Here is a 43,763-nt window from a genome sequence, read left to right on the forward strand (position 1 = left end):
TGCGCGTTCCACCGCGCGAGCTCGGCGATGATGTCCTTGAGCTCGGCATCGTCGGGGACGCTGTCCTTGCTGTCCATGGCGCGCATCGTAGCGAATCGCGGACCGCCTTTGAAGCAGTTCCGGGCGCCGCGCCGGCGGCCGCCGGGCATCGACCGGCGCGAGCTCCGAGGCCACCCGGCCCGGACGCCGCGTACCTTCAGTGACGGTAGGACTCGTCGATCCGGTCGAGCAGGCGCAGGTAGGCGGGCCAGTCGTGCGTCGCGCCGGCGTCCGGCTCCCTGAACTGGCGCGCCACCTTAGCGGCCAGAGCGTCGTCGCACTCGTTCAGCGCGGTGCCGCCGGCCTGGGCCGCGACCTGGGCCTGGCAGGCCCGTTCGAGGTAGTACATCAGGTCGAAGGCCTCGCGCACGGTCTCGCCCGCCGTCAGAAGGCCGTGATTGCGCAGGATCATCGCGCGGTGGGGCCCCAGGTCGTGCACTAGGCGCGGCTGTTCGTCGAGTTCCAGCGCCACGCCTTCGTAGTCGTGGTAGGCGAGCGAGCCGTGGAAGCGCATCGCGTGCTGGGACAGCATCAGCAGGCCGCGCTTCTGCGCCGACACCCCGATGCCCGCGGCGGTGTGGGTGTGGATCACGCAGGCGAGGTCGTGGTTCGCCCGGTGGATGCAGCTGTGGATCACGAAGCCGGCCGGGTTGCAGCCGATGCCCGTCGCGTCCTCCAGCACCCGGCCGTCCTGGTCGACGCGAACCAGGCTCGAGGCCGTGATCTCGTCGAACATGAGGCCGTAGGGATTGATGAGGAACTCGGCCTCGGTGCCGGGGACCTTGGCCGAGACGTGGGTGTAGATCAGGTCCGTCATGCGGAAATGCGCGAGCAGCCGGTAGCAGGCCGCGAGGTTGACGCGCTGCTCCCATTCGACGGCGCCGACCCGGTCGCGGACGTCCGGAAAGACATGGTTGTTCTTCATGGGATGCCTCAGTAGCCGACGGCCTGGCCGTCGCGGCGGGAATCGGAGGCCGCGATGTACCCGTTCTCGGTGTGCTGCACCAGTTGGGCGCCGCCGAAATCCAGGCTGTCGCGACCGGCGACCGTGACCTCGTGTCCCCAGTCCGCGAGGGTTCGCGCCACCTCGGGAGGAATGTCGCATTCCAGGCCGACACGGCCGTCGTCGACGCGGAAGCGCGGGGCATCGCTCATGGCCTGCGGGTTCTGTCCGTGGTCGGCGAGCCGGGTCATCATCTGGACGTGGCCCTGGGCCTGCATCGCCCCGCCCATGACGCCGAACGCCATGACGGGCGCGCCGTCCCGGGTGATGAAGCCGGGAATGATGGTGTGGAACGGACGTCGCCCGGGCGCCAGTTCGTTGGGGTGGCCCGCCGCCAGGGAGAAGCTTTCCCCCCGGTTGTGCAGGGCAATGCCGGTGCCCGGCACCACCACGCCCGAACCGAAGCCACGGTAGTTGGACTGGATGAACGACACCATCATTCCCGAGGCGTCGGCGGCCGCCAGGTAGACGGTGCCGCCGGTGCGGGGCGTTCCCGCCACGGGCGTCGCGGCACGCTCCGGCGCGATGAGGCGCGCGCGCTCGGCGAGGTAGGCGGGATCGAGCAAGGCCTCCGGCCGCACCCGCATCGAGACCGGATCCGACACGTGCGCGTGCAGGTCGGCGAACGCGAGCTTCACGGCCTCGATCTGCAGGTGATAGAACCGGGCGCCGTCGAGCGGGCCCAGGTCGACGTGCTGCAGCATGCCCAGCGCGATCTGCGCGGCGATGCCCTGGCCGCTGGGTGGGATCTCGTGCAGGGTCATGCCGTGGTAGTCCTGCGCCAGCGGCGTGACCCAGTCGGCGCGGTGGGCCGCCAGGTCCTCCAGCGTCAGGCTGCCGCCGGTGGCGCGGGCGTGCGCGGCCATCGCCTCGGCCAGCGCACCGCGATAGAAGGCCTCGCCACCGGTCTCGGCGATGCGCTCGAGCGTGGCGGCCTGCTCGGGGAAGCGCCAGGCATCGCCCGTCCGTGGCGTGTGGCCGCCGGGCGCGAAGGCTTCGGCGAAACCGGGCTGGTCCTTGAGGAGGGGCGCCTGCGAGGCCCACTGCCGCGCGATCTGCGGCGACACGGCGAAGCCGTGGCGCGCGTAGTCGACCGCGGGCTCGAACAGCCGGGCGAAGGGAAGCTTGCCGAAGCGCTCGGAAAGCGCCTTCCAGCCCGCCACCTGACCCGGCACGGTCACCGAATCCCAACCCGTCGCCGGCATCCGTTCCCGGCCGGCGAAGCGCTCGCGGGTCCAGCCCGCGGGCGCGCAGCCCGTCGAGTTGAGCCCGTGGAGGGTCGTGCCGTCCCAGACCATGGCGAACATGTCGCCACCGATGCCGTTCATCACCGGCTCGACCACCGTCAGCGTGATGGCCGCGCCCAGCGCGGCGTCCACCGCGTTGCCGCCGGCCAGCAGCATGCGCAGCCCGGCCTGCGCGGCCAGCGGCTGGCTGGTGGTGACCACGTTGCGGGCCAGCACGGGGCTGCGCTGCGAGCGATAGGGAAAGTGGTGATGGTATGAACTCATGGATCCTTCGGGGGGCTGTGGTGGCTACTGCAGACTGATGCCGGCGGTGCGCACCAGTTTTTCGGTCTTGATCGCGTCCAGGCGAACCATGTCGGCGAAGGCGGGGACGCTCATGGGCGTGACCTCGGCACCGGTGGCCTGCAGCTTCTCGACCAGCTTGGGGTCCTTGAGGCTCTGGGCCAGCACCGTGCGCAAGCGCTCCAGCACGTCCTTCGGGATGCCCTTGGGGGCGACCATGCTGTACCAGGGATAGAGGTCGTAGCCGGGGTAGCCCTGCTCCGCGATCGTGGGCGTGCCCGGCAGGATCGCGGAGCGGTGCGCCGACGTCATGCCCAGCGCGTTGAGCTTGCCCGACCGGACGTGCGGCAGGCCCGTGACGATGGTGTCGAAGTACACCGAGACCTGCCCGCCGAGCAGCGCGGGAATGGCTTCGTTGGCGCCCTTGTAGGGGATGTGCAGCATCTCGATGCCGGTCATCTGCTGGAACAGCTCGGCGGCCAGGTGCGACGTCGTGCCGGCTCCGAACGAGGCGTAGGTCAACTTGCCCGGATTGGCCTTGGCGTAGGCGACGAGTTCCGGCACGGTCTTCGCCGGCACGGACGGGTTGGCCAGCAGGACCAGCGGCGTGATGCCGATGAGGCCGACCGATTCGAACGATTTCGGCTCGTAGGGCAGCTTGGCGTAGAGGTACTGGTTGGTGACCAGCGTGCTGTTGGTGCCGATGAACAGCGTGTAGCCGTCGCCCGGCGAGCGGTAGGCGGCTTCCGCGCCGATCATTCCCCCGGCGCCGGCCCGGTTGTCGATCAGCACCGGCTGGCCCAGATCGGCCGCCATCCGTTCGCCCACCGCGCGCGCGATGCTGTCGGTGCCGCCGCCCGGAGGAAACGGAACGATCAGCCGGATCGGCCGCGCCGGGAAGCCGGCCGCGGATTGCGCCAGGGCGCCACCGCTGGCCGCGAGGGTCAGCAGGACCGTTCCGGTGGACAGGATCTGTTTGAGAAAAGCACGCCGCATGATTCACTCCTTGGGTTGTCGAGCCACCGCGCACCGGGATTTCCGGCGACGTCAAGGCTTGAAAACGACGAGCAACTTTCGTACCAATGAAATTTAGCACAGTAAATTTCATTTGTACGAATATCGTGCATGGCGGGCCCCATCCCGGTGAGCACCGGCAGGGGTCGCCCCGTGACGGACCCGGCCCGCGCTTTCCTAGCTTTCCTAATACGAGGGCGGCGTGACCACCCAGAACAGTTCGCAGGGCGTGGTGCCGGGATTGCGGTAGCGGTGCGGCGCGGTGCTGGGGAAACTGAAGCTGTCGCCTTCCTGCAGCAGGAAGAACTGCGCGTCGACCCAGAGTTCCAGGCTGCCGCGGATCACGACACCGGCCTCGTCGCCGGCATGGTCGTACGCATGCCCGCTGTCGGCGCCCGGCGCCATCACCGACCACAGCAGCTCGAGCGGGCCGTCCAGGGTCGGCGACAGCAGGTGGTCGGCGATGCCGGAGGCGAAGGACAGCTGGCGCCGGTGCGTCTTGCGCACCACGATGCCGCCGTCGGAGGGCGCCACGGCCTCGCCCTGGGGAAAGAACCAGCTGATCTGCACCTCGAGGGCCTCGGCGATGTGATGCAGGTCGCTCACCGTCGGCGTGCTCAGTCCACGCTCCATCTGGCTCAGGAAGCCGATCGACCGATCGCAGGCGGCGGACAGCTGCTTCAGCGACAGGCCCTTGGCCTTGCGCAGGCTCTTGACCTCGCGCCCCACCCAGCCCATCGGATCGGCCGGGCGGGACGACGGCCTGGCGTTCTCGGGCGACGGGCCACTGGCGGGCGGAGCGGAGGTTCTTGTCGTTTTCATGGTGCTGTCTTCTCGATGGAGGGGCATCGTAGCGCCTCGATCCACGGACGCATCGGCCGTTTTAGTTTTCATTCAAATGAAATTCATGTTGATTTATTTCATTTGCCGAATAAGATGACACCCTGCCCTCTTCCCTGCCAACCTTCCACCGAGACCGTCGATGCTTCAAGCCGTCAATCCGAACGCCCTCCTCGAATCCCGCCGTCAGGCGGCGTGTCCCCGCGGCGTGGGCGTGCAGACCCAGGTCTATACCGCCCGCGCGCTGAACGCCGAGCTCTGGGACGTGGAAGGTCGGCGCTTCATCGATTTCGGCAGCGGCATCGCGGTCCTGGCCACCGGTCACCGCCATCCGCGCATCGTGGCCGCCGTGCGCGCGCAGCTCGACGCCTTCCATCACACCTGCTTCCAGGTCACGCCCTACGAAAGCTACGTCGCGCTGTGCGAACGGCTCAACGAGATCACGCCGGGCGACTTCGCGAAGAAGACCGCGCTCTTCACGACCGGGGCCGAAGCGGTCGAGAACGCCATCAAGGTCGCCAAGGCCGCGACCGGGCGCGGCGCGGTCATCGCCTTCTCGGGCGCCTTCCACGGCAGGACGCTGCTGGGCATGGCGCTGACCGGCAAGGTCCACCCCTACAAGGCGGGGTTCGGCGCGATGCCGGCCGATGTCTGGCACGTGCCCTTTCCCGCGGAGGCCCTGGGCGTGAGCGTCGAGGACAACCTGGTCGCGATCGAGCGGCTGTTCAAGGCCGACGTCGATCCCAAACGCGTGGCGGCGATCGTCATCGAACCGGTGCAGGGCGAGGGCGGCTTCTACATCGCGCCGCCCGAACTCCTGCGGCGCCTGCGCGCGCTGTGCGACCTGCACGGCATCCTGCTGGTGGTCGACGAGGTCCAGACCGGCTTCGGGCGCACTGGCTGCCTGTTCGCCCTGGAGCATTCCGGCGTCGAGGCCGACCTGCTGACGATGGCCAAGAGCCTGGCCGGCGGGTTCCCGCTCTCGGCCCTGACCGGCCGCGCCGAACTGATGGACGCCGCCGCGCCGGGAGGCCTCGGTGGCACCTACGCCGGCAACCCGCTCGCCGTGGCGGCGGCGCTCACGGTGCTGGACATCGTCGAGGACGAGTCGCTGACGCAGCGCGCCCGGGTCCTCGGCGCGCGCCTGACCGATCACCTGACGGCGCTCGCCGCGCGGCTGCCGCAGATCGCCGAGGTGCGCGCGCTCGGCGCGATGGTGTCGGTCGAGTTCAAGGACCCGGCGACCGGCGTTCCCTTGCCGGAGGTCGCCCGGCGCGTCCAGGACGTGGCCCTCGGCAAGGGCCTGCTGCTGCTGAGCTGCGGCGTGCACGGCAACGTGCTGCGCTTCCTGTTTCCCCTGACCATCGAGGACGCGATCTTCGAGGAGGGCCTGGGGTTGCTGGCCGCGTCGTTGCTGGCGTCCTGAACCCGACAGCGCCCGGCGCCATCGCCCTGACCACCGGACCCTCCATGAAGCTGATCGCCGTCGCGGGCACCTACCTCTACACCACGCCGATCGAGGCGCTGCTGCGCGAGCGGCTGCCGGACTGGCGCATCGTGCGGTCCACCGACGAGGCGGCGCGCGACGCGAGCGTCGCGGTCTGCTGGGACCAGCCCGACGGCACCTGGGCGCACCTGCGGGCGGTGCGGCTGATCCATTCCATCGGCGCGGGCGTCGACAACCTGCTGCGCGATCCCGCCCTGCCCCCGGACGTCCCGGTGTGCCGCGTGATCGACCCCCGGCATGCGCAGCGGATGGTCGAGTACGTGCTGTGGGGGTCGCTCCACTTCCATCGCGGCTTCGACATCGCGCAGCGTCACCAACGCCAGGGCAAATGGCAGCGGCCGCCGAACCGCGACGCCGAGGACATCGCCATCGGTGTCATGGGGCTGGGCGAGATCGGCTCGGCGATCGCCCGGGCGCTCGTCGCCCAGCGCTACCGGGTGCGCGGCTGGGCGCGCTCGGTGCGCCGGGTCGAAGGCGTCGAGGTCTTCGCCGGCGACGACGGCCTGGGTGCCTTCCTGGACGGGCTGGAAGTGGCGGTCTGCGTGCTGCCGCTCACGGCCGCGACCGAGGGCATCCTGTCGCGGCGGCTGTTCGACCGGATGACGCCGGGGGCCAAGCTGATCCAGTGCGGTCGGGGTCCCCACCTGGTGGAGGACGACCTGATCGCCGCGCTGGATTCGGGTCACCTGGGTGGCGCGATCGTGGACGTGTTCGACAGGGAACCGCTCCCGGCCGGGCACCGGCTCTGGGCGCAGCCCGGGCTGACCGTCACGCCCCACATGGCCGCGGTCCTGCCCATGCAGGCGGTGGTGGCGCAGATCGCCGACAACGCCGAGCGCCTGCTCGCCGACCAGCCCCTGCTGCGCCGGGTCGACCGGACTGCCGGCTACTGACGGGACCACCGGCGTCCGGCGTCCGGCGCCCCGTCCGCGACCGCGACCGCGACCGCGACCGCACTCAATCGAACCGCGTGATGAATGTCACGTGGAACGAGCCCGGCTCGATCGGATGGAAATGGACGTCGCCGACGGCGACGGACTCGTTCCTCAGGCGCGATTCGTAGCGATAGTCGATCGCCAAATCGCGCCGGTTCGTCAGGTTAGAGCCTTCGAGCTCGATGCGGCTCGACCGGTCGATCCGCCAGCCGATGCGGCCGTTCAGCGTGGCGGTGGCCGCCGAGCGCACGCGGTTGTCCTCGAACAGCAGCCGCGGTCCGAAGTGGCGCAGCTGCAGGGCGCCGAAGCACGCACCGATGCGGTCGACGGCCAGCGCGATCGACGCCACGCCCTCGACGGCGCCCGGAATGCGGTCGCCGGCCGGATCGAAACCCCTGAACCGGGCCGGGGCGAAGGCCACGTCGGCGTCGACGGTGAGCCCGTCGGCCGGCTTGTCGTCGTTGGAGAATTCGATGCCCGTGCGGCGGCTAGGCCGGCCCGCGAACGTCGTGCCGGCATCGCCCGCGAAGACGAGTTCCGACGCGAAATCCAGGCGGTAGAGCGAGAACGATCGACGGCTTCGGCGGCATCGGACCGTGTCCGTCAGGCCGAGATCAGCCGCAGGTCGAACACGCGTTCGACCAGCCACAGCGTGGCGAGCGCGATCGCCAGTACCGATCCGCCCCGCAACACCACGGCCGGATAGGCACGCCAGCGCCGCAGCGCCAGCAACGCCGCCAGCACCACGCTGACGATCGCCAGCTGTCCGGCCTCGACCCCCAGGTTGAATCGCAGCAGTGCGGACGCGAACCCGAGCGCGGGCAGGTCCAGCTCGCCCAGGACGCTGGCGAACCCGAAACCGTGGATCAGGCCGAACAGGAACGAGAACAGCCGGCGCCGGCCGCGCAGCACCGGATGGAGGTTGTCGAGCGCCGCGACCATGATCGTCAGGGCAATGGCCGGCTCGACCACGCGCGGCGAGATCGTCACCAGCTGGAAGCTGGCGAGGGCCAGCGTGATCGAGTGGGCGATGGTGAACATCGTGACCAGGCCGACCATCGGCCAGACGGCCTCGCACCAATGGGCGACGGGCTCGCGATCGCCGTCGGCGCGGCGGCGCAGGACGGCGGGCAGCAGCAGGCAGACCAGGAACAGCACGTGGTCGTAGCCGATCAGGATGTGATGGACGCCGTCCCGGAAGAAGCCGTCGCCGGGCGCGCGGGCGTCCGCCGGCGGCGGCGCGTCCGCCACCGCGACCGCCACCGCCGCCCCGGGCCAGTCGACGACGACGGCGGCGGCCGCGGGGTCGAGCGAACGCAGGGACGGCGCGGCCCCGCCCGTGCTGCCCGTGCCGCCCGTCCCGCCGGCCACCCGCAGCAGACCGCGGTGCGTCGGATCGACCTCCCGGAACAGGCGGTACTCGACCTCCAGCGTCGCCGCCGGCTGGCAGCGCGACCGGAACGCCAGCACGAGGTAGGCGCCGTCGACGCGGTCCTCGATCGCGGCCGGCGCCGCCGGCGCCAGGACGCAGCGCCCCTGTTGCAGGCGCAGCCGCGCCAGGGCATAGGCCTGGATCTCGTCCAGCCGGGTGCGGACCTCGCCCCAGGTCAGCTTGCGATCGGCATCGCGGTCGAGTTCCAGGACGGCATCGAGGTCGCGCAGGGCAACGTCGAGTCGCACGTCGAGCACGTCGCCACCATCGATGCCCTCGCCACGGGCGAGCTGGAGGTACGCGTCGCTCGCCTTGTGGGCCAGCGCCGGCGCTGGCGCGACGCACAGCCACGCCAGGCACGCGGCCAGGACGACCGACGCCGCCCGACGCACGCCATGGCGCCAGTGCCCCGGGAACGGGACAACGTCAAGGCAACGCATCGATGCGCGCATCCCGCAATCCGATCGATCGCATCAGGGCCGCGACCTCCTGGCGCGCCGCGTCGTCGCGCGCGGCGACGGCCGCGCGCGCGAACAGCAGCAGGTCGATCGGCTCGCGCTGCACGCCGACGTTGGCCCGGGCCAGCGCCAGCGCGCGCCGCGCATCGCCCTGGACGTCGAGCGCGAACATCGCTTCCTCGCGCGCGTGCGCGGTCGTGGTCCCGGGACGCAACGCGGCGGCCTCGAAGCGGGCGCGCAATTCGGTCGCCTCGGGTGAGTCGCGTGGACCCGATGCCGCTCCTGCCGGACGCGGCCGGGCACTCGCCAGACGCAGCAGCACGGCGTCGCTGCGAGGCTCCCGCGCCAGCAGGCCCGCGACCTCGTCCGGGCGGCCCTGGCGCAGCAGGAAATCGCTCATCGCCAGCAGCAGGTAGCCGGAGCGCTCGGCGGCGAGTGCCTCGCGGTAGGCGGCCTCGGCGGCGGCCGGCCGGCCGGCGAGCTCCTCCACTTCGGCGATGCTGGTCAGCAGCCACTGGCGCGTGCCGGCATGGCGCGAGCCTTGCGACGCGGGCGTCGCGAGCAGACCCCGCAGGGTCGCGCGGGCCGGGTCGTGTTCGCCACGCAGGCCCGCGTTCTCCGCCAGGCAAGCCGCTTCGTACATCGCCTGGCCGGCCGGACCCAGGGCGCGGCAGGCGGTGTCGGATTCCGCGTAGCGACCCCGCACGCGCAGGATGGTGGCCAGCGTGATGGCCGCCTGGGGGTTGTCGGGCTCGCGCCGCAGCACCGCCCTCAGGGTCGACTCGGCGCCATCGAAATCGTGCAGGAACTGCGCGACGGTCGCATGCATGACCATGACCGACGCCGGCGTGCCGGCCGCCGAGATCGGCTGCCAGGCCTGCAGGGCGCCGATCGCCTGGCCGGCATAGCGCGCATCGCCCTGTGAGCGCGCCATTTCCAGGTAGGACCGCGCGACCGAGATCGCCGTGTCGGCGTCGCGCGGTCGCTGCGCCAGCTCGCGACGCAGGCGGCGTTCGTTGTTCGCCCAGCCCGCCACGAAAGGCAGCTTCTCGACGACGACCTCGTCGTTCGCGGGCACCCGGGGCGCCGACCACGCGGAGACCGACGCGGCGCAGGCCAGAGACGCCAGGAACACCGGCACGCCGGCGCGCACGTGAAAAAAGGGCCAGCCTTTCGGCCTGGCCCCGGCGATCGCGCGCACTCGGGAAACGGTGCCCGCCAATTACAGGTCGACTGCTTCGGCCGTGTTGCTCGTCGGCGCGACGGCATTGCCCAGGTCGATCGGTTCGCTGGTGTCGAGCTTGCTCGCCACCACCTGCTTCACATAGGCGATGAAGCCGTCGCTGTTCTGCAGCGCGGTGGCCGGAACGGTGCCGCCGCTCGTGCCGCCCCCGTTGCCGCCGCCATTGCCGCCGATGTTCGAGGGCCCGCCGTCGCCGCCGCCCCCGCCGCAGCCGGCCAGCGCCAGGACCCCGGTCGCGAGCAGTGCGGCCGCGACCATCCGAACGTTCTTCTGTCTCTCGATCATGATGTGATCCTCGTGGTCCGACGGACTGGATTGCGTTCGAGGCGGGTCACGGATAGGTCGTGCCCGCGGCGGCCACCGGGTTCGAATTGCCCGTCAGGGGCGTCGTGAGGTAGGGGAAGGTCGTGCCGTAGTTGGCGGCCGTCTTGCGCACGCCATCGGTCAGGGCCAGTCCGCCCGCCGGCGCGTCGGCCGGCCTGCAGCCCACCTGCAGCGCGTCGGTCGCGCCCGTCAGCACGCACAGCGCGCCCATGCTCACGCGCAGCGACAGGTCCACCACGTCGTCGGCCGGACGCCGTCCGTTCGGAAAGCCCGCGTTGTCCCCGGCGGCGACGCCCAGCGGGTTCTGCGCGCCGGCGGCCTTCGCCGCGATCGACGTGTTCAGCCGGAGCATTTCCGCCGGCACCATGTTCACGGGCCGGTTCAGGCCGGCGATGCCCTGCAGGAACACGGCCAGCAGGTCGGTGCGCGGGAAGTTCGTCGGGGCCCGGGCGCTCGGGAACAGCGTCTGGATCACGGCCGGCAGCGCCGGGTTGGTGACGTAGTCGGCGAAGTTGGCGACGTCGTCCTTCGGCTTGGACGCATTGAAGCGGTCCTTGTCGTCGATGCCGATGATGACCTCGTTGACCAGCGGCATGCCCAGGCGCGAGACCTGGACCCACGGACCGCCCTCGACCGAGGCCTTGCCCAGCCCGGTGCCCGGCTTGCCATTGACCAGCCGGCCCTGGCGCACGCTGGCGGTGGTGAAGGCGCCGATGACGGGGTCGGTGCCCGCGGTGACGCACGAGACGGGCAGCTCCATCGCCAGCGTGCTGACGTTCTTGCCTTCGAGGTCGTTGTTGTTGCCGCCGGTCTCCGCGCCGAGCGGGTTCAGGTTGACCAGGTCGAAGATCTTGCCCACGGCGATGTAGAACGGCTCCTTGCGCTGGCCGACGAACACGCGGCCCGGGGTGGCGCAGCCGGGAATGGCGACGTTGTAGACGTGCTGGGCGGCATAGGCGGCATAGCCGTTGGCGCCGCCGAAGACCTTCTCGCCGATGTTGTCGACCGGCTTGTCGAACTGGGCCTGGCCGTTGGCGGCGTTGGTCACCGAGGCGCGTGCGCCGCTGCGGCGGTCGCCGCGCACGACGTCGACCGTGAAGGTCTCGCGCACGTTCAGGCTCGCCGGGTTCACGCCGGTGATCGGACCGCTGTTGATCAGGGGAATCTTCACCGACTTGCCGCCCACGGTGAGCGCGGTGGTCTTGGAGGTGTTCTGGAAGCGGAACTGGAACGTCAGGTCCTCGACGCCGTCGCCGTTGTTGTCGACGTGGATCTCGTACTGGGCGTTGGGGTCGAACATGTAGAAGTTCGGGCCGCCCTGCGGATCCTGGAACGGCTGGTAGTTGGCCAGGACCGTCACGAAGTCCTGGCGCCCCGCCTCGTAGCTCTTGAAGAGGTACAGGTCGGTCGCGTCGACCTTGGGCTGGCCCGTGAGGAAGGGGGCTTCGCGGTGGCTGGACGCCAGCGCCGCCGTCGCCACGAGGCTCAGGGCGAAGACGGCCAGAGGGCGGATTCGTTTCGTCATGCTTGCTCCAATGTCGTTGTAAATCTGAAGTCGGTGCTCGCATCCCAGGCCGCGAACGGGGTCGAGCGCCTCTGCCTGCACCCGGCTGATTCTGGGGCCAACTCGAATAATTCTTAACATTTATTCATATAGCACTTTCGGCCTCCATAAAGCGCTTTGCGACGAACGCTCGGAGGGTCAGGTCGAACGTCCCATCGCATCGCAATGCATTGCATTGCAGCCGTCTCGATCGACGCGGCGACTCGCCCATGCCGCACGTCGGTCAGCGCTCGAGCAGGCCTCGGACCTTGTGGGCCAGCGCATCGATGGTGAAAGGCTTGGGCAGCATGTCCATGCCCTCGGCCAGGAACTCGTCCTTCACGGCGGCATTGCCGGCGTAGCCGGTGATGAACAGCACCTTGAGACCCGGGCGACGCTCGCGCATGGTCTCGGCGAGCTGGCGGCCGTTGGTGCCCGGCAGGCCCACGTCGCTGATCAGCAGGTCGAGCCGCGTCAGTCCTTCCTGCGCCGCCATCGCGCTCGGCGCATCGATCGCCTCGTGGATGCGGTAGCCCAGTTCGTCCAGGATCTCCGCCAGCACCAGCCGGACGCCGGGTTCGTCCTCCACGAACAGAATGGTCTCGCCCTGGCCTCGCGGCGAGCGCGCCACGGACTGCTCGCGCGTGACCGACGGCGCCAGCGGTGCCAAGTTGCAGGGCAGGTAGAGGTTGACGGTCGTGCCTTCGCCCACCACCGAATGGATGCTGGCGTGGCCGCCCGTCTGGCGGGCGAAACCATAGATCATCGACAGACCCAGGCCGGTGCCCTGTCCGATCGGCTTGGTGGTGAAGAACGGGTCGAAGGCCTTGGCCAGGGTCTCGGGCGACATGCCGGTGCCGTTGTCCGAGACGCTCACCATCACGTACTGGCCGGGAGCGACATCGGGGTGCATGGCCGCGTAACCCGCGTCGAGCTCACGCGTCGACGTCTTCACGCGGATCACGCCGCCGCCGGGCATCGCGTCGCGCGCGTTGATGGCCAAGTTGAGCAGGGCGTTCTCGATCTGGTTGCGGTCGGACTTGACGGCCGGCAGTCCGGGCTGCAGCAGCAGTTCGAACTGGATGTTCTCGCCGATGCTGCGCCGGAGCATGTCCTGCATCTGGGCGATCAGGCCGTTGACCTCGAACGACTGCAGGTCCAGGGTCTGCTTGCGCGAGAACGCCAGCAACCGCTGGATGAGCGCGGACGCGCTCTGCGCCGCGGTCGAGGCCATCGTGATGTAGCGGGTCAGATCGGCGGCGCTCCTGCCCGCGGCGATCCGGCGGTTCATCAGTTCCAGGCTGGACGTGATGGTCGCCAGCAGGTTGTTGAAGTCGTGCGCGATCCCGCCCGTGAGCTGGCCGATCGCCTCCATCTTCTGCGACTGGCGCAGTTGCGACTGCGACTCCACCAGCGCGCCGGTCCGCTCCTGCACCCGCTGTTCCAGGGTCTCGTTGAGTTCCTTGATGGCCTGCTCGGCGCGATGGCGCGCCGTCTCGTCGCGGGCGATCTTCATGAACCCTTGCGGTTCACCCGACGGCGAGGGCGACAGCAGGTTCATCGAGCCATTGACGAAGACGCGCTGCCCGTCCTTGCAGAGGTGCCACCGCTTGTCGATCGCCCGGCCCTGCGCGGTCGCCGAGGCGAATTCCAGGGCGTCGATCCCCTCGCGCCGGTCCTCGGGCGTGAAGATGATCGAGGCACTCTGTCCGATGGCCTCGTCGGCGCTCCAGCCGAAGATCTGGTGGGCGCCACCCGACCAGTGCGTGATGATCCCCTCGGGGTCGGTGGTGAGGATGGCGTGGTCCATGGCGTTCTCGATGACCAGGCGCAAGCGGGCCTCGCGCTGCGCCAGGGCATCGAGCGTGTCGCGCAGCTCGGTCACGTCGTTGCCTTCGACGAAGATGCCCGTGACTTCGCCGGCCGCGTCGCGCATGGGCTGGAAGACGAAATCGAGCAGGCGCCGTCGTCGGCTCGACGTGCCGTGCTGCAATTGGAATTCCATGCCGTGACCGATGAACGCCTCTCCGGAACGGTAGGCCTGGTCCAGGAGGTCGAAGAACACCATCCCCTCCTTGTCGTCGAACACCTCGCGGATGGTTCGACCGACCAGCGGGCGCGTGTTGGCCAGCGCTTCGTAGGCGGTGTTGGCCAGCGCGAAGCGATGTTCCGGACCCCGCAGCACCGCCATGAAGCTCGGCGCCTGCGCGAAGAGCTGGCGCAACTGCTCGCTCTCGGCCTTCAGGGCCAGGTTGCTCTGGGTGACCTTCCGGGCCCGCTCGAAGATCAGCGTCTGCTCGGGGCGCAGCACGAGGTCGTTCTCGGGCGGCACCACGTCCTGCAGGCGTTCCAGTTCGGTCACGTCGATCGGGTGGTGGATCACCATCTCCACCTCGCCATGCGCGTCGAGCACGGGGATGTGCGTGATGCTCCAGTAGCGCTTCTCGAACCCCCCGCCCTCCGGCGCGGGCCTCGCGATGTCGAACCGCAGCAGCGCCATGGTGTCAGGCACGCCCGTGGCGAAGACCTGCTCGACGGAGGCGATGGCCTGCGCCTGGGTGACGGCGTCGGTGGGGAACGCGTCCCAGGCCCACCGCCCCGCGATGCCGGACCACTCGCGCTGCATCGTCCGCAGGTACGCCGGGTTCGCTCCCGCGATGTTGAGCGAACGGTCGAGGATCAGGTAGGGGTTGGGCGACGCATCGAACAGCGCCTGGTAGTTGAGCGACATGGGCCGGTGGAAGGTGACTGCGGACGGAACGCACGGGGCGTCGACCCGGCATTATCAAAACGTTTTTCTTACAGTGCCTGTTCTTGCGTTGTCTCACACCCATCAAATGCGCATCGCCAAACAATCAATAGAACTTTTGATTTAAATCAATTGGGTCGATGGAGCGCGTTCCCGATCTTGGATCGCGGGTGGCGGCTTATTTCGGGCGTGTGGGCGCCGCTGCGTCCCAATCATCGAAGCCGACCCGATGGCGCTTGCCGATCCGGTTGCCGGGGAGTGGCGATCCGGGGCGCCGGGCTCGCACGGCAACGGTCGGTCCTTGTCAGACGAACGCTTGAAAAGCGACGATCGGTTGAGACTCTGAGTACTTTGGTTTGAGACACCAATCCGTGTGTTGACACATGCGAAAAAATCTGTCCGATCTCGTGTGTAATCGCGCGCAGTTTCCCATCGACCGGACTTCCCTCTTCATGCAGTCTTCCTCCGAAAAGCCGCCCATCAAGCGATCCAGGGCGCCCAATGTCTCCGTCGCCGACTCCGGCGCACAGGCGATCCCCGGACACCGCGACGACATCTTCTTCGCCGCGATCGAGACGACCCGGATGCCGATGATCGTCACGGACCCCCATCAGCCAGACAACCCGATCGTCTTCGCCAATCGCGCGTTCCTCTCGACCACCGGCTACGCGATGGAAGAGGTGATGGGCCGCAACTGCCGCTTCCTGCAGGGACCGGACACGGATCCCTCCACCGTGGCCGAGGTCCGCGCGGCGATCAAGGACCGCCACGAGACCAGCGTCGAACTCCTCAACTACCGCAAGGACGGCACCAGCTTCTGGAACGCGCTCTACATCTCGCCCATCTTCGACGAGAACAAGGCGCTGGTCTATTTCTTCGCCTCGCAACTCGACGTGAGCCGCCGGCGCGACATGGAGGAGGCGCTGGGCCAGGCGCAGAAGATGGAGGCGCTGGGCCAGTTGACCGGCGGCATCGCGCACGACTTCAACAACCTGCTGCAGGTGATGTCGGGGCACCTGGACCTGCTGGAATTCCGCCGGAAGGCGGGTTCGATGACCGACGCCGCGCTGGACCGCGGCCTGAGCAGCATCCGCAGCTCGATCGTGAAGACATCGACCCTCACGCAGCAGATGCTGGCCTTCTCCCGCAAGCAGCGACTCGAAGGCCGGATGGTCAACCTCAACAGCCTGGTGGACGATCTCACCGACCTGGTCAAGGAAACGCTGGGCGAGCGGATCGAGGTCAAGATGCATCTGGCCAAGGACCTGGGCAACTGCCAGCTGGACAGCACGCAACTCGAAGTCGCGCTGCTCAACATCCTGGTCAATGCGCGCGATGCCATGCCCGACGGCGGCACGATCACTCTGAAGACGCGCAACGTCGAAGTCGACGCCCAGGATGCGCAGTCGTTCGCGGGACTCGCACCCGGGCAGTACGTGGCCCTGGTCGTGGCCGACACCGGCGAAGGCATTTCCCCGGACATCATCAAGCGCGTCATGGACCCTTTCTTCACGACCAAGGACGAAGGCAAGGGCACGGGCCTGGGCCTGTCGATGGTCTACGGCTTCGCCAAGCAATCCGGCGGCATGGCCGACATCTATTCGGAATTGGGCATCGGCACGACCGTGCGGATGTACTTCCCGCGCTCGGGCCGCGTGATGCAGGCGCCCCAGCACGCCGTCCAGCGCCCCGCCGAACAGGGCGGCACCGAGACGGTCCTGGTGGTGGACGACCGCCCGGAAGTGGCGAACACGTCGCGGGACATGCTCGAGAGCCTGGGCTACACCGTCCATGTGGCCTGCAGCGGGCAGGAAGCCCTGGACATGCAGCGCGCGAACCGGGATCGCTGGACGCCCGACCTGCTGTTCTCCGACCTCATCATGCCGGGCGGCATGAACGGCTTCGGCCTGGCGCGCGAGTTGCGAAAGCGCTTGCCGGATGTCCGCGTTCTGCTGACCACCGGCTATGCCGGCGCATCGGACGGCATCAACAGGGACGAGAACTCGGAGTTCGAAATACTCAAGAAGCCCTACCGGTTCACCGACCTGGCGAGGCGTGTGCGGTGGGTGCTGGACAAGCAGCAACTGGCATTGCAGACGGACGAAGAAAAATAAGACAGCGCTGCGGGACGGATCGCAGCGACGGGACTCAGCTTCTATTTTGACAATTCAGGACATTCAGCATTCCTACCATGAAGGCTGGGATTGCATCTGTTCGGTCGAGCCGCTTCCATCGGGACGTTTCAGACCGGTCGTGCAGTGCCGGTCCCTCCTGGACGGAAAGACGGCGGACGTGCCGGCTGCCTCGCAAAGCCATGAGCGACACGCCCAGGCCCTGGCGCATGCCCGGCAACTGGCGGTGACCTGGGCGCGCGATCACAAGCACCCGACCGGTGACGACCGCAACGACGGATGACCGTCCTTTCCCGGCGGCGCCGTCGTGCCCCCACGCAGGACCGGCTCGGCGCCGCGATCGTCCCGCCGCACGCGCCGTCGAGGGGCCCCGTGCGAAGGCGCTTCGTCGAACGCGGTGTCAGCGCTTCGTGCTGCGGTCGATCCAGCCGGCCAGCCATGCTCCGATCCGCAGGCTGTGGCGATCCTGCATCAGCATGTGCGATGCGCCGGGCATGCCGACATCGGCCAGCATCACCATCTCGGCCTTGCCACCCGCCTTGTTCGCGGCATCGACGAAGTCCCGGCACAGCTTGAGCCGCGGGGCCCAGCGCGGCGATTCCGTGACGAAGTCGCCCCACAGCACCAGGATCGGCAGGTTCGTGTAGGGGCGCAGGTCCGCGCTCGCAGCCGGGCACGCACCGGGCTCGATGGCCACGATGCCGGCGATGCCGCGCCGGTCCAGCGCCGCGGTCTGGAACGGATAGATGCCGCTCTGGGAATGACTGACCAGCACGGCGCCATCGAGCCTGCGCGCGAGTTCGGACAGGGCCGGCACGGTCGGATTCGGGGTCGGCAGGGCATTGAGCCAGTCGGGCACCATCTGCTTCCAGAACTCGGCCTGCGCTTCCAATGGAAACTGCATGCCCGGGAAGACCTTCGGGTACTCCGGGCCGAAGCGGAAGATCGTCCAGGCGCCTTCCTGCGCGGCGCCGAAGACCTGCGGCAGGGCCTCCGGCGCCGCCCGGCCGCCCTTGACCTGGACGATGGCCGAAGGATCGCTGGCGGAGCGGCCTCGCGACACCTGGTCCACCACGTAGGTCGGAAAACCCCGGCGCACGAACAACTCGTCCCAGCCCATGCGGCCGTCGGGCGTCGATTCCCAGGTCTTGCCGGTTAGGCAGCAGCCATGGATGAACACCACGGGCGGCTTTGACGCGGCCGGCGGCACCTGGTAGCGCACGTACATCTGATCGACCGTGATGGTGCCCGATGGCGCATAGGCCGGCAGCAGCGACAGGTGGTCGGACTTGACGTCGCGCCCGCCGACGAAAAAGCTGCCTTGACGCGCGATCGTCAGCGGTGCGTCGGGGTCGATCGCCTTGTCGGTGGCGCCGGGTGCGGCACAGGCGGTCAGGCCCAGCGTCACGGCGATCGCCAGCAACAGGTTCAGGGTTCGATTCATGTCGAGTCTCCAGGTTGTTTCGAGCGGCAGGTGGAAGCCGGAGGCCGATTCTCGGCGCGAACGTCGCGGGCACACGATGCCTGCGTTGTGCACCCCGGTCGTCGCGCACGAGGTCACCGGCGCCCTCGCCCGTGCCCGTGCCCGGGAAGGCGGCCACCGTCGGTGTTTACCCTTTCCGATAACGGAAGGTGATGGCGATCCGAGTCGAAATCATCGGTCGCGCCCCGCGCCGCGCCGACACTGCGACGCCGCGAGCCCCTGGCCACCCCAGGCAATCCGGCCCGATTCCCCAGATGGAGTTTCCATGTCTGCATTCCAGCGCTCCCGACGTCATGCGCTGCTGGTGGCCGCCGGCTCGCTCGCCCTGCGCCGTGCATGGGCCCAGTCGGCCTATCCCGAACGCCCCGTCAGACTCGTCGTGGGCTACCCGGCCGGCGGCGCCGTCGACATCGTCGCGCGCACCCTCGGCCAGAGCCTGTCGGCCAGCATGGGGCAGCCCTTCATCGTCGAGAACAAGCCCGGCGCGGGAACCAACATCGCGGTGAGGTCGGTGATCGACGCCGCACCCGACGGCCACACCCTGATGCTCGCGGCCAATGCGCTGGCGGCCAACATGGCCCTCTACAAGCCGGCGCCCTTCGACGCGGAGCACGACCTGGCGCTGATCGCCCAGGTCGGCCGCGTGCCGGTGGTGATCGCGGCGAACACGTCCGCGCCCTACGACACCGTCGCGCAACTGGTGGCGGCTGCCAGGGCGAAGCCCGCTTCGGTGGCCTATGCGACGCCGGGCAACGGCGCGACACCGCACATGGCGATGGCGCTCTTCGCCAGGACCGCCGGCATCGACCTCCAGCACGTGCCCTACCGGGGCGGGTCGCAGGCCATCACCGACACCATCGGCGGCCAGGTGCCGCTGGTCGCGGTCAACGCCCTCGAAGCGCTACCGCACGTGAGGAGCGGCAAGCTCAAGGTCATCGCGACGCTGAGCGCGAACCGCACGCGCATCTTTCCGGACGCGCCGACGATCGCCGAGTCGGGCCATCCCGGCTTCGAGGCGTCGGTCTGGTACGGGCTGGTGGCTCCGGCCGCGACGCCCGCGCCCATCGTCGGGCGGCTGTACGCCGAGGTCCAGAAGGCGCTGCGACACCGGAAGTGCGGGAACGCCTCACCGCGGTGGGCGGCGACGTGACGCCCGCCGGCAGCACGCACTTCGCGGCGCTGGTGCGATCGGAGCGGCAGCGCTACGACAAGCTTGTCAAGGACACCGGGATCAAGCCCGACTGACGGCGGCGCGTGCGGTCACGCAATCACGCGGGACGCGCCGCGCCGCGCCGGATCGGGCGCGGACGCCGGACCGGCTTCCACCCCTGCCGCCCTCCGGGCCGGAGCGGTCACCAGCGTGCGCCGAACGTGGCCTCGAGTTCGGCCACCTGCGCCGGATCGAGGGGCGCCGGACGACGCTCGGACATCAGCCAGAGCCGCGCCGTCTCCTCGAGCTCCTCGAGTGCGTGGCTGGCGCCCGTCACGGTCGCCGCCCAGACCACCGGGCCCAGCCGTTCGAGCAGGACGCCACGGACTTCGAGCGCCAGCGCCGCGACCTGACGGGCGACCTCCGGCGCGCCGGGACGCGCATAGCCGATCAGCGGAACCCGTCCGATCTTCATGACCTGGTAGGGCGTGATCGGCGGCAGCACGGCCGCGGGCGAGTGCACGCCCGCCAGGGTCAGCGCCACCAGGTGGGTCGAGTGCGTGTGGAGGACGCAATGCGCTGCGGGATTGCGTTCGTAGATGCCGCGATGCAGCGCCAGCGTCTTCGATGGCCGGTCCCCCGACACCCACTCGCCGGCGTGGTCGACCTTGGCCACGCGCGCCGGGTCGAGCCGGCCGAGACAGGCGTCGGTCGGCGTGATGAGCCAGCCGTCGGCCAGCCGCGCGCTGATGTTGCCGGCCGTGCCCGTGGTGTAGCCCCGCGCATGCAGGCTGGCGCCGACCTCGACGATCTCCTCGCGCAGGCGCGACTCGCCGCCGGCGCTCGCGGCCGGGGCCTTCACGCGCCGCCCCCGTCGAGCTGGCGCAAGGCCTTCTCGAAGAAGTCCTCGGTCCCGAAGTTGCCGGACTTCAGCACGACCGCCAGCGGCTGCGCCTCGCCCAGGGATTGCGTCTCCGGCACCCCGGGGTCGATCTGCCGGCCGATGCGCAGGGCCTGGAGTCCGAGCGCCTGGATCACGGCGCCGGAAGTCTCGCCGCCGGCGACCACGAAGCGGCGGGTGCCGCGCGCGCGCAGGCGTGCCGCGATCTCGCCCAGCGCCGCTTCGATCAGCGCACCGGCACGCGCGACGCCCAGCGCCGCCTGCACACGGCGCACCTCGTCGGGGGACGTGGTGGCGTAGACCAGCGTCGTCGCGTCCGTGGCGATGGCGTCCAGCGCGGCATCGACCACGGGCTCGCCGCGCGCCAGGGCCAGCGGGTCGACACGGAATGCCGGCCGGCCGGCGCGCAGCCAGGCCGCCACCTGGGCGTTGGTGGCGGTCGAGGCGCTGCCCGAGAGCACGACCGCGGGGCCGGCCACCACGGGCAGGCACCCGGCATCGGTCTCGCGCAGCGCACCCTGGCGACGGAAGTTCGCCGGCAGGCCCTGCGCCAGGCCGGAACCACCCGTCACCAGGGGCGCGCCGGCGCATGCTTCGCCGAGGGCGATCAGGTCGAGGTCGGAGACGGCATCGGCGATCGCCAGGCGCACGCCCTCGCCGCGCAGCGCCGCGACGCGCGCGCGGATGCGCTCCACGCCCGCCGCCACGTCGGGCTGGGCGATCAGGCCGACGCGCCCGACGCTCTGCGCCTGCAGCACGCGCACCAGGTTCGCATCGTGCATCGGCGTGAGCGGATGGTTTTCCATGCCCGATTCGTTGAGCAGCCTGTGTCCCACGAAGAGGTGCCCCAGGTACACCGTGCGCCCGGCGCCGGGAAAGGCCGGACAGGCGATGGCGAAATCGGCGCCCAGCGCGTCGAGCAGCGCCTCCGCCACCGGGCCGATGTTGCCTTCGGCGGTGGCATCGAAGGTCGAGCAGTACTTGAAGAAGAACTGCGTGCAGCCCCGGCCCTGGAGCCATCGCAACGCCGCCAGGCTCTCGGCCACCGCCTGTTCGCGCGGCGCGGTGCGCGACTTCAGCGCGACGACGACGGCGTCGGCGTCCAGGACGGCCGCCAGCGCGTCCGAAGGCACGCCGATGGTCTGGACCGTGCGCATTCCGCCGCGCACGAGGATGTTGGCGAGGTCGGTGGCACCGGTGAAGTCGTCGGCGATGCACCCCAGCAGGGGTTTGGGCGTTTCCATGGATCTGGGTCTTTCAGTGGGTCGGAATGCAGGTCGTGCTGTGAACAAATGGTAATGGATGGCCCAGGAATTCACACAAGAAAACCTATTTTTGTGATTCTCTGTGATTTTCTGTGAATAATGGGCGCCGTTCCCGCATTCGACCCGTCCCAAGGAAAGCCACCGCCATGAACTTCGAGCTGCTCTTCGCCGATCAACCGCAGCGCGAGGTGCGCTTCACCCTGACCGGGGCCAAGGGCGGCTTCGCGCGCACCCTGCTGGCGCAGGTGCGGGTGATGCCGCGCCTGGTGCCGGTGGCCCTGTGCGACCTCGACCTGCCGGGACTGCGCGCCATGTGCGAGGCGCTGGGCTTTCCGGCCGAACGGCTCGTGACGTGCCACGATGCCGCGCAACTCGCCGCCGCGCCGCCTGACGCCATCCGACTGGTGGCCGATGCGGCCCTGCTGCGCGAGGTGCCGCACGACATCCTGGTGGAGGCCACCGGCAACCCGAAGGTCGGCCACCGCGTGGCGCGCGAGGCGATCGATGCCGGCCGCCACGTGGCCATGGTGAGCAAGGAGGTCGACACGGTCGCCGGCGTCGCGCTCGCCCGCCGCGCGGCCGCGAAGGGCGTGGTCTACACCACCGCCGATGGCGACCAGCCGGCCAACCTGATCGGCTGGGTGAGCTGGGCGCGCACGCTGGGACTGGAGATCGTCGCGGCCGGCAAGTCGGGTGAGTACGACCTCGTCTACGACCCGGCCACCGGCACGCTGAGCCAGCTCGACGAGACCCGCTCCACGCCGTCGATGTCGCGGCTGCTGACGCTGGGCGAGGACATCCCCGCCACGCTGGCGGCCCGCCGGGCCGCGCTCGAAGGCCTGAAGACCGGCGCCACGGCCGACTACTGCGAGATGGCCGTGGTGGCGTCGAGCACCGGCCTGGTCGCCGATGTCGAGGCCATGCACTACCCCATCGCGCGCATCGCGGAACTCGCCGACATCTACGCGCTGCGCGCGCATGGCGGCATCGTCGGGCGGCCCGGCGTGATCGACGTCTTCAACGTGCTGCGCCTGCCGGGCGAGGCCAGCTTCGCGGGCGGCGTGTTCGTCGTCGTGCGCACCGGCGACGCACCGACGTGGCAGCTGCTGGCGCAGAAAGGACACACCGTGAGCCGCGACGGTCGCTACGCCTGCATGTACCTGCCCTACCACTTCATGGGGGTCGAGACGCCCATCAGCCTGCTCAACGCCGTGCTGCACGGTCGCGCCTCCGGCAGCGACCGGCCCGCGCAGCATGCGATCTTGGCCGGCCGCGCCATCGAGGCCATCCCCGCCGGGACCGTGCTGCGCATGGGCGGCCACCACCACGACGTGACCGGCGTGAAGCCGGTGCTGCTCGCGCGCGCGGCGGCGCCCACCGACGTCGCGCCGCTCTATCTGGCGGCGCATGCCACGACCGCGCGCGAGATCGCCGCCGGCGCGCTGATCGGGCTCGACGACATCGAGGGCGACGACCCGGCGCTGCGCGCTGCGTGGCTCGAGGGCCTGCAGGACGACGCCACGCGCCATGGATGAGGTCGTGGTCCCCGAAGGCCCGGCCGGCCGGGGCGCCACGCTCATTCCCGAGCAGCGGCGCGAGATGATCGTGCGGCAGCTGCGTCACCACCAGGTGCTGAGCGTGCACCAGCTCACCGAGCTGCTCGGCTGCTCCCACATGACCGTGCGGCGCGACGTCGCCGCGCTGGAGGAGAGCGGGCGCGTCTACGCGATCTCCGGCGGCGTGCGCATCGCCAGCCACATGGTCAGCGAGCCCAGTCATCAGGCCAAGTCGGTGACCGAGCAGCCGCAGAAGCACGCCATCGCGGCACGCGTCGCGACCCTGCTCAAACCCGGCATGACGGTCTACCTCGACGCCGGCACGACCACCGCCTGCCTGATCCCGTCCATCGCCGCGCTGGCGGACATGACGGTGCTGACCAACGACTTCCACGCCGCCCTGGCGCTGTCGGACCATCCGGGCGTGACCGTCGTGCACACCGGCGGCGTGCTCGACCATCGCAACGGATCGGGCATCGGCCCGCTGGCGGCGGCCACGCTGCGGCGGCTGGTGGCGGACATCGCGTTCCTCTCGGCGAGTTCCTGGGACCTGGAGCGCGGGGTCACCACCCCCTCGGCGCCCAAGGTGGAGGTCAAGCGCGCGGCGATGGAGATCGCCTCGCAGCGCGTGCTGCTCGCCACCGGCGCCAAGTACGGCACGTACGGCACCTACCGGATCGCGGCGCTGGGCGAGTTCGACCTCGTCGTCACCGACGACGGGCTGTCCGAAGCCGCCGTGCTGCGCATGCGCGAGTCCGGCGTCGAGGTCGCCATCGCCCCGACCGCGACGCCGCCGCCGGGCGTCCCCGGCTGAACGCCGCCGTCGCGCCCCACCCCATCCCGCCCGGACCCGCACCCCGTCGAGCCGAACCTTCCCAGCATCCAGCCCCCCGTCGGAGACCCCCATGAACTTTCGCATTTCCCTTTCAACCGTCGCGCTGGCCGCGCTGTGCGCGCTGCCCGTGTCCGGCCTGGCCCAGGACGCCTGGCCCAGCAGGCCGATCACCCTCGTCGTCACCTACCCCGCCGGCGGCGCGGCCGACATGCTGGCGCGCCTGGTGGCGCCCAAGATGGCCGCGACCCTCGGTCAGTCCGTCGTCATCGAGAACCGGGGCGGCGGCGCCGGCCAGATCGGCGCGGCGGTGGTGGCGCGCGCCAAGCCCGACGGGTACACGCTGATGGTCGACGGCGGTGGCTACGCCATCAATCCGACCCTGTTTCCCAAACTGCCCTACGACACCGCCAAGGCGTTCACGCCGGTCGGCATCCTGGGCGTGTTTCCGCTGGTGCTGGTGACGACGCCGACCTTCCAGGCGAAATCCGTCAAGGAACTCGTCGCCATGGCCAAGGCCGCGCCGGACGCCGTGTCCTACGCGTCGCCGGGCACCGGCTCGACGCAGCACCTGGCCACCGAGCAGTTCCTGCAGCAGGCCAAGGTCCGCATGACGCACGTCCCCTACAAGGGCGGGAGCCCGGCGATGGCCGACGTGATGGGTGGCCACGTGCCGGTCTACGTCGCCAACATCGGCTCGTCGCTGGCCAACATCCGCTCGGCCAAGCTCGCGCCGCTGGCGGTGATGGCCGAGCGCCGTTCGCCGTCGCTGCCCGACGTGCCGACGCTGGCCGAGGCGGGCGTGGCCAACGCCGAAGCCTACGAGTGGAACGGCATGTTCCTGCCCGCGGGCGTGCCGCCGGCCATCGCCGCGAAGCTGGGCGATGCCCTGCGCGCCGCGCTCGCGGCGCCGGACGTGCGCGAGCGGATCGCCAGCGTCGGCGGCGAGGCGTTTCCCGGCGGGCCGGTGGAAATGTCGAAATTCATCGCCCAGCAGACCGCGCGCATGGGCAAGGTGATCCGCGACGGCAACATCCGGCCGGAGTGACGACCGCTCGTCCCCGGGCATGACCCGCACCCCTTCGGCAGGCACCACGCTGGCGGCGACCCTGGCGATCCAGGCGCTGGTGTCCATGGCGGCCCTGACGCTGCCGGTGCTGGCGCCGCTGATCGCCCCACCGCTGGGCCGGCCGGCGTCGATGCTGGCGGGACTCTTCGCGGCGCTGGTGTTCCTGGGCGCGATGGCCTCGAGCCTGGTCGCCGGTGCCCTGGTGGCGCGGGTGGGCGCCATCCGGGCCAGCCAGTTCGGCTTGGCGCTGTGCGCGTCGGGCCTCGCCTGCGCCAGCCTTCCCTGGCTGCCGGCGATGGTGGGCGGCGCGTTGCTGATCGGTCTGGGCTACGGACCCATCACGCCAGCGAGTTCGCACCTGCTCATTCGCACCACGCCGGCGCACCGCCTGTCGCTGATGTTCTCCATCAAGCAGACCGGCGTGCCGGTGGGCGGTCTCATGGCGGGGGCGCTCGCGCCCGGCCTGGCGCTACTGGCCGGCTGGCAGGCCGCCGTGCTGGCCGTCGCCCTGGCGTGCCTGCTGGTGGCCGCGCTCGCCCAGCCGTTGCGCGCGGCCTTCGACGGCGACCGCGACCCCGGCGCGCGCCTGCGCGCGGCTCACCTGCTGCGCCCGGTGCGCCTGGTGCTGTCGCAGGGGATCCTCACGCGCCTCGCCCTGTGCTCCTTCCTGTTCGCGATCGCGCAGGTAGCGCTCACGGCCTTCCTGGTGATCCATCTGCACGAGGGCCTGGGCGTCGACCTGGTCGCGGCCGGCCTGCTGCTGTCCATCGCGCAGGGCGCCGGCGTGATCGGCCGCATCGCCTGGGGCTGGGTGGCCGACGCCGGGCTCGGTCCGCGCCGCACCCTGACCCTGCTGGCCGCGCTGATGGCCGCATCGGCCCTGGCCACCGCGGCCCTGCCGGTCGGCGCTCCCATGGCCGTGACGGTCGCGGTGCTGCTGGCCTTCGGCGCCAGCGCGGTCGGCTGGAACGGCGTCTATCTGGCGGAGGTCGCCCGCCGGTCGCCCGCCGGCCTGGCGGGTGTCGCCACCGGCGGCGTGCTGGTGTTCACGTTCTTCGGCAACGTTGTGGGACCGCTGCTGTTCGGCGCGCTGGCGGGTCTCGCCGGCGGCTTTCAGGTGGCCTACGCGCTGCTGTCGCTGCCGCTGGCCGCCGCTGGCCTGCTGCTCCACCGCATGCGCACCTGATCGCCGCGCGCCCGAGGGCGCCCTCGCCCCGCCGCGACCGGCCCGGCGCAGGGCACGCCGATTGCCACGACCCGGGCATGACCGACACCACACTCCATGCACCCGGGACGGCCCGACGTTCCCTCCATCCGTTTCGCGCGCTCCTTCTGGCGGGCAGCGTCCCCTTGTTCGCGGGGGTCCTCCTGAGCGACATCGCCTATGCCGACACCGCCCAGGTCCAGTGGAAGAACTTCGCGTCGTGGCTCAACGCCGGGGCGCTCCTGCTGGGCGGGCTGGCGCTGCTCTGGTCGGTGGTCGCGCTGATCGGCGCCGCTCGCAGACACCGGCGGTCCGTGCTCGCGAGCATGCTGCTGCTGGTCGGGTGGGCGTTCGGCTTCGTGAATTCGCTCGTGCACGCCAAGGACGCGGCGGCGACGCTGCCCGAAGGCCTGATGCTCGCGGTGCTGGTCTTCGCGCTCGTCGCGGTGGCGAGCGTGCTCGAACTCGCCACCGGTGGCCCGGAGGTGCGGACATGAAGGCGCCGACCCGCTCGATCCTCGCGCTGGTTCCACTGGCGCTCCTGGTCGCCTGCACGGGCAGCGCGGACGCTCCCGTCTACGGCGCCCAGCCACCGCTGCCCGAGCCGCAGCGCGGGCTGCTGCCCTCGATGAAGATCGCCGAGCCGGCGCTCTGGGGCGAGCGCCGCCCGCAGGTGCCCGAGGGCTACCGCATCACCGCCGTCGCCACCGACCTGCAGATCCCGCGCCAGACGCTGGTCCTGCCCAACGGCGACATCCTGATCGCCGAGGGGCGTGGCGGCGGCGCACCCGCGCTGACGCCCAAGGACGTGATCGCCGGCGTCATCAAGGCGCGCGGCACCAGCCCGGTGAAGGGCGGCAACCCACTCACGCTGCTGCGCGACGCCGACGGCGACGGTGTCTACGAGTCGCGGACGATCTTCGCGAAGGACCTCAACGCGCCGTACGGCCTCGCGCTGGTCGGCAACCGGCTCTACGTGGCCAATCAGGACGCCCTGGTGCGCTTCGACTACGAGCCGGGCCAGTTCACGGCCGCCGCCGCGCCGGTCAAGGTCACCGACCTGCCGGCCGCGATCAACCACCACTGGACCAAATCGCTCGCCGCGAGCGCCGACGGCCGGTTCCTCTACGTGGGCATCGGCTCCAACAGCAACATCACCGAGCGCGGCATGCTGGCCGAGGTGGACCGTGCGATGGTCTGGGAGGTCGACGCCGCGACCGGCGCGCACCGCCCGTATGCGACGGGCCTGCGCAACCCCACGGCGCTGACCCTCCAGCCCGGATCGGGACGGCTGTGGGCGGCCGTCAACGAACGCGACGAGATCGGGCCGAACCTGGTGCCCGACTACGTCACGTCGGTGCGGGAGAACGGCTTCTACGGCTGGCCGTTCAGCTACTGGGGCCAGAACGCCGACACGCGCGTGCGCCCGCAGGACCCGGCCAAGGTCGCCGCGGCCCTCCGACCCGATTACGGGCTCGGATCGCACGTCGCCACCCTCGGCCTCGCGTTCTCGACGCCGGCGATGGGCGCGCGCTTCGCGGACGGCCTTTTCGTCGGCGAGCACGGCAGCTGGAACCGCGATCCACCGAGCGGCTATCGCGTGGTCTTCGTGCCCTTCCGCGACGGCCAGCCGGCCGGCGATCCGGTGGACGTGGTGACCGGCTTCTTCGGCGACGACGGGAAGACGCGTGGCCGGCCGGTGGGGGTGACGGTCGATCCACGCGGTGCGCTCCTGGTCGCGGACGACCTCTCGAACACGCTCTGGCGCGTGACGCCGGCGGGTCGGCCGGCGGGAGAAGGCCGGGGTGCGGCCACCCCGGTGGCGCCCGGGGAAACGAACCGCGCGTCCGGCGAAGCCGCCGATACGGGCTCGCGCAGCGCGAGCGGCGGACCCGACGCGAGCGGCGGGCGCGGCACGGACGGCACCACGGGAACGCCCGGCGGCCCGGGTGGCACGACCGCGCCGGGCACGGCGCCAGCGCGCTGATCGGCGTTTGCGGCAAAGGCTGCCGCAGGAATCTCCATGGAGCGATGGCCGCCGGCCCATGCGGGCGGTGCTCCGGAGCCGCCCGTGCCCGCACCCGCGCCCGAACCTGTCTTCGCTATTGCGCCGTGGCGCCGGATCGCCGCACGGCTTCGCCCCACTTCACGATCTCGGTCTGGATGAATCGATCGAACGCCGCGCCGGTGGACGGCGAGGCGATCGAGCCGCGATCGGCGATGAAGCGCACCATCGACTCGGATTCGAGGATCTCGCCCACTTCCCGCTGCAGCCGCGCCACGACCTCGGGCGGTGTGCGCGCCGGGGCCATCAGGCCCAGCCAGCCCACGCCTTCGAACCCGGCCAGGGCGGGCACGCCTGTCTCGCGCAGGGTGGGCACCGCGGGCAACTGCGTCGAGCGCTCCACGGAAGTCACGGCCAACGGCACGGCGCGCCCGCTCTGGATGAGCGGCAGCGCGGCGGTCACCGAGTCGACCATCAGCTGCACCTGGCCGGCCATGAAATCGGCCTGCGCCGGACCGCTGCCACGATAGGGAATGTGGGTGATGAAGGTGCCGGTGGCCGCCTTGAACATCTCCGCCGACAGGTGCTGCGTGCCGCCCACCCCGGCGCTGGCGTAGTTGAGGACGCCCGGTCGCGCCTTGGCGCGCCGGATCAGTTCCGGGACCGACGTGATCCCGGAGGCCGGCGTCGCCAGGAAGACCAGCGGCATCTTGGCGATGAGCGTGATGCCGGTCAGTTCGCGCTGGAGGTCGTAAGGCAGGGTCTTGTAGAGCGTGTGGTTCACGGCCATGGCGCTGCCGGCGACCAGCAGGGTGTAGCCGTCCGCGGGCGCATGCGCCACCAGTTCGGTGCCGATGTTGCTGCCCGCGCCACCCTTGTTGTCCACGATCGCCGGTTGCCCCAGGCGCTTGCCGAGTTGCTCGGCCAGGGCGCGCGCGAAGATGTCGGTGGCCTGTCCCGGCGGAAAAGGCACCACCAGCCGGACCGGCCGTTCGGGCCAGGTTCCGGCCGATGCGATCTGGCTCCAGACGGTGCACAGCGCCGCGACCGCGAACGCGAAATTGCGCAGCAAGGCATGTCGTTTCATTGCTTGGTTCCCGAGGCTGTCTGCCTGCCGATGGAGGACGAAATGGAGAACGGCATTCTCGGGTCGATCGACGCGCAGGCCGAACGCTGGCCACGCATCGGCATGCCGACCGGGCCGCGTGTCTTCAACGACCAGGACCCGAAGGTCGATTCACGCGCTGGGCAAAGGGTCGTGTCGAAAGTCGGCCGGTCACGCTGTCGATCCAAATGAATGAGGCCTTTCTCGAGTCCCGTGCTTCAGACCGGCAGCCCCTTCGCCCTCAGAACCGCATCGAATCTCTCCGGGTCCGAATTGCCCGCCAGATTCGTCGCTCGGATGCCTGCTTCGCGCTCCAGATGACGCACCGCCCGCTCCAGCACCGACTCGGCCTCTGCCGCCGGGATGGCGATCACGCCATCCGCATCTCCGAGCATCAGGTCTCCCGGCAGGACCGCCAGTCCTGCACAGGCCACCGCCACGTTGATCTCTCCAGGCCCCTCCTTGCTGGGTCCGCGATGCGTATGCCCACGCGCGAAAACCGGCAGTCCGCCCTCGGCCCATTCCAGCCGGTCACGCAGCGCCCCATCGATGACCAGCCCGCCGAGCTTGCGCACCAGACACGTCGTGCGCATGAGGCCGCCGATCAGCGCCTGCGTCAGGTCGCCACCGCCGTCGATGACGAGCACGTCACCGGGCCGGACCATCATCAGCGCCTTGTGAATCATCAGGTTGTCGCCGGGTCGGACGCGCACCGTCACGGCCTGACCGCAGAGCACGGTGTCGAGCCTGCCGTGGTAGCCGGTGAGCCCGACGGCGCCGACGCTGCGGCCCATGCAGTCACCGGCAACCGCCACGGGGATGCTCCGGAACGCTTCGATCAGCGCGTTCGGCAGATCGGCAGCACGGGCATTGATGCGGTAGCCGGGTGGCCATGCGGCCGAAGCGGGTGGATGGTTGCTCATGGGGTTTCACCGGTTGAAGCGATGGAAAAGTGGTCGAGGCCGGGCGACGAGGACATCCGGTCCGCGTTGACACAGGTCGACGGGTCAAGTTCGCCGCGCTGCAGAAAAGCCAGCACGGTGCGCGCCGCGCCCAGCGCCATCGCGTCGAGTGCAGCGGGCGTCGAGCCGCCGACATGCGGCGTCAGAACCACATTCGGCAGCAGAAGCAGCGGATGGTCCGGCGGAAGCGGCTCGACCGACATCGTGTCGAGCCCGGCGGCACGCAGGCGGCCGCTGCGCAGCGCGGCGATCAGCGCGATCTCGTCGACGACCTCGCCCCGCGCGGTGTTGATCAGGATGGCGCCTCGTGGCATGCGGGCGATGCGTGCGGCGTCCATCAGGCCGCGCGTCGCGTCCGTCAGCGGCACGTGCAGGCTGAGCACGTCGGCGAGTTCGACGACCGCATCGACGGACGACAACCGGCGCACGCCCTCCAACGCGGCCGGAAGCGTCGTCACCGAGGGATCGAAAGCCACGACCGGCATGCCGAGCGCCAGCGCGACGGCGGCCACGCGCTGCCCCACCGCGCCGAGGCCGACCAGCCCGAGCGTGCGGCCGTGCAGTTCCAGCCCGTCCTGGGCACGCGACCAGCGACCCGCGCGCAGTTCGGCGTCCAGCCAGGCGAGGCGACGGGCGGCGGCGAACATCAGCCCGAGCGTCATTTCGCAGACCGATTGCGCATTGGCACCCGGCGTCACGCACACCGGAATGCCACGCTCCGTCGCGGCGGCCACGTCGATATTGGGCACGCCGACACCGTGCTTGCAGACGATGCGCAGCGTCGGGCAGGCCGCCATGTGCCGCGCCGTGAGCGGCACGGTGCGAGAGATGACCGCGTCCACCGGCTCGGCCGACATGACATCGCCGACGACCCCGTCAGCGCTGCCGGAGGGCAGGTAGAGCACACGGCAGCCGGCGTCGCTCAACAACCGCGCGCCCGGCGCGGCCAGCGTCGCAGCGGTGACCAGGACGGTGAATTCGCGCATCGCCCGTCAGTCCAGCTGGATGTTGGCCTGGCGCACCACATCGCCCCAGGTCTTGTGTTCCCTGGCGATGAGTTCACCGAACTGCGTGCTGGTGCGGCCCGTGGCTGCCGTGCTGCCCTCGTTGGCGAACTTCTCCAGCACGTCAGGCCGCGCCAGCACCTTGCTCACCTCGGCATGCATGCGCTCCACGAGGGCCGGCGGCGTGCCGGCCGGCGCCACGACACCCGACCACGTCTGTGCGTCGAACGCGGGAAAGCCCGATTCGGCCAGGGTCGGCACGTCGCCCAGTGCCGGCAGCCGTGCCGGCGAAGTCACCGCGAGCGCCCGCAGGCTGCCGCCCTTGACCTGACCGAGCACCGAGACCGAATTGCCGATGTAGAAATCCACATGGCCGGAACGCAGGTCGTTCACCGCGGGGCCAGCGCCCTTGTACGGCACGTTCAACAGCGCGATGCCGCCACGGCGTTCCAGCAATTCGATGGCGAGATGGCCGACCGTGCCATTGCCAGCGAAAGCGACGCGCATCGGATCGGGCCGCTTCTTGGCGGCGGCGACCAGGTCGGCCATCGTCCTGAACGGCGAGTCCGCCTTCACCGTGACGACCATCGGTTGCGACGCCACCAACGCGACCGGCACCAGGTCCTTGAGCGGGTCGAAAGGCATCTTGGCGTAGAGCGACGGGTTGATCGCCATGTTGGCGGTCTGTCCGATGCCGAAGGTGTAGCCGTCGGCCGGTGCGCGGGCCACGGCATCGAGGCCGATGTTGCCGGCAGCACCCGCACGGTTTTCGACGACCACGACCCATCCACTCTGCACCGTGAGCTTTTCGGCCACCAGACGGCCGAGGAAGTCGGCGCTGCCTCCGGGCGGGAACGGCACGATGAGGCGGATCGGGCGTTGCGGCCACGCGGCCGGCTGGGCCGAAACCGTGCTCGCAGTCACCCACGCAAGGGTGGATGCAGCCAGCGCGGTGGTCACGCGGGCGAGAAGGCGTCGTCGAATCATGGTTGTCTCCTGAAGATTTGCCGGCGATCTTCTCAACCTTGATTCATTCGGTCCATTTGATTAAATTGATTCAACCATTTCTTTAGGTTATGAATGACCCTCAACCTGCGCGATCTCGCCTACTTCGAAGTCGTGGCCGAGCTCGGTCATCTGGGACAGGCGGCCGACAAGCTGGGGCGGTCACAGCCGGCGTTGACCAAGTGCATGCAGCGCCTGGAAGCCGCGTTCGGCGTGCCGCTGTTCACGCGCGCCGGTCGCGGCATCCGGACCACGGCGGTGGGCGAGGTGCTTCTGGCACGCGCCCGGTTGCTGCGCGGCGCATCCGAGGAAGCGCTGCGCGAAGTGAATGATTTCGCAAAAGGCAACGCCGGTCATGTGCGCATCGGCAGTGGACCGATCGCTGCGGACAACGTGCTCCCCGCGCTGTCCCGGTTGCTGCTGTCCGAGGCGCCCGGCACCACGATCGACATCACCGTCGGGCCCAGCATGGCGCTGCGCGAAGCCTTGCGCGAAGGCAGCATCGACCTGTTGATCGGTCTCATCCCGCTGCCCGATCCGCACTTTCAGACGCATCCGATCTTCGACGACACGGCCGTCGTCGCGACCAGCCCGGAGCACCCGGTTTTCTCACTGCCGGCGATCACCCTGGAAGCGCTGTGCAACTACGGTTGGGTGCTGCCGGCCGCGTCGATTCCAAGCCGCCAGTGGCTGGACGCCGTCTTCCGAACGCACGGCCTCCCGCTGCCGATCGTGCAGATCAGCGCCAACTCCATTCCCCTGTTGCCTGCATTGATCCTGCGAACGGGATTGCTGAGCTTCATCTCGCGACGCACCCTGGAGCGTGGGAGTGACGGGGTGCTGAAAGAAGTCCCGCTGGCAGAGACGACCCTGCAGCGCACGCTGGGCGTCACCTACCGAAGCGACGCGTACCTGTCGCCCGCCGCACGCAGGCTGATCGCCATCCTGCAGGCGGGGGATTTCAACGAGGATGATTCACAGGTCGCGAGCGAAACCAACGTGCTGGATCCGTTTCCATTCCCTGGTTCAGCGCAATTGTCTCGCCTCTAAAAATGGTCGAGCGCCATTGGGCGATCCGACCCGGAGTTTTATGAGCAGCGCCGATCTGTCGACGCCGCTCTCGACAACAGCCTTCACTCTGGCTTGAAACCTGCACTTCTGAGCAGTTCGGCGCTCTGCGTCACGAAACCTGCCACATACCGTCTGAATTGCTCGACGTCCTGCGTCACAGGCTCGACGCCCAGATTGGCAAGCGCGCCGCTTCTGCCGAGTTCGGTCATGGCGGCATTGATGGCCTCGTTGAGAAGTTGCACGCGGTCGGGCGGCGTGCCTTTGGGCGCCCACACCCCATACCACGACCCGTAAGTGAATCCGGGCAGTCCACTCTCCTGAACGGTCGGAACGTCCGGCGCCAACGGGCTGCGTTTGGCCGATGTGATGGCAATCGGGCGAACCCGACCCGCCTTGGCCAGCGGCAGGACCGAGATCATCGAGTCCATCAGGAGTTGCACATGCCCACCACCCACATCGACCAGTGCAGGCTGCGTGCCCTTGTACGGCACGTAAGTGAACTTGACGTTGCCTTGTTTGGCCAGCAGCAGCGTGGCCAAGTGGCTGGGGGCGCCGGCTGCGGGAATCGCGGCGGTCCACTTGTCGGGCTCCTTCTTCGCGGCGGCCAGCACCTCCCCGAGCCTGCGCGGCGCCAGGGTGGGCGCGATGACCAGCATCAGCGGCGCCTCGGCGACCCGTGCGATCGGCGCAAAGTCCGTCTGCGGATCGTAGGGCGGCGTGCTCATGACCTCCTTGGCCAGCACATGGGTGGCGGCCGAGAACAGCAGGGTGTAGCCATCGGCCGGGGCGGTCTGCACCGCCTTGCCGCCGAGCGACCCGTTGGCCCCGGCCCGGTTCTCCACGATCACCGGCACGCCGCCGAGCTGCGTGTGAAGCTGCTGGGCCAGCAGCCGAGCGACGTTGTCGACGCCCCCACCAGCGGCGAACGGCACGACGATGCGAACCAGCCGGTCGGGAAACTTGGCCGTCTGCGCCCAGGCGGGCGAGAACGCGAGGACCGCGCAGGCGGCGAGAACTTTCAAGGGCTTCATGGTGTCTCCAGGGTTTTTGTCGATGGGTCAGGTACGGGAGCCACGGCGGACCTGCGCCTTCGTCGGCGCTCGAAGACGCGCAGCGACTCGTCCAACGCCTCGGCGTCGACGCCGCTTGTGATGAAGACGATCCGGGAGCGGCGATCCGTGCTCGGCCAGGCCGGCAGGAACTCGGGGGGCTGATAGAGGTGCTGCACCCCGTGAAAGACCAGGGGCCGGTCCGGCTCCTCGACCAAGTTGACGATGCCCTTGACTCTCAGCAGATCCTCCCCGCGCATTGCGATCACCATGTCGAGCCAGGCCTCGAAGCTCTCGCGCGCCAATGGGTCATCGCGCACGATCACGAACGATCGGATGCCTTCCGGGTGCAGGAGGGGTTCGGACGTTCCAGCGGCCTGCAATGTCGGCCGGTAGTGCAGACCGAGCAGGTCCCCGCCCGAACTCCCGCCGTCCCGGTCGGGCGTGGTCTGCAACGTCCGGCGCAGCACGCCCACGTGTTCATCGGGGTGGAGGTGGACGTCGGCGTCGGGATTGAGGGCCTGCAGGCAATCCAGCAGGCTGGGTGACACCGGCCCGTTCAGGAGATCGGTTTTCGTGACGAGCAATTGGTCGGCCATCGCCATCTGCCTGGTGGCCTCCGGATGACGCTCGAGCGTGCCCGCGCCCAGGACGGCATCGACCGTGCAACAGACTCCCGCGAGCGAGAAGCGGCCCTTCACGGCGGGCTCGCCCATCAGCGTGCGCAGGACGGGCGCAGGATCGGCCAGGCCGCTGGTCTCGATGAGGACCTGGCGCAGCGGCGGACCGTCGGTGTCGCCGCGCGCGCCGAGCGCCACCAGCGCCGCGACCAGGTCGCCGCGCACCGCGCAGCACATGCAGCCGTTGGCCAGCAGCACGGTGTCCTCGGTGGTCTGCGCGATCAGGTCGTGGTCGATGCCGATCGCACCGAACTCGTTGACGATCACCGCCGTGCCGTGCAGGTCGGGCTCACGCAGCAGCCGGTTGAGCAGGGTCGTCTTGCCGCTGCCGAGGAAGCCGGTGAGCACCGTCACTGGGATGCGCGCCCGGTCGGGCTCGCGGCCGGTGTCGAGCGCGGCCTCGCGCCCGCCCGCCAGCAGGGCCGAGAAGTGACCGCTGCCCATCATCCGTCCCGCCGCTGGCCGCCATGGAGCTCGGCGAAGGAGTTCAAGGTCTTCTCCAGCCGGCCCAGCAGCCACAGGCTGGCCGCCGGATCGAAGGCGTCGCGCGCCAGGTCCTCCAGCAACCCCCGCAAGGGCAGACCCGTTGCCTGCGCGGTCGGGTGCTCGCGGAAGAAGGCCTCGACCTCGGCGATGCCCGAGCGCGATCCCGCGTCCTCCAGGTAGTCGACGATGTCGAGCTCGAAGTCGACCAGCTGCAGGCTGACGCCGCCGGCGCCGCAGCCGCAGCTGGAGCCGAGCGCGACGTGGCGCACCGCCAGCTCGCTCCACAGCCGCTGCAGCCGGTCGGCGCGCTCGGCGACGTCGTCGGCCATGGCGACGTCGCTCACTGCCCGTCCCAGGCGACGTCCGCGGGCGCCGCGGTGCCAGCGGCCTTCGGCGCGGCGCGCAGCGTGCGCGTCGCCTCGGCGTCGACGCCGCCCTGGGCGTCCAGCGCCACGCGGTAGACCTCGCGCGCCACCTCGGCGCCCACATAGCCCTCGCGCACGTCCTCGGCGACCTTGTCCATGTCGCGTTCGAGCGGATCGCCGAAGCCGCCGCCGCCGCCCGAGAGCATCTTGTAGGCGTCCCCGCGCTCGAGCCGCACGTTGAAGATCTTGGCGTTCAGATGGTCGGTCTTCCACTCGCCCTTGTGGCGCACGGCCAGGCCGTTGCCCATGGCATCGCCGCCGCCCTCCAGGCCCCAGGGCTTGCAGTGCACGCGGTCGATGCGCGTCGTCACGGTGAAGGGCGACAGCGCCTGCACCACCATCTCCGCGCCCAGGCCGCCGCGGTACTGGCCGGCGCCGGCGCTGTCCTTCCTGATCTCGTACTTCTCCACCAGCACCGGGTACTTGGCCTCCAGCTGCTCGGTCGGGCTGTTGTGGGTGTCGCCGTCGTTGATGCAGACCGTGACGGAGACGCCGTCCTCGTTGCTCTTGGCGCCCCAGCCGCCGCCCAGCGGGCCGATGCCGACGATGAACAGGCGGCCGTCCTCCGGGGAGATGCCGTGGATGTTGGGGAACACCAGGTCGGCGTGGTGGCCGGCGATGGAGCGGTCGGGGATGGCCGGTGCCAGTGCCTTGAAGATGGTGTCGATCACCGTCATCGGGAAGGTCATCCACACCCGCATCGGATACGGGCGCTCGGCGCTGACGACGGTGCCCATCGGCATCACGACCTTCAGCGAGCGGAAGCTGCCGTCGTTGACCGGGTAGTCGGTCGGCGTGGTGAGGCACTTGTAGGCCACCTGCGCGCAGGCGATCCCGGTGGTGAAGCCGGAGTTGTAGAAGCCCCGCACCTGCTTGCTGACGTCCGACAGGTCCACCGTCATCTCGTCGCCCGCCACGGTCACCTTGACGCGGATCGGGATGCGCTTGCCGATCTCCAGGCCGTCGTCGTCCATGAAGGACTCGGCCTCGTAGACGCCGTCGGGGATCGACAGCGTGTTCTTGCGCGCCACCGCCTCCGACGAATCCATGATGCGGCGGATCGAGCCGTTGACGGCGTCGGCGCCGTAGCGCTGCAGCAGCTCCATGTAGCGGCGCTCGCCGGTCGTGATGGCGGTGATCTGCGCGCGCAGGTCACCCAGCGCGCGCTCGGCCAGCCGCACGTTCATCGCGATGATGTCGATCAGGTCCTGGTTGACCACGCCTTCGCGCTGGTACTTGACGATGGGGATCTGGATCCCCTCGCTGAAGATGTCGGTGGTGACGTTGCCCAGCGTGCCGCCCACGTCCAGCCAGTGCGCCATGCAGCACGTGAAGCCCTCCAGCCGGTCGTCGTGGAACACCGGCATGGTGAAGGTGAAGTGGTTGAGGTGGCTGCCGGTGGTGTAGGCGTCGTTGGTGACCAGGATGTCGCCCGGCAAAATGTTCTCGTAGCCGAAGTGCCGGATCTTGGCCTTGACCGTCTCCGACATGCCGCGGATGAACATCGGCAGGCCCAGGCCGATCGACACCGTGTCGCCCTCCTTCGTGAACAGCCCGACGGTGAAGTCCAGCGCCTCGTAGATGATCAGGTTGTAGGCCGTGCGGGTCAGGTTGGTCTTCATCTCCTCGGTCACGGCGTAGAGGCCGTTGCGGATGACCTCGACGGTGATCGGATCGATCGCGACGTCGTTGCCGCTCGCGGCAGCGGCGGGGGTGGTGTAGGTGTCTTTCATGAGCGGTCGCTCCCGATGTCGATCTGCAGGTTGCCGAGTTCGTCCACGCGCAGCGCGTCGCCGGGCTGCACGACGGTGGTGGAGGCGTGCTCCTCGATGAGCGCCGGGCCGTCGATGAGGTTGCCCGCGCGCAGCAGGTCGCGCCGGTAGACCGGCGTGTCGGCCCAGCCGCCGGCGCGGAAGTACACCGGCTTGACGGTACGGCGCGCCGCGGCTTCAGGTCGCGCGGCGCCCTCCGCCACCTGGTGCTTCGGCGGCTTCTTCATGGTGCCCAGCACGGTCACGCGCAGGCTCACCAGGTCGGCCGGCTCCTTGGGCGCCGAGGTGCCGTAGCGCACCTTGTGCAGCTCGTCGAACTGGCGCTTGATGGCCGAGCGGTCCTTGCCCTCGAAGAACGCGAGCGGCAGGTCGACCGTCACGGCGTGCTCCTGGCCGACGTAGCGCATGTCGGCGGCGCGCTCGATGACCACGCCGTCGGCCTTCACGCCCGACTGCGCCAGCGCGTCGCGGCCCTCGTCCTCCATCGACTGGTAGGCGGCCTCGATCTCGTCGAACGAGACGTCGTTCAACTTGCGGAAGACCGAGCGCACGTAGTCGTAGCGCAGGTCCGAGAACAACATGCCGTAGGCCGAGAAGTAGCCCGGCGCGTACGGGATGAGCACCTTGCGGATGCCGATCTCGCGCGCGATGGCCGAGGCGTGCAGTGGTCCGGCGCCGCCGTAGACCACCATCGTGAAGCTGCCGGCGTCCAGTCCGCGCTCGGTCGTCACGGCCTTCACGGCGTGCGACATCTGCGTCACCGCGATGCGCAGGATGCCGTCGGCCGCCTCGGTCGGCTGCAGGCCCAATGGGGTGGCCACGCGCTCGGCCATCTGGCGCTGGCAGGCCTGCATGTCGAGCTTGAGCTCGCCGCCGAGGAAGTTGTCGGCGTCGAGCCGGCCGAGCACCAGGTTGGCGTCGGTCACGGTGGGTTCCTTGCCGCCGCGCCCGTAAGCGACCGGGCCGGGGATCGAGCCGGCGCTCTGCGGACCGACGCGCAGGGCGTTGCCGGTCTCGACGCGGGCGATCGAGCCGCCGCCGGTGCCGACCTCGTGGATGTCCATCATCGGGATCTGGATCGGCAGTGCGCGCTCGTAGCCGCCGATGAGCGCCGAGCCGGTCGTCAGCGGCCGGCCCTCGCTGATCACGCCGGCCTTGGCGGTGGTGCCGCCCATGTCGAAGGCGATGGCGTCGCCCATGCCCAGCTGGGCGCAGATCGCCTGCGCGCCGATCACGCCGGCCGCCGGGCCCGACTCCAGCATGCGCACGCAGCCGACGCGGGCGTGCTCGATCGGGAACAGGCCGCCGGTGGACTGCACGACGTAGAAGTCGCCCTCGAAGCCCTTGGCCGACAGGTGCGTCTCCAGCTGCCCCAGGTACTGCGAGACGCGCGGGCCGACGTAGGCGTTGGCCACGACGGTGGAGACGCGCTCGAACTCGCGGTACTCCTGCGACAGCTCGTGCGAGGCCGAGACGAAGGCGTGCGGCAGCTCCTCCTGCAGGATCTGCTTGACGCGCTGCTCGTGCGCCGGGTTGCGGTAGGAGTGCAGCAGCAGCACGGCGACGGCCTCGATGCCCTGCCCCTTCAATTCCTTCGCCAGCTCGCGCACGGCGCCTTCGTCCAGCGCCTTGTGCAGGCTGCCGTCGGCGCGAAGGCGCTCGGCGACCTCGAAGCGCAGCGAGCGTTTCACCAGCGGCTGGTGCTTGTTGAAGAACAGGTTGTAGGCGTCGGGGCGGTTGACGCGGCCGATCTCGTAGATGTCGCGGAAGCCCTCGGTGATCAGCAGTGCCGTGTTGGCGCCGTTGCGCTCGAGCAGCGTGTTGATCGCGATGGTCGAGCCGTGCAGAAACAGCTGGCCGTTCCTCACGTCGATGTCGGCGCTGTCGAGCGTGGCCTGGATGCCGTCCACGAGCCGGCCGTGCGTGGACAGCGCCTTGCCGAACATCAGCTCGCCGGTCGCCTCGTCGAAAGCAGCCATGTCGGTGAAAGTGCCGCCGATGTCGACGGCGATGCGCAGGTTGCGCGGGGTCTGGGGGGTCGGGGAATTCGCCATGGTCGTGCGATGCCTCAGGCGGCCGTGCCGATGCGGTTGCGCAGGATGCCCAGGCCGGTGATCTCGACCTCGACCACGTCGCCCTCCTTCATGTAGCGCGGCGGCTCGCGGCGGTCGCCCACGCCGCCGGGCGTGCCGGTGGCGATGACGTCGCCCGGCGACAGCGGCGTGAAGCGCGAGACGTATTCGATGATCGTCGGGATGTCGAAGATCAGGTCGCCGACGCTGGCGTGCTGCATCACCTCGCCATTGACGCGGGTCTCCAGCGTCAATCGGGAGACGTCGGGCACCTCGTCGCGCGTGGCCAGGAAAGGGCCGAAGGGCGCCGTGCCGGGAAAGTTCTTGCCCGGCGTGAACTGGTGCGTGTGGCGCTGCCAGTCGCGCACGCTGATGTCGTTCAGGCAGGCGAAGCCGGCGATGTGCTCGAAGGCCTGGGCCGCGGGAATGTGGCGCCCGCCCTTGCCGATCACCAGGGCCAGCTCGCCCTCCCAGTCGAAGCGCTCGGAGAACGACGGGCGCAGCACCTCGTCGCCGTCGGCCGCCAACGTGTCGATGAAGCGCAGGAACAGAGAGGGGTGCTCGCTGTCGCCGCGCTTGGTCTCGGCCACGTGGGTCTTGTAGTTGAGGCCCACGCAGATGAACTTGGCGGGGTTCGGGATGACCGGCAGGGCCTGCACGTCGGTGGACGGGAGCGCCGTGCCGCCGTCGCGCGTGTTCTGTTCGAGCTCGGCCAGGGCGCCGGCGCGCAGTACCGAGACCAGGTCCGGATGGCGCCCGAGAAAGTCGGCCGACGGCTGCAGGTACCGGTCGCCCTCCACGAGGCCGTAGGACGCCTGTCCGGCGTGATTGAAGCTGACGAGTTTCAAGCATGTCTCCTGAGATTCATCGCTGCTGAAGGAGCTCGGGATGAGGTTCTTCACAACGCGGAGGACAACTTTAGAAACCTAAGACCTATTCGAATAGATAGAATTCAAAGCAATCAGATCTGCCTTTTCAGGCATGGCTTCCACGGGTAAACACCATGAACACATCGACAGTTCGTTTGTTTTTGGAAGTCTTCGAGTTGGGCAGCTTGAGCAAGGCCGCGGTCCGCCGTCAGACCGTGCAGTCGCACGTCAGCCGGCAGATCAGTGACTTCGAGGCGGATTTCGGCGGACCGCTGTTCCGCCGCACCGGACGTGGCGTGGTTCCTACCGAACTGGGCCGGCGCGCCGAGCAACGGCTGCGCGCGTGGCTGGCGGAGACCGATCGCCTGAAGCAGGAACTGCGCGAGGAGGCCGGCCAGTTGCTGGGCGAAGTGCGCCTGGGCGTGATTCCCTCGGCCGCTCATCCGCTCATGACCCGCCTGTTCCAGAACCTGCAGCGGGAGCATTCTGGCATCCGCCTCAACATCGTCGAGGCACAGGGTACCGAGCTCAACGCCATGCTTGATGGCGGCACCGTCGACATGGCAATCCTGTTCCGCTTCGACCGCCCGAGCAGCAGCGACGAGCGACTGCTGAGCGTCGCTCACACCTATTTGATCGCTGCTTCTGGCGACGCGCTCACGCGAGAGCCGACAGTGACGTTCTCACGCCTGTCAGGCCTGCGGCTGGTGCTGCCGCGACGTCCGAGCCACTGGCGCAACGCGCTCGACGAGGCAGCCCGCAGTCAAGGTTTCACGCTTGACCCGGTGGCCGAGGTCGACTCATTGACGATGCAGAAAGAACTGGTCGCCCACACCTCCGGGCTCTACTCGGTCATGGGCCCCTACTCGATTGCTGAGGAGCTCCGTCGAGGCCGGCTTCAAGCCAGCAAGCTGGTCAGCCCCGACCTCGTTCGACACGTGACACTGGCGTTTCCGAGGCAAGGCAAGTTGTCGCCCGCAAGTCGCATGACCGCCGAAACCATTCAACGTGTGGTGACTTCGTGGGGAAGTCGAATCACAGAACCTCCCGACGAGACAAAAGGCTCGCAAGCGGCTGTTTGAGTGCCATGAGCTGGGTCGACACAGCGATTTGACCAATTTGCCAGCGACAGCTGGCGCAAGCGACCCTTATTTCAAATGAGATGCATCCATTAATTCTATTGATAAATCACATAATCAACAAATCAGAAAATGGCTGATTTAATCGGATCCAGCACATCGGTGCGGCGGGCAGCACGCCCCTGTCGGCCCGCCGGTCTCGAAATCCGGGGCGACCGGTACGGACGCCCGGCCGCCATATCGATTGGTTGGACCGGATCAAGCCTTGAGCCCAAGCAGATCGTCGATCAATTTCTTCAGGCGACGCCCCTGCGAATCGCTCAGTGGCTCGACGAAGGTCAGGGTGGCCCTGCCCTTGCGGTCCCGCTCCAGCGAAGCGATGACGGCACCGGAAGCGTCCTTCCACTCCAGCGGCGTCCGGGTCCGTGCGGCCGGCTCGGAATCCGGCGTCGTGAGCGCCGCGAAGACAGTGGCCGGCAGCGGCCGGGGCTGTCGCTGCGACATCGCCCGTGCGGCCGCCAGCAGTCCCTCCGGGTCCCGCTGATGGGCGTCCTTCAAGGGCGTCGCCCAACGGAACTGCAGGTTGAGTGGTGAGCCGAAGGCGGCCACCACCTCGGCCGGCAATTTCGCCAATGCCATGGCGCGACCGATGTTGCCGAGGTCGCGGTCGATCGCCAAGGACAACTGCTTGGCGGACGGGAACAACCCCAACTCGAGGGCGCGCAGGTACATCATCCCCTGCTCCCACGCGGAAAGGTCGGCACGGTTTCGGTTCTCCCGCTCCATTTCGACGAACAGGTCGGTGTCCGCCATGGCGTTCTGGACCAGTGCGAGCACCGGGAGCCCGAGTTCGAGACACGCGCGGTGGCGACGGTGGCCGTACACGATCTCGAAAGTCCCGGGTGCGGCCACGTCGGACCTGGCCGGCCGGACCTTGATGGGTTGCACGTTACCCTCCGCGCTGGCGATCTCCGCCTTCAATTGGGCGAACGCCTCCGTCGAGAAATGCGCGAGTTCCCGATTCGCCCATCGCGACGGCAGGACCAGCGCAGGGTCGAGGCGGCGTGCCACTTCCGCACCATCGAAGGCCGCCACGCGTTCTCGAAGTTCCAGCACTTCCTTGTGCACCTCGGACTGTTCGGTCATGAAGGCCAGCATCGATCCAGGGCCTGTGCGTGGCGCCATGACGCCGGCAGCTCCCTGCCCTTCCAACGGCGGAACCTGCTTCGCAGCGACGGCGCCGCCGAGGGATCCTGACGGCTCTGTCACAACGGGCTCCGCAGCAGGCACGCCGGCCGCCGGAGCGGACAGATTGGCGGTCACGCTGAACGCGCGCTTGATCAGGTTCTTGTTTGCCATCTCGGTGATCCTCTTGAAATCGTGGGGGGCGTTCGGGTCGTTGTAGGCCTCGGCATGGGAGCGCTCGGAATGCGCGGTCCATGATTGGATGCCCATCGCCATAGTTTCGCGCAAGGCTCACAGGGTCAGCCGGCGTCACCCTGTTTATTGTCGTTCTCCAAAGCGCTCAACCGTCCTCGTGGACGGGGGGTTGTACCGTACAACCCCCCTCGCCTTTCAATCCATGCCGCGTGCTGGTGACTGCCACTGGGGCACCGGGATGGCCTGGCATGGTCGACGGCACGGCTCCCACCCCACCCGCTCGGTCACGGCGCTCAAGGCCAAGGTCGGGGACGGCGTTGGCTCGGCTCGACTGGGCTGATCTGGCGAGCGATGCCCTGTCTGCGAAACCGTACTTCGATGCAGTCGACAGTTCATCGGTCACCTGTTTTAACTAAATACTTGCCGGAACGCGTGCCGTCTGACGCCGCTGTCGGTCCCACGCGATTGCATGCTTTGAACGGGCATCCATCCTCCACGGACCACGCGACAGTACGGCTGATCCAGACGCTCGCAGCCGGACGCCACGCCGCGCGTCGCTGCCAAGCGTGGTCCACGATGAAACGAAGTCGA

At 69.4% G+C, this 43,763-nt stretch carries 37 protein-coding genes and 1 pseudogene (1 of these 38 cut by a window edge); 13 read left to right on the forward strand and 25 right to left on the reverse strand.

What is annotated here, in order from left to right; genetic code table 11:
- From NF681_19410 to NF681_19430, 5 genes are all read right to left on the reverse strand, one after another.
- A protein-coding gene (locus NF681_19410) for a hypothetical protein (protein ID UST55910.1) crosses the window boundary here: on the reverse strand, positions 1-77 show its 5' portion. The gene continues 166 nt to the left of window position 1, outside the view; the window shows 77 of its 243 coding nt (coding positions 1-77); it begins with the start codon at positions 75-77; the stop codon falls past the left edge of the window.
- A 119-nt stretch (positions 78-196) separates the two neighbouring features.
- Positions 197-964 (reverse strand): class II aldolase/adducin family protein, encoded by a 768-nt coding sequence (locus NF681_19415; protein ID UST55911.1) that lies wholly within the window; start codon positions 962-964, stop codon positions 197-199.
- An 8-nt stretch (positions 965-972) separates the two neighbouring features.
- Complete coding sequence (locus NF681_19420; protein UST55912.1) at positions 973-2,553, reverse strand: gamma-glutamyltransferase family protein; 1,581 nt, start codon at positions 2,551-2,553, stop codon at positions 973-975.
- A 24-nt stretch (positions 2,554-2,577) separates the two neighbouring features.
- A complete protein-coding gene (locus NF681_19425; GenBank protein ID UST55913.1) occupies positions 2,578-3,567 on the reverse strand; it encodes a tripartite tricarboxylate transporter substrate binding protein in 990 nt (329 codons plus the stop codon).
- A 204-nt stretch (positions 3,568-3,771) separates the two neighbouring features.
- Positions 3,772-4,407: a cupin domain-containing protein gene (locus NF681_19430; protein UST55914.1), complete on the reverse strand. Its 636-nt coding sequence runs from the start codon at positions 4,405-4,407 to the stop codon at positions 3,772-3,774.
- A 160-nt stretch (positions 4,408-4,567) separates the two neighbouring features.
- Between NF681_19430 and gabT the strand changes: the two genes are divergently transcribed.
- Positions 4,568-5,851, forward strand: a complete 1,284-nt coding sequence (gene gabT / locus NF681_19435; GenBank protein UST55915.1) for a 4-aminobutyrate--2-oxoglutarate transaminase — start codon at positions 4,568-4,570, stop codon at positions 5,849-5,851.
- 44 nt (positions 5,852-5,895) lie between these two features.
- Positions 5,896-6,825, forward strand: coding sequence for a glyoxylate/hydroxypyruvate reductase A (locus NF681_19440; GenBank protein UST55916.1), 930 nt, complete (start codon positions 5,896-5,898; stop codon positions 6,823-6,825).
- A gap of 64 nt (positions 6,826-6,889) precedes the next feature.
- Here the strand turns inward: NF681_19440 and NF681_19445 are convergent, their stop codons facing one another.
- From NF681_19445 to NF681_19470, 6 genes are all read right to left on the reverse strand, one after another.
- Positions 6,890-7,516, reverse strand: a complete 627-nt coding sequence (locus tag NF681_19445; GenBank protein UST55917.1) for an SMP-30/gluconolactonase/LRE family protein — start codon at positions 7,514-7,516, stop codon at positions 6,890-6,892.
- Positions 7,471-8,691 (reverse strand): HupE/UreJ family protein, encoded by a 1,221-nt coding sequence (locus NF681_19450; protein UST55918.1) that lies wholly within the window; start codon positions 8,689-8,691, stop codon positions 7,471-7,473. The genes NF681_19445 and NF681_19450 overlap by 46 nt, the downstream gene beginning before the upstream one ends.
- Before the next feature lie 34 nt (positions 8,692-8,725).
- Entirely contained in the window at positions 8,726-9,910 is a 1,185-nt protein-coding gene (locus tag NF681_19455; protein ID UST55919.1) for a hypothetical protein, read from the reverse strand.
- A gap of 69 nt (positions 9,911-9,979) precedes the next feature.
- On the reverse strand, positions 9,980-10,285 hold the full coding sequence (locus NF681_19460) for a hypothetical protein (protein UST55920.1): 306 nt from the start codon (positions 10,283-10,285) through the stop codon (positions 9,980-9,982).
- Between the two features lie 46 nt (positions 10,286-10,331).
- On the reverse strand, positions 10,332-11,849 hold the full coding sequence (locus NF681_19465) for a DUF4331 domain-containing protein (protein ID UST55921.1): 1,518 nt from the start codon (positions 11,847-11,849) through the stop codon (positions 10,332-10,334).
- A 262-nt stretch (positions 11,850-12,111) separates the two neighbouring features.
- Positions 12,112-14,598, reverse strand: a complete 2,487-nt coding sequence (locus tag NF681_19470; GenBank protein ID UST55922.1) for a PAS domain-containing protein — start codon at positions 14,596-14,598, stop codon at positions 12,112-12,114.
- A 470-nt stretch (positions 14,599-15,068) separates the two neighbouring features.
- Between NF681_19470 and NF681_19475 the strand changes: the two genes are divergently transcribed.
- Entirely contained in the window at positions 15,069-16,730 is a 1,662-nt protein-coding gene (locus NF681_19475) for a histidine kinase famiy protein (GenBank protein ID UST55923.1), read from the forward strand.
- Between the two features lie 418 nt (positions 16,731-17,148).
- Here the strand turns inward: NF681_19475 and NF681_19480 are convergent, their stop codons facing one another.
- On the reverse strand, positions 17,149-18,192 hold the full coding sequence (locus NF681_19480; protein UST55924.1) for an esterase: 1,044 nt from the start codon (positions 18,190-18,192) through the stop codon (positions 17,149-17,151).
- A 304-nt stretch (positions 18,193-18,496) separates the two neighbouring features.
- On the opposite strand from NF681_19480, the gene NF681_19485 reads away from it, so the two are divergent.
- The gene (locus NF681_19485; GenBank protein UST55925.1) at positions 18,497-19,381 is read left to right on the forward strand and encodes a tripartite tricarboxylate transporter substrate-binding protein; all 885 of its coding nucleotides are present in this window, start codon (positions 18,497-18,499) and stop codon (positions 19,379-19,381) included.
- 202 nt (positions 19,382-19,583) lie between these two features.
- On the opposite strand, the gene NF681_19490 is transcribed toward NF681_19485, so the two are convergent.
- Both NF681_19490 and NF681_19495 read right to left on the reverse strand, forming a co-directional pair.
- Positions 19,584-20,243 carry an aldolase gene (locus tag NF681_19490; GenBank protein ID UST55926.1) on the reverse strand — a complete coding sequence of 220 codons (660 nt, stop codon included), beginning with the start codon at positions 20,241-20,243 and terminating at the stop codon, positions 19,584-19,586.
- Entirely contained in the window at positions 20,240-21,526 is a 1,287-nt protein-coding gene (locus tag NF681_19495; protein ID UST55927.1) for a four-carbon acid sugar kinase family protein, read from the reverse strand. Before NF681_19495 ends, NF681_19490 begins: the two co-directional genes overlap by 4 nt.
- 167 nt (positions 21,527-21,693) lie before the next feature.
- Here NF681_19495 and NF681_19500 point away from each other — a divergent pair, with 167 nt between their 5' ends.
- The 6 genes and pseudogenes from NF681_19500 to NF681_19525 all read left to right on the forward strand — a co-directional run bounded on the left by NF681_19500 (position 21,694) and on the right by NF681_19525 (position 27,985).
- Positions 21,694-23,082 (forward strand): homoserine dehydrogenase, encoded by a 1,389-nt coding sequence (locus NF681_19500; GenBank protein ID UST55928.1) that lies wholly within the window; start codon positions 21,694-21,696, stop codon positions 23,080-23,082.
- Positions 23,075-23,917: a DeoR/GlpR family DNA-binding transcription regulator gene (locus NF681_19505; GenBank protein ID UST55929.1), complete on the forward strand. Its 843-nt coding sequence runs from the start codon at positions 23,075-23,077 to the stop codon at positions 23,915-23,917. Before NF681_19500 ends, NF681_19505 begins: the two co-directional genes overlap by 8 nt.
- A gap of 91 nt (positions 23,918-24,008) precedes the next feature.
- The gene (locus tag NF681_19510) at positions 24,009-24,983 is read left to right on the forward strand and encodes a tripartite tricarboxylate transporter substrate binding protein (protein ID UST55930.1); all 975 of its coding nucleotides are present in this window, start codon (positions 24,009-24,011) and stop codon (positions 24,981-24,983) included.
- Positions 24,984-25,002: 19 nt separating this feature from the next.
- Positions 25,003-26,190 (forward strand): MFS transporter, encoded by a 1,188-nt coding sequence (locus NF681_19515; protein UST55931.1) that lies wholly within the window; start codon positions 25,003-25,005, stop codon positions 26,188-26,190.
- Positions 26,191-26,267: 77 nt separating this feature from the next.
- On the forward strand, positions 26,268-26,705 hold the full coding sequence (locus NF681_19520) for a hypothetical protein (protein UST55932.1): 438 nt from the start codon (positions 26,268-26,270) through the stop codon (positions 26,703-26,705).
- Positions 26,702-27,985 (forward strand): annotated as a pseudogene (locus NF681_19525) (sorbosone dehydrogenase family protein). The gene NF681_19520 and the pseudogene NF681_19525 overlap by 4 nt, the downstream one beginning before the upstream one ends.
- Positions 27,986-28,310: 325 nt before the next feature.
- Here NF681_19525 and NF681_19530 read toward each other — a convergent pair.
- Entirely contained in the window at positions 28,311-29,300 is a 990-nt protein-coding gene (locus NF681_19530) for a tripartite tricarboxylate transporter substrate binding protein (protein ID UST55933.1), read from the reverse strand.
- Positions 29,301-29,342: 42 nt separating this feature from the next.
- Between NF681_19530 and NF681_19535 the strand changes: the two genes are divergently transcribed.
- Entirely contained in the window at positions 29,343-29,510 is a 168-nt protein-coding gene (locus NF681_19535) for a hypothetical protein (GenBank protein UST55934.1), read from the forward strand.
- Positions 29,511-29,536: 26 nt separating this feature from the next.
- Here NF681_19535 and NF681_19540 read toward each other — a convergent pair whose 3' ends face one another.
- Genes NF681_19540 through NF681_19550 form a run of 3 tightly spaced genes read right to left on the reverse strand, consistent with a single transcriptional unit; the run spans position 29,537 to position 32,271 of the window.
- Positions 29,537-30,241, reverse strand: a complete 705-nt coding sequence (locus tag NF681_19540; protein ID UST55935.1) for an RraA family protein — start codon at positions 30,239-30,241, stop codon at positions 29,537-29,539.
- Positions 30,238-31,266 (reverse strand): hydroxyacid dehydrogenase, encoded by a 1,029-nt coding sequence (locus tag NF681_19545; protein UST55936.1) that lies wholly within the window; start codon positions 31,264-31,266, stop codon positions 30,238-30,240. The genes NF681_19540 and NF681_19545 overlap by 4 nt, the downstream gene beginning before the upstream one ends.
- Positions 31,267-31,272: 6 nt before the next feature.
- Positions 31,273-32,271, reverse strand: coding sequence for a tripartite tricarboxylate transporter substrate binding protein (locus tag NF681_19550; protein ID UST55937.1), 999 nt, complete (start codon positions 32,269-32,271; stop codon positions 31,273-31,275).
- 93 nt (positions 32,272-32,364) lie between these two features.
- Between NF681_19550 and NF681_19555 the strand changes: the two genes are divergently transcribed.
- Positions 32,365-33,339 carry a LysR family transcriptional regulator gene (locus NF681_19555; protein UST55938.1) on the forward strand — a complete coding sequence of 325 codons (975 nt, stop codon included), beginning with the start codon at positions 32,365-32,367 and terminating at the stop codon, positions 33,337-33,339.
- 83 nt (positions 33,340-33,422) lie between these two features.
- On the opposite strand, the gene NF681_19560 is transcribed toward NF681_19555, so the two are convergent.
- Genes NF681_19560 through NF681_19585 form a run of 6 tightly spaced genes read right to left on the reverse strand, consistent with a single transcriptional unit; the run spans position 33,423 to position 40,692 of the window.
- On the reverse strand, positions 33,423-34,391 hold the full coding sequence (locus NF681_19560; protein UST55939.1) for a tripartite tricarboxylate transporter substrate binding protein: 969 nt from the start codon (positions 34,389-34,391) through the stop codon (positions 33,423-33,425).
- Positions 34,388-35,533 carry a GTP-binding protein gene (locus NF681_19565; protein ID UST55940.1) on the reverse strand — a complete coding sequence of 382 codons (1,146 nt, stop codon included), beginning with the start codon at positions 35,531-35,533 and terminating at the stop codon, positions 34,388-34,390. Before NF681_19565 ends, NF681_19560 begins: the two co-directional genes overlap by 4 nt.
- Entirely contained in the window at positions 35,533-35,904 is a 372-nt protein-coding gene (locus tag NF681_19570) for a hypothetical protein (protein ID UST56017.1), read from the reverse strand. Before NF681_19570 ends, NF681_19565 begins: the two co-directional genes overlap by 1 nt.
- 11 nt (positions 35,905-35,915) lie before the next feature.
- Positions 35,916-37,733 (reverse strand): hydantoinase B/oxoprolinase family protein, encoded by a 1,818-nt coding sequence (locus tag NF681_19575; protein UST55941.1) that lies wholly within the window; start codon positions 37,731-37,733, stop codon positions 35,916-35,918.
- Positions 37,730-39,826, reverse strand: coding sequence for a hydantoinase/oxoprolinase family protein (locus NF681_19580; GenBank protein ID UST55942.1), 2,097 nt, complete (start codon positions 39,824-39,826; stop codon positions 37,730-37,732). The genes NF681_19575 and NF681_19580 overlap by 4 nt, the downstream gene beginning before the upstream one ends.
- Before the next feature lie 14 nt (positions 39,827-39,840).
- Positions 39,841-40,692: a fumarylacetoacetate hydrolase family protein gene (locus tag NF681_19585; GenBank protein ID UST55943.1), complete on the reverse strand. Its 852-nt coding sequence runs from the start codon at positions 40,690-40,692 to the stop codon at positions 39,841-39,843.
- Between the two features lie 155 nt (positions 40,693-40,847).
- Between NF681_19585 and NF681_19590 the strand changes: the two genes are divergently transcribed.
- Positions 40,848-41,795 carry a LysR family transcriptional regulator gene (locus tag NF681_19590; protein ID UST55944.1) on the forward strand — a complete coding sequence of 316 codons (948 nt, stop codon included), beginning with the start codon at positions 40,848-40,850 and terminating at the stop codon, positions 41,793-41,795.
- 255 nt (positions 41,796-42,050) lie between these two features.
- On the opposite strand, the gene NF681_19595 is transcribed toward NF681_19590, so the two are convergent.
- Entirely contained in the window at positions 42,051-43,247 is a 1,197-nt protein-coding gene (locus NF681_19595; GenBank protein ID UST55945.1) for a ParB/RepB/Spo0J family partition protein, read from the reverse strand.
- Between the last annotated feature and the right edge of the window lie 516 nt (positions 43,248-43,763).

The organism is Comamonadaceae bacterium OTU4NAUVB1 (assembly GCA_024372625.1).
Lineage (GTDB): Bacteria > Pseudomonadota > Gammaproteobacteria > Burkholderiales > Burkholderiaceae_C > Variovorax.

What these genes read in the sequence shown, in the direction of transcription:
- NF681_19555 (UST55938.1), top strand. Translation starts at nt 32,365, where the DNA reads ATGACCCTCAACCTGCGCGATCTCGCCTACTTCGAAGTCGTGGCCGAG.
- NF681_19480 (UST55924.1), bottom strand. Translation starts at nt 18,192, where the DNA reads ATGAATCGAACCCTGAACCTGTTGCTGGCGATCGCCGTGACGCTGGGC.
- NF681_19580 (UST55942.1), bottom strand. Translation starts at nt 39,826, where the DNA reads ATGGCGAATTCCCCGACCCCCCAGACCCCGCGCAACCTGCGCATCGCC.
- NF681_19550 (UST55937.1), bottom strand. Translation starts at nt 32,271, where the DNA reads ATGATTCGACGACGCCTTCTCGCCCGCGTGACCACCGCGCTGGCTGCA.
- NF681_19420 (UST55912.1), bottom strand. Translation starts at nt 2,553, where the DNA reads ATGAGTTCATACCATCACCACTTTCCCTATCGCTCGCAGCGCAGCCCC.
- NF681_19495 (UST55927.1), bottom strand. Translation starts at nt 21,526, where the DNA reads ATGGAAACGCCCAAACCCCTGCTGGGGTGCATCGCCGACGACTTCACC.
- NF681_19570 (UST56017.1), bottom strand. Translation starts at nt 35,904, where the DNA reads ATGGCCGACGACGTCGCCGAGCGCGCCGACCGGCTGCAGCGGCTGTGG.
- NF681_19415 (UST55911.1), bottom strand. Translation starts at nt 964, where the DNA reads ATGAAGAACAACCATGTCTTTCCGGACGTCCGCGACCGGGTCGGCGCC.
- NF681_19515 (UST55931.1), top strand. Translation starts at nt 25,003, where the DNA reads ATGACCCGCACCCCTTCGGCAGGCACCACGCTGGCGGCGACCCTGGCG.
- NF681_19460 (UST55920.1), bottom strand. Translation starts at nt 10,285, where the DNA reads ATGATCGAGAGACAGAAGAACGTTCGGATGGTCGCGGCCGCACTGCTC.
- NF681_19425 (UST55913.1), bottom strand. Translation starts at nt 3,567, where the DNA reads ATGCGGCGTGCTTTTCTCAAACAGATCCTGTCCACCGGAACGGTCCTG.
- NF681_19505 (UST55929.1), top strand. Translation starts at nt 23,075, where the DNA reads ATGGATGAGGTCGTGGTCCCCGAAGGCCCGGCCGGCCGGGGCGCCACG.
- NF681_19565 (UST55940.1), bottom strand. Translation starts at nt 35,533, where the DNA reads ATGGGCAGCGGTCACTTCTCGGCCCTGCTGGCGGGCGGGCGCGAGGCC.
- NF681_19575 (UST55941.1), bottom strand. Translation starts at nt 37,733, where the DNA reads ATGAAAGACACCTACACCACCCCCGCCGCTGCCGCGAGCGGCAACGAC.
- NF681_19590 (UST55944.1), top strand. Translation starts at nt 40,848, where the DNA reads ATGAACACATCGACAGTTCGTTTGTTTTTGGAAGTCTTCGAGTTGGGC.
- NF681_19510 (UST55930.1), top strand. Translation starts at nt 24,009, where the DNA reads ATGAACTTTCGCATTTCCCTTTCAACCGTCGCGCTGGCCGCGCTGTGC.
- NF681_19545 (UST55936.1), bottom strand. Translation starts at nt 31,266, where the DNA reads ATGCGCGAATTCACCGTCCTGGTCACCGCTGCGACGCTGGCCGCGCCG.
- NF681_19540 (UST55935.1), bottom strand. Translation starts at nt 30,241, where the DNA reads ATGAGCAACCATCCACCCGCTTCGGCCGCATGGCCACCCGGCTACCGC.
- NF681_19535 (UST55934.1), top strand. Translation starts at nt 29,343, where the DNA reads ATGGAGAACGGCATTCTCGGGTCGATCGACGCGCAGGCCGAACGCTGG.
- NF681_19560 (UST55939.1), bottom strand. Translation starts at nt 34,391, where the DNA reads ATGAAGCCCTTGAAAGTTCTCGCCGCCTGCGCGGTCCTCGCGTTCTCG.
- NF681_19485 (UST55925.1), top strand. Translation starts at nt 18,497, where the DNA reads ATGTCTGCATTCCAGCGCTCCCGACGTCATGCGCTGCTGGTGGCCGCC.
- NF681_19500 (UST55928.1), top strand. Translation starts at nt 21,694, where the DNA reads ATGAACTTCGAGCTGCTCTTCGCCGATCAACCGCAGCGCGAGGTGCGC.
- NF681_19440 (UST55916.1), top strand. Translation starts at nt 5,896, where the DNA reads ATGAAGCTGATCGCCGTCGCGGGCACCTACCTCTACACCACGCCGATC.
- NF681_19475 (UST55923.1), top strand. Translation starts at nt 15,069, where the DNA reads ATGCAGTCTTCCTCCGAAAAGCCGCCCATCAAGCGATCCAGGGCGCCC.
- NF681_19595 (UST55945.1), bottom strand. Translation starts at nt 43,247, where the DNA reads ATGGGCATCCAATCATGGACCGCGCATTCCGAGCGCTCCCATGCCGAG.
- NF681_19470 (UST55922.1), bottom strand. Translation starts at nt 14,598, where the DNA reads ATGTCGCTCAACTACCAGGCGCTGTTCGATGCGTCGCCCAACCCCTAC.
- gabT (UST55915.1), top strand. Translation starts at nt 4,568, where the DNA reads ATGCTTCAAGCCGTCAATCCGAACGCCCTCCTCGAATCCCGCCGTCAG.
- NF681_19520 (UST55932.1), top strand. Translation starts at nt 26,268, where the DNA reads ATGACCGACACCACACTCCATGCACCCGGGACGGCCCGACGTTCCCTC.
- NF681_19530 (UST55933.1), bottom strand. Translation starts at nt 29,300, where the DNA reads ATGAAACGACATGCCTTGCTGCGCAATTTCGCGTTCGCGGTCGCGGCG.
- NF681_19430 (UST55914.1), bottom strand. Translation starts at nt 4,407, where the DNA reads ATGAAAACGACAAGAACCTCCGCTCCGCCCGCCAGTGGCCCGTCGCCC.
- NF681_19465 (UST55921.1), bottom strand. Translation starts at nt 11,849, where the DNA reads ATGACGAAACGAATCCGCCCTCTGGCCGTCTTCGCCCTGAGCCTCGTG.